This window comes from Curtanaerobium respiraculi (assembly GCF_024609215.1).
GTDB lineage: Bacteria > Actinomycetota > Coriobacteriia > Coriobacteriales > Eggerthellaceae > Curtanaerobium > Curtanaerobium respiraculi.
This window is the reverse complement of the sequence record NZ_JANIPD030000042.1, coordinates 57,672-105,738: the sequence shown is the minus strand read 5'-3', so window position 1 is coordinate 105,738 and position 48,067 is coordinate 57,672. Positions and strand designations below refer to the sequence as shown.

The 48,067-nt window shown below is 63.0% G+C and carries 42 protein-coding genes; 29 read left to right on the top strand and 13 right to left on the bottom strand.

The features are described from left to right. Nucleotides 1-710 precede the first annotated feature (710 nt). From NOV21_RS10335 to dtd, 3 genes are all read left to right on the top strand, one after another. Complete coding sequence (locus NOV21_RS10335) at nucleotides 711-2,042, top strand: ATP-binding protein (protein ID WP_283170973.1); 1,332 nt, start codon at nucleotides 711-713, stop codon at nucleotides 2,040-2,042. A 170-nt stretch (nucleotides 2,043-2,212) separates the two neighbouring features. Next, on the top strand, nucleotides 2,213-3,247 hold the full coding sequence (locus tag NOV21_RS10330) for a branched-chain amino acid aminotransferase (RefSeq protein WP_283170972.1): 1,035 nt from the start codon (nucleotides 2,213-2,215) through the stop codon (nucleotides 3,245-3,247). A 37-nt stretch (nucleotides 3,248-3,284) separates the two neighbouring features. Continuing rightward, the gene (gene dtd, locus NOV21_RS10325) at nucleotides 3,285-3,767 is read left to right on the top strand and encodes a D-aminoacyl-tRNA deacylase (RefSeq protein WP_283170971.1); all 483 of its coding nucleotides are present in this window, start codon (nucleotides 3,285-3,287) and stop codon (nucleotides 3,765-3,767) included. 298 nt (nucleotides 3,768-4,065) lie between these two features. On the opposite strand, the gene NOV21_RS10320 is transcribed toward dtd, so the two are convergent. Next, nucleotides 4,066-4,380, bottom strand: coding sequence for a hypothetical protein (locus NOV21_RS10320; protein ID WP_283170970.1), 315 nt, complete (start codon nucleotides 4,378-4,380; stop codon nucleotides 4,066-4,068). Between the two features lie 334 nt (nucleotides 4,381-4,714). Continuing rightward, the gene (locus tag NOV21_RS10315) at nucleotides 4,715-5,578 is read right to left on the bottom strand and encodes an NAD(P)/FAD-dependent oxidoreductase (RefSeq protein WP_283170969.1); all 864 of its coding nucleotides are present in this window, start codon (nucleotides 5,576-5,578) and stop codon (nucleotides 4,715-4,717) included. Nucleotides 5,579-5,709: 131 nt separating this feature from the next. On the opposite strand from NOV21_RS10315, the gene NOV21_RS10310 reads away from it, so the two are divergent. From NOV21_RS10310 to NOV21_RS10295, 4 genes are all read left to right on the top strand, one after another. After that, complete coding sequence (locus NOV21_RS10310; protein ID WP_283170968.1) at nucleotides 5,710-7,200, top strand: aminotransferase class I/II-fold pyridoxal phosphate-dependent enzyme; 1,491 nt, start codon at nucleotides 5,710-5,712, stop codon at nucleotides 7,198-7,200. Between the two features lie 206 nt (nucleotides 7,201-7,406). Next, the gene (locus NOV21_RS10305; RefSeq protein ID WP_283170967.1) at nucleotides 7,407-7,610 is read left to right on the top strand and encodes a hypothetical protein; all 204 of its coding nucleotides are present in this window, start codon (nucleotides 7,407-7,409) and stop codon (nucleotides 7,608-7,610) included. Between the two features lie 450 nt (nucleotides 7,611-8,060). After that, nucleotides 8,061-8,339 (top strand): type II toxin-antitoxin system RelB/DinJ family antitoxin, encoded by a 279-nt coding sequence (locus tag NOV21_RS10300; RefSeq protein ID WP_283170966.1) that lies wholly within the window; start codon nucleotides 8,061-8,063, stop codon nucleotides 8,337-8,339. Beyond that, entirely contained in the window at nucleotides 8,332-8,670 is a 339-nt protein-coding gene (locus tag NOV21_RS10295) for a type II toxin-antitoxin system PemK/MazF family toxin (protein WP_283170965.1), read from the top strand. Before NOV21_RS10300 ends, NOV21_RS10295 begins: the two co-directional genes overlap by 8 nt. A 321-nt stretch (nucleotides 8,671-8,991) precedes the next feature. On the opposite strand, the gene NOV21_RS10290 is transcribed toward NOV21_RS10295, so the two are convergent. Beyond that, nucleotides 8,992-9,549 carry a flavin reductase family protein gene (locus tag NOV21_RS10290; protein ID WP_283170964.1) on the bottom strand — a complete coding sequence of 186 codons (558 nt, stop codon included), beginning with the start codon at nucleotides 9,547-9,549 and terminating at the stop codon, nucleotides 8,992-8,994. 32 nt (nucleotides 9,550-9,581) lie between these two features. Beyond that, on the bottom strand, nucleotides 9,582-10,523 hold the full coding sequence (locus tag NOV21_RS10285; protein WP_283170963.1) for an aldo/keto reductase: 942 nt from the start codon (nucleotides 10,521-10,523) through the stop codon (nucleotides 9,582-9,584). 129 nt (nucleotides 10,524-10,652) lie between these two features. On the opposite strand from NOV21_RS10285, the gene NOV21_RS10280 reads away from it, so the two are divergent. From NOV21_RS10280 to NOV21_RS10265, 4 genes are all read left to right on the top strand, one after another. Continuing rightward, complete coding sequence (locus tag NOV21_RS10280) at nucleotides 10,653-11,093, top strand: MerR family transcriptional regulator (RefSeq protein ID WP_283170962.1); 441 nt, start codon at nucleotides 10,653-10,655, stop codon at nucleotides 11,091-11,093. A 455-nt stretch (nucleotides 11,094-11,548) separates the two neighbouring features. Then, nucleotides 11,549-12,076, top strand: a complete 528-nt coding sequence (locus tag NOV21_RS10275) for a type IV toxin-antitoxin system AbiEi family antitoxin domain-containing protein (protein WP_283170961.1) — start codon at nucleotides 11,549-11,551, stop codon at nucleotides 12,074-12,076. After that, complete coding sequence (locus tag NOV21_RS10270) at nucleotides 12,073-12,363, top strand: hypothetical protein (protein ID WP_283170960.1); 291 nt, start codon at nucleotides 12,073-12,075, stop codon at nucleotides 12,361-12,363. The genes NOV21_RS10275 and NOV21_RS10270 overlap by 4 nt, the downstream gene beginning before the upstream one ends. Before the next feature lie 17 nt (nucleotides 12,364-12,380). Next, a complete protein-coding gene (locus NOV21_RS10265; protein WP_283170959.1) occupies nucleotides 12,381-12,914 on the top strand; it encodes a nucleotidyl transferase AbiEii/AbiGii toxin family protein in 534 nt (177 codons plus the stop codon). A gap of 45 nt (nucleotides 12,915-12,959) precedes the next feature. On the opposite strand, the gene NOV21_RS10260 is transcribed toward NOV21_RS10265, so the two are convergent. Together NOV21_RS10260 and NOV21_RS10255 are read right to left on the bottom strand one after the other, a co-directional pair. Continuing rightward, nucleotides 12,960-13,358, bottom strand: a complete 399-nt coding sequence (locus NOV21_RS10260; protein ID WP_283170958.1) for a hypothetical protein — start codon at nucleotides 13,356-13,358, stop codon at nucleotides 12,960-12,962. A 47-nt stretch (nucleotides 13,359-13,405) separates the two neighbouring features. After that, nucleotides 13,406-14,566 (bottom strand): iron-containing alcohol dehydrogenase, encoded by a 1,161-nt coding sequence (locus NOV21_RS10255; RefSeq protein ID WP_283170957.1) that lies wholly within the window; start codon nucleotides 14,564-14,566, stop codon nucleotides 13,406-13,408. Nucleotides 14,567-14,685: 119 nt separating this feature from the next. Here NOV21_RS10255 and NOV21_RS10250 point away from each other — a divergent pair, with 119 nt between their 5' ends. Continuing rightward, the gene (locus NOV21_RS10250; protein WP_283170956.1) at nucleotides 14,686-15,651 is read left to right on the top strand and encodes a helix-turn-helix transcriptional regulator; all 966 of its coding nucleotides are present in this window, start codon (nucleotides 14,686-14,688) and stop codon (nucleotides 15,649-15,651) included. Between the two features lie 697 nt (nucleotides 15,652-16,348). Here NOV21_RS10250 and NOV21_RS10245 read toward each other — a convergent pair. From NOV21_RS10245 to NOV21_RS10235, 3 genes are read right to left on the bottom strand one after another with little or no spacing between them, the layout of a single operon-like run. Further along, the gene (locus NOV21_RS10245) at nucleotides 16,349-18,016 is read right to left on the bottom strand and encodes an acyl-CoA dehydratase activase (protein ID WP_283170955.1); all 1,668 of its coding nucleotides are present in this window, start codon (nucleotides 18,014-18,016) and stop codon (nucleotides 16,349-16,351) included. Beyond that, nucleotides 18,013-19,320, bottom strand: a complete 1,308-nt coding sequence (locus NOV21_RS10240; protein WP_283170954.1) for a 2-hydroxyacyl-CoA dehydratase subunit D — start codon at nucleotides 19,318-19,320, stop codon at nucleotides 18,013-18,015. The genes NOV21_RS10245 and NOV21_RS10240 overlap by 4 nt, the downstream gene beginning before the upstream one ends. Before the next feature lie 37 nt (nucleotides 19,321-19,357). Then, nucleotides 19,358-20,296: a zinc dependent phospholipase C family protein gene (locus NOV21_RS10235; protein ID WP_283170953.1), complete on the bottom strand. Its 939-nt coding sequence runs from the start codon at nucleotides 20,294-20,296 to the stop codon at nucleotides 19,358-19,360. Nucleotides 20,297-20,594: 298 nt separating this feature from the next. Here NOV21_RS10235 and NOV21_RS10230 point away from each other — a divergent pair, with 298 nt between their 5' ends. From NOV21_RS10230 to NOV21_RS10215, 4 genes are all read left to right on the top strand, one after another. Further along, nucleotides 20,595-21,479: a helix-turn-helix domain-containing protein gene (locus NOV21_RS10230; RefSeq protein WP_283170952.1), complete on the top strand. Its 885-nt coding sequence runs from the start codon at nucleotides 20,595-20,597 to the stop codon at nucleotides 21,477-21,479. 201 nt (nucleotides 21,480-21,680) lie between these two features. After that, nucleotides 21,681-22,523, top strand: coding sequence for an SDR family NAD(P)-dependent oxidoreductase (locus NOV21_RS10225; RefSeq protein ID WP_283170951.1), 843 nt, complete (start codon nucleotides 21,681-21,683; stop codon nucleotides 22,521-22,523). Between the two features lie 99 nt (nucleotides 22,524-22,622). Next, nucleotides 22,623-23,429, top strand: coding sequence for an electron transfer flavoprotein subunit beta/FixA family protein (locus tag NOV21_RS10220; RefSeq protein ID WP_283170950.1), 807 nt, complete (start codon nucleotides 22,623-22,625; stop codon nucleotides 23,427-23,429). Nucleotides 23,430-23,440: 11 nt separating this feature from the next. Continuing rightward, nucleotides 23,441-24,448, top strand: coding sequence for an electron transfer flavoprotein subunit alpha/FixB family protein (locus NOV21_RS10215; RefSeq protein ID WP_283170949.1), 1,008 nt, complete (start codon nucleotides 23,441-23,443; stop codon nucleotides 24,446-24,448). A gap of 122 nt (nucleotides 24,449-24,570) precedes the next feature. Here NOV21_RS10215 and NOV21_RS10210 read toward each other — a convergent pair whose 3' ends face one another. Then, a complete protein-coding gene (locus NOV21_RS10210) occupies nucleotides 24,571-25,263 on the bottom strand; it encodes an alpha/beta hydrolase (protein WP_283170948.1) in 693 nt (230 codons plus the stop codon). A gap of 398 nt (nucleotides 25,264-25,661) precedes the next feature. Between NOV21_RS10210 and NOV21_RS10205 the strand changes: the two genes are divergently transcribed. The 3 genes from NOV21_RS10205 (at nucleotide 25,662) to NOV21_RS10195 (ending at nucleotide 33,136) form a co-directional block, all read left to right on the top strand. Next, nucleotides 25,662-28,226, top strand: coding sequence for a 4-alpha-glucanotransferase (locus NOV21_RS10205; RefSeq protein WP_283170947.1), 2,565 nt, complete (start codon nucleotides 25,662-25,664; stop codon nucleotides 28,224-28,226). Between the two features lie 132 nt (nucleotides 28,227-28,358). Further along, nucleotides 28,359-30,395, top strand: a complete 2,037-nt coding sequence (locus NOV21_RS10200) for a DUF6541 family protein (protein ID WP_283170946.1) — start codon at nucleotides 28,359-28,361, stop codon at nucleotides 30,393-30,395. Next, nucleotides 30,392-33,136, top strand: coding sequence for a YfhO family protein (locus NOV21_RS10195; RefSeq protein ID WP_283170945.1), 2,745 nt, complete (start codon nucleotides 30,392-30,394; stop codon nucleotides 33,134-33,136). The genes NOV21_RS10200 and NOV21_RS10195 overlap by 4 nt, the downstream gene beginning before the upstream one ends. A gap of 62 nt (nucleotides 33,137-33,198) precedes the next feature. Here NOV21_RS10195 and glmM read toward each other — a convergent pair whose 3' ends face one another. Beyond that, nucleotides 33,199-34,572, bottom strand: coding sequence for a phosphoglucosamine mutase (gene glmM / locus NOV21_RS10190; protein WP_283170944.1), 1,374 nt, complete (start codon nucleotides 34,570-34,572; stop codon nucleotides 33,199-33,201). 298 nt (nucleotides 34,573-34,870) lie between these two features. Here glmM and NOV21_RS10185 point away from each other — a divergent pair, with 298 nt between their 5' ends. The 5 genes from NOV21_RS10185 (at nucleotide 34,871) to NOV21_RS10165 (ending at nucleotide 38,254) form a co-directional block, all read left to right on the top strand. Continuing rightward, entirely contained in the window at nucleotides 34,871-35,356 is a 486-nt protein-coding gene (locus tag NOV21_RS10185) for a type II toxin-antitoxin system RelB/DinJ family antitoxin (RefSeq protein ID WP_283170943.1), read from the top strand. Beyond that, entirely contained in the window at nucleotides 35,340-35,723 is a 384-nt protein-coding gene (locus NOV21_RS10180) for a HepT-like ribonuclease domain-containing protein (protein WP_283170942.1), read from the top strand. Before NOV21_RS10185 ends, NOV21_RS10180 begins: the two co-directional genes overlap by 17 nt. 200 nt (nucleotides 35,724-35,923) lie before the next feature. Beyond that, complete coding sequence (locus tag NOV21_RS10175; RefSeq protein ID WP_283170941.1) at nucleotides 35,924-36,841, top strand: choline kinase family protein; 918 nt, start codon at nucleotides 35,924-35,926, stop codon at nucleotides 36,839-36,841. A gap of 1 nt (nucleotide 36,842) precedes the next feature. Next, on the top strand, nucleotides 36,843-37,976 hold the full coding sequence (locus NOV21_RS10170; RefSeq protein WP_283170940.1) for a hypothetical protein: 1,134 nt from the start codon (nucleotides 36,843-36,845) through the stop codon (nucleotides 37,974-37,976). Beyond that, nucleotides 37,973-38,254 (top strand): hypothetical protein, encoded by a 282-nt coding sequence (locus tag NOV21_RS10165; RefSeq protein WP_283170939.1) that lies wholly within the window; start codon nucleotides 37,973-37,975, stop codon nucleotides 38,252-38,254. Before NOV21_RS10170 ends, NOV21_RS10165 begins: the two co-directional genes overlap by 4 nt. Before the next feature lie 22 nt (nucleotides 38,255-38,276). Here the strand turns inward: NOV21_RS10165 and NOV21_RS10160 are convergent, their stop codons facing one another. Then, a complete protein-coding gene (locus NOV21_RS10160; RefSeq protein ID WP_283170938.1) occupies nucleotides 38,277-38,939 on the bottom strand; it encodes an LbetaH domain-containing protein in 663 nt (220 codons plus the stop codon). A 223-nt stretch (nucleotides 38,940-39,162) separates the two neighbouring features. Between NOV21_RS10160 and NOV21_RS10155 the strand changes: the two genes are divergently transcribed. The 4 genes from NOV21_RS10155 (at nucleotide 39,163) to NOV21_RS10140 (ending at nucleotide 43,847) form a co-directional block, all read left to right on the top strand. Further along, nucleotides 39,163-40,239: a site-2 protease family protein gene (locus NOV21_RS10155; protein WP_283170937.1), complete on the top strand. Its 1,077-nt coding sequence runs from the start codon at nucleotides 39,163-39,165 to the stop codon at nucleotides 40,237-40,239. 88 nt (nucleotides 40,240-40,327) lie between these two features. After that, the gene (ispG, locus tag NOV21_RS10150; RefSeq protein ID WP_283170936.1) at nucleotides 40,328-41,401 is read left to right on the top strand and encodes a flavodoxin-dependent (E)-4-hydroxy-3-methylbut-2-enyl-diphosphate synthase; all 1,074 of its coding nucleotides are present in this window, start codon (nucleotides 40,328-40,330) and stop codon (nucleotides 41,399-41,401) included. A gap of 38 nt (nucleotides 41,402-41,439) precedes the next feature. After that, the gene (locus NOV21_RS10145) at nucleotides 41,440-43,203 is read left to right on the top strand and encodes a proline--tRNA ligase (protein ID WP_283170935.1); all 1,764 of its coding nucleotides are present in this window, start codon (nucleotides 41,440-41,442) and stop codon (nucleotides 43,201-43,203) included. A 344-nt stretch (nucleotides 43,204-43,547) separates the two neighbouring features. Continuing rightward, nucleotides 43,548-43,847 (top strand): CDP-alcohol phosphatidyltransferase, encoded by a 300-nt coding sequence (locus NOV21_RS10140; RefSeq protein ID WP_283170934.1) that lies wholly within the window; start codon nucleotides 43,548-43,550, stop codon nucleotides 43,845-43,847. 369 nt (nucleotides 43,848-44,216) lie between these two features. Here the strand turns inward: NOV21_RS10140 and NOV21_RS10135 are convergent, their stop codons facing one another. Continuing rightward, the gene (locus tag NOV21_RS10135; RefSeq protein ID WP_283170933.1) at nucleotides 44,217-44,714 is read right to left on the bottom strand and encodes a hypothetical protein; all 498 of its coding nucleotides are present in this window, start codon (nucleotides 44,712-44,714) and stop codon (nucleotides 44,217-44,219) included. Nucleotides 44,715-44,966: 252 nt separating this feature from the next. Here NOV21_RS10135 and NOV21_RS10130 point away from each other — a divergent pair, with 252 nt between their 5' ends. Then, on the top strand, nucleotides 44,967-47,876 hold the full coding sequence (locus NOV21_RS10130) for an insulinase family protein (RefSeq protein ID WP_283170932.1): 2,910 nt from the start codon (nucleotides 44,967-44,969) through the stop codon (nucleotides 47,874-47,876). Nucleotides 47,877-48,067 lie beyond the last annotated feature (191 nt).

Sequence of the window (48,067 nt, the reverse complement as noted above, 5' to 3'; positions counted from 1 at the left end):
CGGCCTTCGAGCCGCAGAAGAAGGAGGGGCCTGCGCAATGGGGCGACGGGCTGGTCTGGTCGGAGCTCCACCACTCGGCCAAGTGGCGCACCGATTGGGATTAGCCATCAACACGTTTTGGCCTATAACCCCATTATCGTTCGGTGATTTTCAGTGCCTCGAAGCGTTCTCGAGGCACTTTTCTATTCGCAATGCGTCCGCTTATTCAAAGTGATCCACAAGCCTGACGGACACATGTCTTATGCAATATTTACCACATGCTCACGGGAGGCTGGTCCGGCAGCAGCGAATGCCATGTCTGCAACGCGGGAGACTAGCTTCTCATCTGGTGCACGTTCGACAGCATCGTGCTCATGCAGCGCACGGGTTCCCATGACGACCTGTTCAGATAGCCCTCAGGCCTGTGCACAAAAACAGGACCAGGTGAGGTGATCGATGAGTTGTCCAGAATGCGGCGGAAATCTTAAATCAGAGACTGTTGGATCATCAATCATGATGACTTGCGAACAATGCGGCTGGAGCGTTACCGCATCGCACGTAGACCCCATCTACGAAGACGGGGCCGTCTATCAACTCGCATGTCCACAGGATGACCAAGATTGTACATATGAGCATGAAATGCACTTCCAAAAGTGTACATTTTGATTGTGAAACCCACTCCGAATCCGTACAATAGACTATACACAGTCTAGGGGAGAGGGGTGGGGCGAATGCCGGCATTGAAAAGGAAGGCCTACGATGCGCTTATGTTCTGGAAGGAGCACAAGACGAAGCAGGCGATGCTCGTCGACGGTGCCCGCCAGGTGGGCAAGACCTATATCGTCCGCCAGTTCGCGCGTGAGAACTACGAGCATCTCGCTGAGATCAATTTCATCGAGGACGGGACGGCGGCGCAGGCCATCTCCACCGCTCGCAACGCCCAGGAGCTCTTCGCGCGCATCACCGCGTTCGCGTCTGGTGAAATCGTGGCAGGGAAAACGCTCATCTTCCTCGACGAGGTACAGGAGTGCAAGGGGGTTCCCACTGCGATCAAGTTCCTCGTGGACGGTTTCCCGCAGTACGACTTCGTTTTGTCGGGGTCGCTGCTGGGTGTCGAGCTGAAGAATATCAAATCGGTGCCCGTCGGCTACCTCGACTCGATGACGATGTACCCGCTCGACCTTGAGGAGTACTGCTGTGCGAGGGGGCTTCCCGCGCAGGTACTCTCTGCCGCCAGCGCCTCGTTTGAGGGACGTGAGCCGGTGGACCCCTATCTCCATGAGAGGCTGATGGGGTTGTTTCACGAGTACCTCATAGTCGGCGGAATGCCTGCGGCTGTGGACGCGTTCGTGAGGGAGGACAGCCTGCCTGCTGTGCGTAGCATCCACAGGAATATCGTTGCGCGATACCGCGAGGACATAACGAAGTACGCAAGGCGCAGGACCCGGACCATCAGGCGCATCTACGATCTCGTACCCGCCGAGCTCGCTGCGCAGGATAAGCGCTTCATCCTCTCGGACATAAACGGGGATGCGCATATCGCCCGCTACGAAAACAGCTTCCTATGGCTCGCAGACGCGGGCGTTGCCCTACCCGTCTACAATGTGAGCGAGCCGCGCCCGCCCCTGCTCATCTCGCAGAGGTCGACGTATTTCAAGCTCTTCATGAACGATGTCGGGCTCCTGACCTATCGGTGTGGGATGGAGGCGACACGCGAGATGCTGGCGGGAAGGACGGACGTCGCTTACGGAGCCATATACGAGAATTATGTTGCCCAGGAGCTCGCTGCTCGGGGCATGCCTCTCTATTACTTCAAGTCGAAGGCGGCCGGGGAACTCGATTTCCTCGTCGAGAACTCACTCGAAAGAGTTCTGCCTATAGAGGTGAAGTCGGGCAAAACGTACAAGCGGCACCGCGCCTTGAAGAACGTATTGGAGATCGGGAACTACAGCATCGACGAGGCGCTGGTGCTCTGCGAGGAGAACATCGAGGTCGACGGTAAAATTGTCTACGCGCCGATGTACTGCACGATGTTCATGGATGGGAGAAAGAGGGAATGGTAAACGTCCGCCCACGAGGCGCGGCGCGGCGGCGTATCCGATGCGGCAACATGATTCATCGCGATGGTGAAAGGCGCGTGCATTGTGGCCGTACCGAGCATTTCATCCACTCCACCCGACTAAAGTTGTACAATCCTTTCCGATGCACGTGACGCGCTCGGAAGGAAGGCATCATGGAAAAGAAAGACCTGGATTGGGCAAACCTGAGCTTCAGCTACATGCCCACCGATTACAGCTACGTGTGCAATTGGAAAGACGGCGCATGGGAAGAGGGCGGCCTGACCGCCGATCACTCCGTCACCCTGAGCGAATGCGCGGGTATTCTGCACTATTGCCAAGAGTGCTTCGAAGGTCTGAAAGCCTACACTACCGAGGACGGGCGCATCACCTGCTTCCGCCCCGACCTGAATGCCGAGCGCATGTACAACACGGCTGAACGCCTGTGCATGCCGCCCTTCCCCAAGGAAAAATTCGTGGAGGCGGTCAAGCAGGTCGTGAAGGCGAACGAGGCGTGGGTGCCGCCGTTCGGCAGCGGGGCCACGCTCTACATCCGCCCCCTCATGTTCGCCACCGGCATCGTGATCGGCGTGAAGCCGGCTGACGAGTACCAGTTCCGCATCCTGGTCACGCCTGTGGGGCCGTACTACAAGGGTGGTGCCGTGCCCATCAGCATTTGCGTGAGCGAGTACGATCGCGCGGCACCGCGCGGCACCGGCAACATCAAGGCGGGGTTGAACTACGCCATGAGCCTGCAGGCCAACGTGGAGGCGCATAGGAACGGGTTTTCCGAGAACCTGTACCTGGATTCCCAGAGCCGCACCTACGTGGAGGAGGCGGGCGGCGCCAACATCATATTCGTGAACAGGGAGGGCACGCTGGTCGTTCCCCAGAGCCATACCGATTCGATTTTACCGTCCATCACGCGGCGCAGCCTGGTCGTGGTGGCGCGCGACATCCTGGGCATGAAGGTCGATGAGCGGCCGGTGAAGTTCAGCGAGGTCGAGAACGGCGACTTCGTGGAAGCGGGGCTTTGCGGCACCGCGGCCGTGATCAGCCCTGTCGGCAGGATCACGAAAGGCGACGAGGTCATCGAGATAAGCGGCATGGAGGCGGCCGGTCCCGTGATGACGAAGCTGCGCGAAACGCTCACCGGCATCCAAGCGGGCGAGATCGAGGGACCCGAAGGCTGGGTCGTGACGATCGACTAACGGTGAACGGCAGGCCTGTCTTTGGAATGAGCAGCCCATGCGCGCTTTGATTCAGCGGGTATCGCAAGCGGAAGTTGCGATCCAAGATGCTACGTCCGGCACATTCGACGGACTGATCGAGGGGGAGCCGAGGCGCAGCATAGGGCGCGGATTCGTGATCTTCCTCGGCGTTGGAAAGGGCGATGGCGAGGCGGAAGCGGACAGGCTGTGGCGCAAGATCTCGAAGATGCGCATATTCGCCGATGGGGAAGGGCGCACGAACCTTGCGTTGGGCGATGTCGCCGGCGAGGTGCTGATAGTCTCCCAATTCACCCTGTTCGCAAACTGCCGGAAGGGGAATCGCCCCAGCTTCGCGGACGCAGGCGACCCTGCCCATGCGGGAGATCTGTACCGTTATTTCTGCGCGGTCGCCCTGCGCGATATGGGTGCCGTCTCCGTCGGGGAATTCGGTGCCGACATGGCGGTGAGCCTGGTGAACGACGGGCCCTTCACCATCTGGCTCGATACGGACGAGTTGTGATCATCGGCGGGCAGCGTCGCCGTCGAGCGGATGCGCCCAAGGGGCGCGCTTCAGTTGGGATATGCTCCGCGGTCGTTCTGGCCCGACGCTCTGCCGATTGCCTTCGTCTGGATCTCGAACAACCAGGAAGGCGGGTTGAGATGCGTCCCGCAGAGGCTTTGGAACCCGCTCTTCGTGGTGTACAGCGGACAGAGCGGCTCTGCATGCAGGCTTGCATTTCTGCTGGTGAAAACACGTTTTCGAGGAACTATCATCGGAGTGCTCCCTTGTGCTTCTGCGCTCTTGCCGCTGGGGCGATCTAATCGATTTCCCGCCTTGCCGTCGTATCTAAACCGCTGAGGATCTTATCCGCTCGCAAGCCAAGGGGGGTCACCACGTATCCGCTGCGCGCGCGGTACTTCTGTATGCACCCCGACGCAACCAACGCCTGCATGAGGGGGTTCAATTTCCCCTTGCTCACGTGGAAGAGTTCAGCGAGTTCTTCCTGGCTCTCGCGGATTCGCCTCCCATCCAATGTGCGCTCCTGCAGCTGCACGAGCAGGTGCAGCAAGCGGTATGCGTCGGACGTGAACAGATCCACGAGATCCGTGCCTGGTGCGTTTGAGTAGTCCATTTCGAAATATTGTACTCAAACATAATAAAAAATAAAGAGTAAATATAACAAAATTTTAGACTATTTAATCCGATGCCCGCTGTCCGCCTTTAGGATTCATCACCATGGCTCTTCAGGATTCACATATGCGCGTATCTTGCAAAAAGCCGGCCTTCTGGCCGCGAGCGACGAGACCCTCCAGCGGCATGCCCCCTCGCCGCCTTGCGCCCGAAAGATATGCCCTCCCTGATTCGCCTGCGACACGGGGAAGGGGCGAGCAACGGGAAGCGGCTGACGATCGCGAGACCGCCGGCCGCTTCGAAACGCAGCGATATGAAACGTCGGGGGCGCGGGGCTATGCGCGCTTGCGGGCGTCGATCAATGTTGCGGCGGCAAGCGCGGCGACATTGCCTTCGCCGGCGGCCTTGATGTACTGGTATGGCGTTCCCGTGATATCGCCTGCGGCGTACAGCCCCTCGACGTTGGTCGCCATCGAGCGGTCGACCTTCACGTGGTTGCCATCCATCTCCAATCCGGGCACCAGCTGCCCCGGGGAGACGCTCTCCCGCAGGATGAAAACCCCGTCCACGGGATGGCTGCCGCCGTCCGTCTCCAGCGTGGCGACTTTCGTCTGGCCGGTGATCTCCAGCGGCCTCTCGCGATGAACCTCGATGGAGTCCCTCACATGCACATCGCCCTTATACAGGGGGAAGTAGAGCACCTTGTCGGCGAACTCGGAGAGGAAATCCGCTTCCGCTTCCTCATCGGGGCTCGTCGCGATGACCGCGGCGACCTTCCCGTGGTACAGCGCCGCATCGCAGGTTGCGCAGTAGCTCACGCCGCGCCCGAGGAATTCCTCTTCGCCCGGGTACGTCTTCGCGGGAGCCACGCCGGAGGCCAGGATGACGGTTTCGGCCTCGTAGAACCCCTTGCTCGTCTGCAGGCTGAAGAAACCTTCCTGCGGAAACACGAGTGTCACCTGCTCGTCGGAGATCTCGGCTCCCATGGAGAGCGCATGGTCGAGGAACGTCTTCTGCATGTCCCCACCGCTGATATGGGGAAGGCCCAGGTAGTTGCGGATGGAATGCGCCTTGCGCACCTTCTCGCTCGATTGCGCGCTGCCGAACAGGATGATGCTCTTGTTGCGCACCTTCGCAGTAATGGCGGCTTCCAGTCCCGCAGGACCTGTGCCGATGATCGCGATGTCGAAACGTTCCATAGGTCTCCTCCCCTGGTTTTTCGAGTAACGGGGAGAATAATAGCATGTATGGAAAGTTCAATTTGATCTTGCAATCGAACGGTGATAAGTTCAAAATACGCTTCTAAATTGAACTAGAGAAAGAAGCGCCTATGGTCCAGAGTTCATTTTCCGAACGGCTCAATCAGATCATGATCCAGCGGGGCTTCAAACAGGTCGATGTGCTGCGCCTCGCCGAAGAGCAGGGCGTGAAACTGGGGAAAAGCCAGCTCAGTCAATATGTGGGCGGAAAGACCCTACCGCGGCCCGCCATGATGGAATTCCTCGCCGAAGTGTTGGGCACCACCGCGGAATGGTTGCTGGGGGAAGCGAATGACACGCTTCTTCAATCTTCCAAGGTCGAACATGAACATTCGAAAGGCACCTCCATGCGCACATTCAAAAAATCCTCCAAGTTGGACAACGTTCTGTACGACGTGCGCGGTCCGGTCGTCGATGAGGCGAACCGCATGGAGGAGGCGGGCACCCATGTGCTGAAACTCAACATCGGCAATCCCGCGCCATTCGGCTTCCGCACACCCGACGAGGTGGTGCACGACATGGCGCGCCAGCTGACGGATTGCGAAGGATATTCGGACAGCAAAGGCCTGTTCTCCGCACGCAAGGCCATCATGCAGTACTCCCAGATAAAGCATCTTCCCAACGTGCACATGGGGGATATCTACACGGGCAACGGCGTCAGCGAGCTGATCAACCTGTGCATGTCGGCGCTGCTCGACAATGGCGACGAGATTCTGATCCCTTCGCCCGACTATCCGCTCTGGACGGCTTGCGCGACGCTGGCGGGCGGCAACGTCGTGCATTACCTGTGTGACGAGCAGGCGAATTGGTATCCGGATATGGATGATATTCGCAAAAAAGTGTCCAGCCGCACCAAGGCGATCGTCATCATCAACCCCAACAACCCCACCGGCGCCCTGTACCCGCGCGAAGTGTTGCAGGAAATCGTCGACATCGCGCGCGAGAATCAGCTCATCATATTCAGCGACGAGATCTACGACCGCCTGGTCATGGACGGGGAGGAGCATGTCAGCATCGCGAGTCTCGCGCCCGACCTGTTCTGCATCACGTTCAGCGGGCTTTCGAAATCCCATATGATCGCCGGGTTCCGCATCGGCTGGATGATACTCTCGGGGAACAAGCGGATCGCCCAGGATTACATCTTGGGCATCAACATGCTATCCAACATGCGCCTGTGCAGCAACGTGCCCGCGCAGTCCATCGTGCAGACGGCTCTTTGGGGGCATCAGAGCGTGAAGGACTACCTAGTGCCGGGCGGTCGAATCTACGAGCAGCGCGAATACGTGTACAACGCGCTCAAGGACATCCCGGGGGTCAGCGTGGTGAAACCCAAGGCCGCCTTCTACATGTTCCCGAAGCTGGACGCGAAGAAGTTCAACATCGTAAACGACGAGCAGTTCGCGCTCGACCTGCTGAAGGACAAGAAGCTGCTCATCGTGCAGGGTAGCGGCTTCAACTGGAAGAGCCCCGACCATTTCCGCGTGGTGTACCTGCCGCGCGTGGAGGTGCTGAAAAACGCCATGGGACGGCTGAGCGACTTCCTGAGCTACTATCGGCAGTAGTGCGCTTCCCGGAGGATGGGCGTTATGGATGCGTTCAATATATGACCATGAGTATTGCTTGCTATTCGCGCCATGGGGATACACCGGGCAAGGCTGTTGTTGTCAAGACCTGGGTGAAAGAAGCTGCAGCCAAGGGGAACGTGGAGTCCTCAGATTGGAATATGGTATGCGCACAGTACACTACGCACGTCTTCTAAAGCGTTGGCATGAACGAAGCTCTCTACCAGCAATGCGCTGATTGCCATAAAGATTCAGTTGATGATCGGAAAGCAGCGTTGCAGCAGGTCCAGAGCGAATATACCGCCAGGCTTGACGAGGCAACCGCAGCAGTGAACTCACTGAATGCCGACTCGATCGAGACAACAGAATCGTGCAGTGGCGATCGGGGTCGAACTCATCGTCTGCTGTGACATAAACCAAACCCGAACAAGAGCGCGAGTAGCGCACCGCATACAATGTCCCAGTAGACCAGTTGTGTGGGTTAGCCTGCGACGTTCCCCTTGGGCGTATCGAGCATCTTCTCGAGTTCCTTAATGGAGAAGGGGATTTGGTTGGCGGCGAGGTCGGGCATGCCGCCTTCCTCAACCTCTGCGGAATGCTGCTCGGCTTGCCGACCGTGTTGCGGCTGATTCCGAGCGTCCGCGCGATCTGGGAGCGGTTCGAGCCGGGCGCGCGGTCCATTTCTCTGATAGTCTGTTGCGTGCTGAGGCGCGAGAACGGGCGGGGCCGGAACCTCGCTCAACCCCACGACGCACCCCAAGAGCCAGTGGAGGACGAGCCGGGCAGATTAGCGTCCTGAAGAAATATTGTGTATTGGACCCGTTACGGGTACAATATGGGTACTGAAAGGGTGATGCCACATGGCGACAGCAGCAGTGCCGAGGCGTGCGGAGATCAAGACGAGGACGTCAGACGAGATCAAGTCCCAGGCGGCCGAGGTCTACGCCCGATGGGGCCTGAGCCTCAACGACGCGATAAACACGTTCCTCGTGAAGTCCATCGAGGTCGGCGGGCTGCCCTTCGACCTTCGCCCAGAGGCGCCGTCCTACGACGCCGTCGCTGCGCTCGCCTACAAGCCAGCGCTGAACGCCGAGGGCGTCGCCGTGCTCCCCGCGGAATGGGACGACGGCGATGAGTGACCGGGTGCCCCAGCCATGGGAGGTCTGGCATGCCCGCTTCGACTTCCCGGAAGGGCGCGGTTACAAGTTCCGTCCGGTCATCGTGCTCGCGGCGCGTGCCGACGGGTCGCTCGTCGCAATGGTGACGAGTTCATCCAACAAGCTCTCGCTCGCGCACGACTACCCCCTGCGCGAGTGGGGGGCAGCGGGTCTCGACAAGCCATCGATCGCGCGTTTCGACCGCATCGCCGAGATTCCTCCCGGCTACCTGGGAATGGCAGGACGAATCGGCAGACTCGCCGATTCCGACATCGCGGCCATAAAGGCAATTCTCGCGGAGATCACCCGCTGAACCGGCTTGCCGCGCCAACTGTTGGAACGGCATCTCGACAAGATTGTGGGCATTTCGCTGGTTTTGCGCTTACCGCGCCTTAGCGAGGCTTAACGCGTACGTTTAATTTGGGGCGCTCTGCTCCGAATCAAACGTGCAAAGGGGCAGAGAATGACTCGAACCTCGGCTGTCGCACACGCCTAACCTCGAAACGTTGTCGCTTGAAAGCCGACCTATCCGCGCGAGTCCGGTAGAGGGGAACGATTCGCGTGAAGCCCTCGCGCATCTCCGGCATCACCCAATAGCGCCCCGCAATAGGCGAAAGCCGTGTCGCGGGCTTGGCTACTCGCCGTCCTTCGCGAAGCTCAGGCAAGGGGCGAGAACGCCGCCAGATTTCTCATAATTGTAGTTGGGCATCTCGAAGAGGACCGGCTCGAACGAGTCGTAGTCCGGCTTGCCCTTGTCGTTGAGAATCGCCTCGTCGGCGTACGTGTTGGCGATGGCGCAGATGAAGTTGTCGAAGCCCTTTGTGCCGTAGACGTCCTCAACGCTGCACTCCATGACGAGCTTAGCGTCGTCGACGACGGGGGCTCCCGCATCGCCTGCGGTCCACGTGAAGAAGTCCGACTTGCTCTGCGTGTTGCCGCTCACCATGCCGCAAAGGTCGGCTTTAGCAACCCAGCCTTCGTCCACAACGTTGATGGATAGAGCCCCGTTCTCTTTGATGAAGGAGTTGATGTAGTGCGGTTGGGCGAGGCTCACCATCACGTGGTCGTGCCCCATGATCCCCATGTGGGCGACCAGCGTCCACGTGGGCTTGCCGCCCTCGGCGATGGTGCCGATCACGGCAACGGGACAGGGGTACAGGGCCAGCTTGCTTCCGATGTTCTTCTTGCTCATGAAGAGTTCCTTTCGAATCAGTGTCTTGCGGCTCAGTCCATCCTCTTTTCCCAGTAGCGAACAAGATTCAGATCCAAGCTGCCTGCTGTCTGCTCGATCTTCGCCATCTCGTCGGAGGAGAGCTCCACCGCCGCCGCCCTTGCGGCGTCCTCCACGTGCGACTTCTTGGTCACGCCCACAATGGGGACCGTCTCCTTGGCGATGGCCCATGCTACCGGGATCTGGGCCGCCGACACGCCGTGGGCCTGCGCCACCTCGGCGAGCACGGAGTTGAGCTTCCCGATCTCGCCGAGCACGGGATTGTACACCGCCGCACGGTCCGACCCTGCGGGCATGGGGTGCTCCGCGTCGTACTTCCCGGAGAGGGCCCCCTGCTCGAGCACCATGTAGGCCCAGAAGGCCACGCCGCTTTCCTTGCACCAATCCAGGATACCGCCGCTTTCGCTCGAGCGCTCGAGCAGGCTGAAGTGGTTCTGCACGGCGCCCAGCTTCAGCCCGTGCTGCTTCAGGATTTCGTCTGCCTGCTTGATCTCGGCCAGGCTATGGTTCGAGACGCCAATCACGGGCGGGTTGTCCATCCCTTCCAGGTACTCTGCGAGCTTCGTGGTCCAGCTGGGCGCACCAAAGGGGTTGTGGATCCAGTAAATGTCCATGCTCTCGACTCCCAGCAGGCCAAGCTGCATACCGTACATGTCCGCGACGGGGTTTGCTGCGGAGGCGTCCATGCACTGCGGGGTGAGTTTGTCCGAGACCAGGTAGCTCTCGCGCGGACGGGCGGCGAGCAGTTTGCCGAGCGCCTTTTCGGACGTTCCCATGCCGTAGGCGTAGGCCGTGTCCCACAGGTTCAGCCCGGCGTCCATGGCGGTGTCGAAGACGTCCCGGAGCGTTTCGTTGTCAAGTTTGGTGCCGAACGTGCCGTCGTCGCCCCACGCCCAGGCTCCGAGTGCGATCTTGGGAAGTTTGGTTTCCTTCATTTCTTATATTCCTTTTGCCGTATGTTTTTGCAGTTGCTTGATAACACTGAAAAAGATTCTTGACCTTAAACCATGGTTCAAGTCAATAATATTTCTCGAAAAAGTTTCCAAGCTTTCGAAAGGGCGGGAATGGAGAAGGTCTACACCATCGGCGAGGCGAGCGCAGAGCTGGGCATGCCCGCCAGCACGCTGCGCTACTATGGCAAGGGGGGGCTGTTCCCGGATGTGGCGCGCAGCCAGGGCAGCATGCGCGTCTACGCAGAAGACGATCTGGAATGGGCGCGTTTCATCGGGCGCCTGAAAGCATCGGGCATGCCGATCGCCGAAATCAAGGAATGTATCGACCTGCACCGAGAGGGCGATTCCACCACAGAGCGCCGCCGCGAGATCGTGAACGAGCGCCTGAAGGCGATCGACGAGCAGATCGACGATCTCAAGCTCGCGCGCGACTTCATCTACTACAAGTGTTGGTTCTACGACGTCGCCGCCGAGAGCGGCACCTGCGACACGCCCAAGAACATGCCGGTTGAGGAACTTCCGCCCAAGATTGCGCGCATCAATCGATACTAGGATGGGGATGGGGCGCGGCGCGCGGCGCGGTGTCGGCTATGAAATCGAGCAGGCCGCCGCTTGGAGGCTGGCCTACGTTGCCCATTCATCCTTTTCAAATCGTGCCGCAGCGATGCATTGAAACGCTATGCGTTGTAGTGCATCTCAAAATCTCATTCCCACTCAGTGACGCACCTTGTCCCTGAGGTTCTACCTGATTCCATATGGTGCCATCTGGTCCATATGGCACTGTCTCATCCGAATCAATCCCGAATCAGCCCTTGATTCAAAAGGGTGAGGAATGATTTTCAGATAGCGCCAAATCCCGCCAACCGTCGCCAGCTTTGGCGAGTCATTCCCCGTTTTCCCAGGAGGAGTGACTGCAGGTGGTTGTTTTTGACCCGATTTTCTCCGAATCAATCATTTAACATGTAAATTATATGCCAAAAGTATTATGAATACGCTATACTTTTGGCATGACAAAGATTGATGACATATACGATGCAACAGACGACTTCGGGCTCATCACGTCTGCGGAAGCTCGCGTGTTGGGGTGTTCCAACGCGGAACTCGTGCAGTACGCGAGGCGTGGCAGGCTCGAACGCGTGGGGTGGGGTGTCTATCGGATTCCCGTTTGGCCATATCAAGAAGCCTCCCCTTATGCGGCTGCGGTCAAAAGTGTAGGTCCTGATGCCTATCTGTACGGCGAGTCCGTGGTTGCCCTGCTCAAGCTGGCGCCTACTAATCCGGGAAGGATGTGGGTAGCGACGCCTCGCAGGGTGAGAAAAAACCTTGGAAAGGGTTTTCACGTAGTGAGTGCTACGGGGAGTGCGAAGAAGACGTTCTGCGAAGGCGTTCCCTGCCAGCGCGTCGCTGACGCGATTGTAGATTCCGCTGGGGCGATCGGACGCAAGCGTGCCGCGGAGGCCGCCGACGAGGCTCTTCGATTCGGGTACATTAACAGCGATGAGCGCGACGAGCTAAAGAAGAGGATTGAAGGATGACGAAGCGGCCTAACAGCATGCGCAACCTCGATGCCGCCATCCGCCGAGCGTGCGGTAACTCGCCTCGTAAATACCTGGAGGTACGCACGCTCATGGCGAACGCAATTGTGGCGTCGCTGCTGCCCGATGGGGTTGTAAAGGGCGGCAGTGCAATAAAGATGCGCCTAGGCGATGCGTCGACAAGGTTCACGACCGATTTGGACACGGCGACAGCCATGGAGGCAACCGAGTACGCGCGTAAATTGAACGGCTCGCTCGAGAAGGGCTGGGAAGGTTTTGGCCTATAACCCAAGGTTTTTACGGAATGGTGATCCCTCGCGAGCCCGCGCATCCCAAGGATGTTCCTGAGGAGTACGTGATGCAGCCGTTCGATGTGAAGCTCTCGTATCTAGGAAAACCATGGTGCACGGTTCCACTCGAGGTCGGCTTCAACGAAATCGGCGACGCGGATGAGGCGGACTGGATTGAGCCAGATGACGTGTCGGGCATTTTCGATTCTGTCGGACTTCCCGCGCCCGGTCCTGCTCCGCTCATGATGCCTGCATATCAGGTTGCCCAGAAACTGCATGCCGTCACAGGCGGCGATCGGCCACGCGACCTTGTTGACTTGCAGGTGATGATGGCGAACGGGGACATCGACCTGGTGTTCACTAGGAGCGTATGCGTGCGGCTCTTTGCGTACAGGAAGCGTCAAGAATGGCCGCCGAAGCTAGTGAAGCGCGAAGGATGGGATGAGGCGTATGCCATGGATTCCGAAGGGCTGAGCGTTCTCGCGTCCGCGGACGATGCGGTCGCATGGGCCAACGACCTCATCGCGAGAATCGACGCATCGAAATAGTAGTCCGAGCGCAGGGAATCCATTTCGCGGTCAGGGAGCACATGGTTATCCAAGCGGGGTTTCTCCTGAAATGCTCGAGGCCTTGCCCTCTATGGTCATCCCGTGCTCGACCTCGACGGGGGTGAGCTTGGTCAGAGCCACCTTGTCGCCGTCGCGCCCCGACTTGCTGCCCAGGACCTGCAGGTCGGGGCGGTATTCGGCGGGGAACAGGCTCACGGTGAACCAGTCGTTCTCCTCCATGAAGCCGTAGGTGTAGCGACTCGGGCTCACGTATGCGTCCAAGGTTGGCTCCCAGAACATGTCGCCCATCGACCCCCAGGCGATCGTCATGGTGTTGTAGTCGTCCTTGCCGCCGGCGGTGATGAGCGCCCAGTCGTTCACCAGGCGGGGCAGGGCGGACGCCTGCTCGGCCTCGATCTCGTGCTTGTCGGTGATTTCCCTCATGGTCAGAGTTCCTTTCTTCGTCGATGTTTTTGCCGCAAAACGACTTCTTAGCGGTAGGACCGCTGGTAGATTCCTAGCACGTCCTCGTCGGTCAGCTTGACGGGGTCGGCGTCGTTGTTGCCGCCCCAGACCTCGTGGTACTTCTGCACGGTGGTGGGCAGCTCGTCTTCCGCGATGCCGTAGTCGCTCATCTTCAGGTCGGCGCAGCGCACGTCCGTGATGAGCCTGTCGAGCGCGGCCACGAAGTCCGCGCCACCCGTCGCGCCCTCGACGCCCATGGCGCGCGCCATCTTGGCCATCTGCTCCTCGCATGCCTTTCGGTCGGCGAAGAACCTGAAGTACTCGTGGCTGATCATGATGAGCCCGGCGCCGTGGACGAGCCCGGGATGCGCGCTTCCGAGGGCATGCTCCATGGTGTGCTCGGAGGTGCAGAGCATGTAGTAGCCCGCCAGCGTGTTGGCGATCGCCATGTTGGCGCGCGCCTCCCCGTCGCTCCCGTCAGCGACGGCGCGCGGCAGGTACTTCGCGATGAGCTCGATGGCTTTGAGCGCGAACATCTCCCCCACCACGTGCTCGTTGACGTTGATGACGCTCTCGGCGGCGTGGAAGAAGGCATCCATGCCCTGCCAGGCGGTGAAGGTCGCGGGCACGCTCATCATGAGGTCGGGGTCGACGACCGAGATGGTCGGGAAGATCGTCGGGTAGCCCGTCTTCTCCTCGGTGGCGTCGTTGCTGATGACCGACCACATGTCCACCTCGCTGCCCGTGCCCGCGCTCGTCGTGACGGCGACCAGCGGCAGCGCCGGGTTCTCGGGCGCCTGCTTGCCGCCCGTGGCAGACGGGCTGTAGTCCCAGCAGGAGCCGTCGTTTGCCGCGACGATCGCTATGGCCTTGGCGGCGTCCATGACCGAGCCACCGCCGAGCGCGATAATGAAGTCACATCCGTTCTCCATGGCCATTTTGGCGGCGTCGTCCACGTTCGCGGCCTCGGGGTTGGGGCGCACGCGGTCGAACAGCAGGTGCTGCACGCCTGCAGCGTCCAGCTCCGCCACCAGGGCGTCGAGCTGGCCGTGGCGCTTCATCGACCCGCCCTCGCTGATGCAGACGAGCGCCTTCTTCCCGGGCAGGTCCTCCTCGTGCAGGGACTTCAGGGACCCCGACCCGAACAGGACGCGGGTGGGCATGTCGTACACGAACTTCTCTATCATGGCCGGTTCCTATCGATTTGCCTTTTGTCTACGGGTCCCATTCTCCCAGCGCGACGCAGCGCTTCCAACGCCCGGTGTAAAGTTATAATGCGTCGTAACTTAAGATTTTGGAGGTGGGTATGGCAAAGGATTACCGGGCTGCGGTTGACGAGGCGCTGCGGCAGCTAGCCGATCAGTTCGCGGACATCGATTGGACCTACCACGAGATCGAGGGTCGTCCCCAGGACCCAGGCACCGAGGAGACCTTCTACTGGCGCACCGGCGCCGACGAGAACGTGGCGGTGTGCGTCTTCCGGGGTCAGCACATCCACGAGCGCTTCCACCGGCAGAGCTACTTCTTCTACAACTACGCCTACGACGGCAACTACGACGCGCTCAGCCGGGACCGCTACAACCGCATCACCGTGCGCGAGGGCGAGCTCTACGCGAGCCAGTCCTTCGGCGGCTACGCCCTGCGCGGCAACCCGGAGCGCAAGGTAACCATCGTCGGCGTGCTCATACGCGCCGAGGTGTTCTACCGCGAGTTCCTGCCGCAGCTCTCGGTCGACGAGGAGCTGCTGCGCTTCTACCTGGAGCCCGCCCGCGACGCCTTCGCGGACAGCTTCCGGCACCTGCACCCCGCCGCGTCGAGCGGGTTTCGCGAGCTGATCGAGCTCATGGCCGTCGAGTACGCGCGGGCCGGTATAGGCAGTCAACAGGTTCTCAAGTCCATGGCGCTCACGCTGGCGCAGATGGCCGCTCGCCAGCTGCGCCAGGAGGCCCCGAAGAATTCCGCCCCGCAGAAACCCTCGGCGGCTATGGTCGGTTATATCCGCTCGCACCTTGGAAACGTTACGCTGAAAGGTCTGGCGTGCGAGTTCGGCTACCATCCAAACTACGTGTCGGCCCTGCTGAGCCGAGAGACGGGCGTGACGTTTCGTGAGCACGTGGCAGCGGCGCGCATGGATGGTGCGAGGCTGCTGCTCGAGCGCACCGACATGACGGTGGACGAGGTTGCGGGGACTGTCGGCTACGCCTCCACCAGCAACTTCCACAAGGCGTACCGCAAGGCGTTCGGAGTGACGCCGAGGGGCCGTCGAGGCTAGCGTCTCTCGATGAGGGCGGGCGAAACGACAGTTTCGATTCTTTTGTTATTGATGAATTTTCCGAGGCTATCGACAACCTGTAGAAATCAGCCGAGTTCTGCATCGAATGCAGTTATCCATGATGGGGCAACGGCATTATTGCCGTTTGAGGTATCAGACGGCATGTTTCATTTCTTGCAGGAGGCTCTCGTAGTGCTTATGTCTTTTATTGGTTAGCGCAACTATCGATTTGTTGATGTTCCTAAGGGAGTTGTCGTCTTGTCTGCGCAACGCCATAGCTTGAAAAGTAATAGACATTGTGTTTCGCGATTATGGATTTCCCGTTAACTTTGCGCTTAGCACGGCCTAGCGAGGTTTAACCCAGAACGCCGGCAGCGATGATCCCGCTGTCGGCGTATGCTTGCCTTTTGTGCGCACCCATTAGGATGGCTAGGGAAACACTGATTAATTCCGCCTTGGCCGGGGACGGCAGGCTGAGTGCCAGGGCGGCGAAAGGCGAGCGAGCGCACTGACGTGCGCGAACGAGGATCGAGCCGTTCCGGCGCCAGCATGTCGTTCCTGGGCTGGCGGAATATATCAGCGGTTCCCTAGGTTAGTTATGCCCTAAATCGGCTATTCCCACTCACTCGCGTGAAGGGGAGCTGCGAAAAAACAAGGCCGCAGCCTTGCGCCCCGCACGCCGCAGCCTGTCCGGGAGTTATCGTTCGAGCGCGAAGAGGGCTGCGCCGAGGGCGCCGCAGAGTTGCGCGCTTTCGCTTACGTGCACTTTGCAACCGAGCTTCCGCTCGATCGCGCGAACGACGCCCGCGTTCTGAGCCACGCCTCCCGTCATCATGTAGGATTCCCGTCCTCCCACGCGCCGGACGAGCGTGCCGATCTTGTTCGCGACGGAATTGTCGATGCCCCAGACGATGTCGGGGATGGCGCGGTTCTGGGCAACCAGGTTGACCACCTCGGATTCGGCGAAGACCGAGCACATGCTGGAGATGACGATGTCCTCCTTGTGGTCGACGCCCATGCGGCTCATCTCTTCGAGCGGCAGATCCAGGGCGCGCGCCATCATCTCCAGGAAGCGCCCCGTTCCCGCAGCGCATTTATCGTTCATCGCGAAGTCCTGGACGTTGCCCGCGTTGTCGATGCGGATGACTTTGCTGTCCTGGCCGCCGATGTCGATGATGGTGCGCACCGAGGGGTCGATCGAATGGGCTCCTTTGGCATGGCAGGTGATCTCCGTGACGGAATCATCCCCCTCGTCGATATAGGAGCGGCCATATCCGGTCGAAACGACGGAGCGGATCGCCGTGCGGGATATGCCCGCCTGCGCAAGCGCGTGCGAAAGGCATTCCTCGGCGCTCTTCTGCGCTCCGCCCCCGGTGGGGATGATAGCGGAAGCGACCACGGCGCCCATCTCGTCCAATATGACGACATCGGTGCTTGTCGACCCGCTGTCGATCCCGGCGACGTAGGTCGTTCCGCTCGAGCGCGCCTTCGGGGCTGAAGCGTCCTTTTTCGGGGCGATGGTTTCCGCGAACGCCTCGATGCGCGTGTGCAGCTGTTCGGAGCTTTGCAAGGTGAAATCAGACTCGATTCGAAGCAGGGGGAGGGATGAATGGCGTTTGAACTGGGCGTATTCAGGTCCGTAGAAGTCGCAGAACTTCATGCAATGGTAAATCACCGCCCGGAGCCGCGGATCTTCGAAGAGCGCCCGCCTGCCGGTCGTGTCATGCATGCGCATGCAGGGGATCTGCCCCAGAAGAGCCTGGGCGTACGCGGCGAAGAACGCGTCCTCGTCATCGGTTTCCAGCGCGGCGGAATCCATATGCGGCGAACGGTTGCCCGTGCAGGTGAGGTTGGTGACGGGCATGTCGAACGTGCGGCGGATGAACTGCTCGAGCTCGCGGCCGCAACGCACCCCCATGATGCCCACGTAGGGTTCCTCGATTGCATGGCGGGGCGCGAAGGCGGCCTGGCAGGCGGCAAGGTCGAAGGTCAGCCCGGTTGCCCGGGCGTAGGCGTCCTTGAGGTGCTTGAGCTCGTGGGCGAACGCCTCGATCTGGCAGGGGCTGCAGGTATGGGGGAGTTCCATGAGGTAGGTGAACGGCCTCTTCCCGCCTCCGGGACCCGTTACGGCATGCACGATGACGTCGTAGGCGCGCCGCATCGTGTCGCAGCAGTTCACCAGCAGCAGCGGCTCCGCCTCGCCTCGGAGCGAGGTTTGGATGAGGGTCTTGCCGAATCCGCAGAGGTTGGCATGGGCCATCGAATCCGACTCGTCGAGATCGTGCGCCATCCCATCGAGCACGGTGCAGGTCGTGCCGAATCCCGCGAACAGCTCGTTCGGCGTGTATTTGCAGACCGTTCTCACCGGGCGCTCCCCTCGTCCGCCGCGCCGGCGCGCTCTTCCCGCTTGGCGCCGAGGAGCTCGATGAAGGCGTCGAATCGCGTGCTGGTTTGGCCGTCGCTCCGGTTCGCGGGGTCGGCACCGTCGCCGTCCAGCACCAGGCAGGGCAGCCCCGCTTCCTCCAGATCCTGTTTGATAAGCTGCGACGCGCCCAGCGTCGCGCGGCATCCCCAATGGTTGAAGAGCACGGCGCCCTCCGCCTGCGTGCGCCGTGCCATGTCGAGCGCCCGCTCGGTGCGCGCGCTGGCGGGACCGTTGTAGCAGGAATACACGAGCCGCCGCGCCATCGCCTCGTAGGGCCTGTCCGGGTCGACGTCGATGAGCATCGGGTCGGCGGCGAGGTCGTTGGCGGTGATGAACACGTCGTCGTTGAAATTCAGCCGCTCGATCAAGGGCTCCTGCGAGAACGGCATGGTGTGCAGCCACAGCAGCCGCAAGCCATCGCTTGCGGGGGCGGATTCCATATCGTCCGCCAACATGCTGCAGAAGCGCTCGGTTTCGGGGGACCCCATGAGCACGTGGTTGGTGAGGATCGCGTACATCTCACTCGTCATGTCGGCCGGCAGGCGCCGTCCGGGCGAGGCGTCGAGGAACCGCCGGTAGCCTAGCGCACTGCGCCAGCCCCGGGCGACGGTTTCACGCAGGGCGGATTCGTCGATCGCCTGCCCGATGCAACCCTCCACGAACCGCACGAGATCCCGGATCTCCTGCGCGACGTAGCCGACGGCATCGTCGCTACGCTCGAAGGGGACGTCCAGGCAGAAGCCGGGGATGTCGAAATGGTCCTGCACGGAGGGGAAGGTGATCAGGTTCCCATCGCAGGCAAGCGATGTGTACACGCAGAACGCGGGCCGGGGGAGCAGGCCGCTCGCCGCCGCGCCGAGGAAGATGCGGTGGTACGAGCACATGGTGTCGGCGAACCCGGCTTGCGCGGCCGCCTCGAGGAAGGCGCTCTCAGCATCCGAGCCGCCGATGAAGCACGAGAGCTGCTCGACCGAATAGGGTAGGACGCCCGTCGTCTGAAGGGGCTCGTACGGCGTGAACAAGCTGATAGCGGCGGCTTTCTCGGGGTGCTTCAGAGCTCGGGTGATCTTGCCCATCGCCACGCGGGCGGCATATCGCCGCGCCGCCGGAAGCCGCTTATCGGCGTGAACGGTGAGATTCGCCAGCTGTGCGCGCCATCCGGCATAGAGGATACGCCGCGCGCGGAGCGGGTGGCTGCCCACTTGGGAGTCTATGATGTTGCCGAATGTCCGTATCACGTCCATGGCGGGAAGTATACTCCGGCGGGTTTCGGGGTTACCCCTAGTCCGCGATTCTCCCGCTGAAGTTGATGCCGCCGGTTAGCCCCAGCGCTGCCTCGACATCGAATCCCGGTTTATCCATCGCGCGAACGGCCTCTTCCGCCCGCCCGAGGGCGCGACGGTAGAGGTCCCAAAAGCTCGCATCGCTCTGCGCGCCGGTGAAGGGGTTGATCCACGGGACATGCTCCTCGTTGTCGAAATCGCTCCGCTCGTGCAGTATCGCGCGATGGGCCATGGCGTCGTAGCGGGAATAGCCGTGCGTGAGCCTTTGCTCCGCCCGTTTGACGAGCCTCCTTTTCGTCTCGCCCGGCGCGTAGAGGAATCGCTGCACGCGCCGGAACGCCCGCACGGCGTCCGCATAGGTTCCCCTCGGCATCGCATATCCGAAGGCGCGGCGCGCCAGCGTGCTGAACAGGGACGAGCAAGCATCGAGCAGGACGGCGTCGCCTCGGAGGATGCGCTCGTAGGGCTTGAACTCGCGCACCGTCACCCCCTTTTTGACGGAAAGCGCCATCTCGTCGAGATCGCTTTCCACCACACCGTGCACCATCGAGGCGTCTTGCCGCGAGAACCCCTGGACGCCCGCGTCGCAGAGCGCGTAGACGATCGCGTGCACCAAGGGATGCATCGTGCTGTCGAGCGCGTAATGGCACATGAATCCATGGGCCCACGCCCGGCCGACGGCGCGATCGGTCGGCGGAAGGGCGGCGACTGCGTGGGGAAGCGCCGCAAGGAGCGCGGCGGAGTTCTGCTGGTGCATCACGGTGCCCGCATGCGCCCATTGCCGGATGCGGAAATCGGCGACCGCGTAAAAAAGCGGATCGGGCCCCTGGTTGCCGAGGAGGAAGGCGAGGCGCTCGTCCTTTCCGGAACCGACGAGCTGGGGAGCGCGCTGGTGGAAATCGCGGCCGAAGAGATCGTGCGTGATGATGGCGGGCATGGACGCTCCTAACGTGTGCGTGCTTTGTGTGCATGGTACCGCAATCCGATGTTTCATTTGAGGAGTCTAGGGGTTTCCGGCGGGGAGGTTTCCCGCCGCCACGTAGAATCGAGCCAGCGAACGAGACCGTTCGCTCGATTGCCGGGGCGGACCTGAGCCTTTGGCTTTTATCCCCCCAGTGCCGGGCGCATGGATTCCCGGCTGCCGCAAGGTTGCGGCTTTTGAAATGCACCGCGGGAGCGGTGGAAACGATTGCGCGGGAGCGCGGGCGCGAGAGCGCGGGAAGAGAGAGACTGACATGTCCGAAGAAGAGATCATCAACGTGGAAGATGCCGCCGAGCAGGTTGAACAGGAAGAGGCAGGTTCCGGGGAACAGCCGGAGGCCGAGGGCGTCGAGACGGCGGACGCCGTCAACGAGGGGCCCTCTGAGGCGGTCGATCCGGCGGAGCGCGAGAAGGCGCTGCTCGATGCCGCATTCAAGACGGCCCGTTTGCTGAATCAGCGCGTCGCCGCGATGGACGAGGTACGTGAGAAGACCAAGGAGAAGAACGCCGAACTCGTGCGCGCCCTCAAGCTGCTCGAGTTGAAATCGCATATGGCGCAAGAGGAGATCGCCGAGCTGCTGGGCCTGCGCCTCCGCGTGCTCGATCGGGACATGGAGCTTCTCGAAGAAGCCGGCGCCGTCGTGCGCGAACTTCCCGAAGAGCCGGATATGCGCGTGGTGAAGATCTCCATCACCGATAGCGGGCGCGCCATCGCCGCAGCCGATTCCCCCTCCATCGTGAAGGGCGAGACGTTCATCCCCGGCCTCACCGACGAGGCGATTGAGAAGTTCCGGCGCATGCTGTCGCAGGTGAGCGCCGCCCTTGAGGCGACGGGTATCACCGATGAGCGCAAGGAGCGCCGCGGCGACGACCGCAGGGGCGGATATCGCGGGGGCGACCGCGGCGGGCGCGGCGGATTCGGCGGGAACCGCGGGAACGATCGCGGCGGCTACCGCGGAGGCGACCGCAACGATCGCGGAGGTTTCCGCGGGAACGACCGCGGCGGCTTCGGCGGGGGCCGCGGCGGCGATCGCGGCGGGTACCATGGCAACGACCGCGGCGGGCGCGGCGGCTTCAGCGGGAATCGCGGCGGATTCGGTGGGAACCGCGGCAACGATCGCGGCGGCTACCGCGACTAACCCGTTTCGCAAGGCTATTCCGACAAGGGCGGCTTCGTTTCGGCGAGGCCGCTTTTCCTATCGATAGACCACTTCGATGCCGATTACTCCCCACTCGCCGTCACTGGGGTTTTCCCTTCTTCGAAATTGTGCTGCGCTTGCCCACAGTAGGGGCCAGTCGTTCATCAAGAACGTTCTCCACCACCTTTAGGAGGTACCCTCATGGCAGAAGTCGAGTTCGAAAGCCCCGAAGAATTGGTTCACGACAACGCGAGCGGTCTGGGATTGGAGGCGGCGAAGGTCCTTGCCGGCAGCCCCGTTGCCACGCAATCCGCCCTTCTGGGGGACCTCACCGATAAAGTTGCCCTCATCACCGGCGGAGCGAGCGGTTTGGGCCTTGCGGCCGCCAAGCTCTTCATAGCGAACGGCGCCCAAGTTGTCATCGCGGACTACAGCCCCAAGGTGCTGGACGTCGCCAAGGAGATCGGCGCGACCGGCGTCCGTGCGAACGTTGCGAAGGAAGAGGATGTGCAGGCTGCGGTCAAGCTTGCTGTCGACACCTACGGCAAGCTGGATATCTGCGTCGCTTCCGCGGGCATCGGCGGGGACAACAATCCCGTTGCCACCGAGACGCTGGAGAATTGGAATAAAGTCAACGGCGTGGACTTCACCGGGGTGATGATCACCGACAAGTGGGCCATCAAGCAGATGCTCAAGCAGGGGACGGGCGGCGCCATCGTCAATCTCGCCAGCATGTTCGGCCTGGTCGCCGTACCCAACAATGTCGCCTATAGCGCCAGCAAGGGCGGCGTTGTCCAGATGACGCGCGCGGCGGGCACCATGTACGCTCCTGAGGGCATCCGCGTGAACGCCGTGTGCCCGGGTGTGATCAAGACGCCGCTCATCGACGAGGAGAACCGCAAGCTGTACAGCGAGCTCCATCCCATGAAGCGCCTCGGCGAGGCGGAAGAGGTCGCCAAGCTCATCAACTTCCTCGTTTCCGACGACGCCCAGTTCATCACCGGTGCTGCGATCGCCATCGATGGCGGTTACACCGCCGTGTAAACGGGTACATGCTCGGGCGGCATGCTTGCTGCCGCCCGACTTCGGGCGCGAGCGCATCGCACCTCACGATACATGCAAGGGAATCGAAAGCGAGGCACTATGAACATTCTCGTCTGCGTCAAACAAGTACCGGATACGACCGAGATCAAAATCGACCCGGTCAAGAACACGCTTATCCGCAAGGGCGTGCCCAGCATCGTGAACACCTTCGACAAGTACGCGCTCGAGGCAGCCGCGCGCATCAAGGATTCCCATCCCGAGGCCAAGATCTCCGTGCTGACCATGGGGCCGCCGCAGGCGACCGCCGCACTGCGCGAATGCATGGAGATCGCCGCGGACGATGCATATCTCGCGACCGATCGCGTGTTCGGCGGGTCGGACACGTTCGCCACGAGCTATATCCTCTCGGAGGTCGTGAAGAAGATCGAGGCCGATACCGGAGCGAAATTCGACATGATTTTCTGCGGCAAGCAGGCCATCGACGGCGACACCGCGCAGGTGGGGCCCGAAATGGCCGAGCATCTCGGTTGGCCCCAGGTCACATGCGGGCTCGCCTGCGAATTGGCGGGCGATACGCTGAAGGTGAGCAAGCAGCGCGAGGACGGCATCGCGGTGATCGGGGTGCAGCTCCCCTGCGTGGTCACGTTCTCGAAGCCGACGTTCGCGGTGCGCCCGCCCACGATCAGGCGCAAGCTCGCCGCGAAGCATGCCGAGATCCGGCAGGTGGTTGCCGATGACCTGGAGAGCCTCGACCGTGCCCATACCGGCCTGAAGGGCTCTCCCACCAAAGTGCGCAGGACCCGCACCGCCGAGGTCAAGACCAACGCGGAGATGATCGACGAAGGCTCTGCGCAGGCGAACGCCCAGAAACTGGCCGATATGCTGTCCGCCGCAGGGGCATTTTAGGAGGGACTCGCATGGAAACGAAAACCAAGGACCTGTGGGTGTTCATCGAAACGGATGAGGAAGGCGCTGCGAAGCCAGTCGGAATCGAGCTGCTGAATCCAGGTGGCGAGCTTGCGGCGAAGCAAGGCGGCAAACTTGTCGCGGTTATCATCGGGGACGGCGTGGAGTCCGCCATCGAGGCAGCGAATGCTCATGGCGCCGATGAGATCATCGTCGTGGAGGGACCGGAGTACCGTCAGTTCACCACCGATGCATACGATCAGGCGCTGTGCCACCTGATCACGAAATACGGCCCGACCACCGTCATGGTGGGCGCGACCGACACGGGGCGCGATTTCGCCCCCCGCGTGGCATGCCGCCTGCAGACCGGCCTCACCGCCGATTGCACCGAGCTGGGCATCGACGAGGAAACCGGCAACGTGGCGTGGACGCGCCCGACGTTCGGCGGCAACCTGCTGGCGACCATCCTGTGCCCCGACAGCCGCCCGCAAATGGGAACCGTGCGCCCGGGCGTGTTCAAGGCGACGGACCCTGTGGAGGGGAAGGCGACCGTCATCCGCGAGGAATTCCATGTGGATCCCGCCACGATCCGCACCCAGCTGATCGATTTCTTCCCCGAGGAGAATGCCGAGGGCAAGGACCTCGAGGGGGCGGAATTCATCGTGTCCGGCGGACGCGGCACGCACGGCGAGAAGGGGTTCGCGCTGCTGCGCGAGCTGGCCGACGTGCTGGATGCCAGCATGGGCGCCTCCCGCGCCGCCGTCGAAAGCGGTTGGGCCGTGCCGGCGCGGCAAGTCGGGCAGACCGGCAAGAGCGTAGGTCCGAAGGTCTACATCGCCGTGGGCATCTCGGGCGCCATCCAGCATATGGCCGGCATCAGCGGCTCCGACCGCATCATCGCCATCAACAGCGATCCCAACGCGCCCATCTTCAAGGCGTGCGATTACGGTATCGTCGGCGACATGTTCGAGGTCGTGCCCGCCCTCACCGCTGCGATCAAGGCGAAGAAGGAAGCGTGAGCGTGAGGGGTTCCCGTCCGCCCTGCGCGTGCTAACGGCGGGCGGGAACCCCTGCGCGAAGCGCATCCGTTTGCCTGCGAGCGTCGTTTGCGAGCGTCGGCAGCTCGCCGAGGCAATCGCCTTCACGCCGACATCGCGCGTAGGATCCAGCCGATGCCCTTCGCCATGCGCAAATCCATATCGTGGAAATGGTTGCCGGGGTTCAGCTCGAACACGGTGGGGATATGTCTGCTGCCGAATTCATCGCGCAACTGCTCCATGGCGCGCTGCGTGGTGCGCAGGACCGCGTTGCGCGACGCGGATTCCCTATCCCCCAAGGAGAGGTAGATGGCCAGCGGGTTCTTCGGAAAGGCGTGCGCGCGGCAAAAATCCAAGAAGCCGGGGAACCACACGCTGCCCGATACGCATACCGCACCGTCGAATACGTCGGTGAGATAGGACGCGTACAGCGCGAACAGGCCTGCCATCGAATAGCCGGCGATGATCTTTTCGGCAGGCTGACAGCCGAGCGCATCTTCGGCAAAGGGGGCAACCGCGTCCAGCATCCAACCCAGGTGCCGTTTCGCCTCACCGGTGAAGTGGTCCTCTTCGGAGACGACCGGATCCGCCGCCCAAGGAGAAAGGTCTTCGTCCCATCGCATTTGGGAGATGGTGACCAGATGGAACGGGCCGGATCCTTCGGCCGCGCAATGCGCGAGAACCCCCTCGCCGTTTTCCACGTAGTCGTTACTGAAAACGATGGGGGCGGGGGCGTGAGTGGATGGATAGACGGTGACGAGTTTCCCGTCGATGGTTTCCGCAATGGGCTCGAGCATGGGCGCTCCTTTCCTGTCCGGACATCATACCGTGAAATCGAGGCAGGGGTTTTCGACGGGTTTTTCGATGGCTGCGGACCCCGATGGTGATCGGATGGGGCTTGGCGATCGAATTTCCGACGGCGATGGATAGCGAAAGGGCTGTTGGTGGTCCGATGGTTCCGCGGGGCGGCGGACGCTGTTCCCCAAGCCGTCAGCCGAGGGAGTGCAGATGCGCGGAAGGGCGAACCGGGGCGGGGGATGGCCGCGACGGGATGGAACCCGGTCGATGGATGCGTTGCGGGTGCGCAAAAACGGTTCTCCCGCCGCGCGCGAAAGTGCCCTATCATAGGCACGCATTCGAGATTTTCCGGCATCGCGCGATCTATCCGCTGCTCCGCCGGGCGGAGGAGGCTTCCATGAGAGCGCTGCATAACACATCGGTCGAGGCGTTTCGCAATCCGTTCGGCGCGATATTCGCAGGTGAGTCGGTCGATCTTGCCGTTGACGTGTGGGACGAGCCCGCCGCCGTCGCATGGTTGCGGCTGTGGATAGAGGGAGAAGGCGAGCGCCTGGTTCCCATGGAGCGAACGGATGGCGGGGAGCATGGCGCGATCAGGTTCGCCGCGTCCGTGAAGCCGGATCGCGCCGGCGCCCTGTGGTACCGGTTCAACATCGCTGCAGCCGACGGGGCCGTGTGGCAGTACGGCGCGACGGGGGCCGGACCGGTGGGCGCGGGCGATTTCGCGATGGGGGAGCCGCCGTCGTTCTTGCTCCAGGTGCTCGAGGGCGAACGCCCCGATGCGGACGAGCCATCGGTTTCGGATGATATCGCGTACCGGTTCCCTGGGGGGAAGGACGGCCGTGAGGCAGCGCGTGCAGGGCTCGGCGGCCTCAAGCCGCTGGGCATCACGATGCCCGCTCCCCCCGAACCCGGGGATTCGGGCCTCGGTGCGGCGATGGGAGATGCCATCGTCGATTTCGCCACACGGAAGAAAAACGCCCGGCAGGTCGCGATCCAGCTTGAAATGCTGCGCGAGACCTGCGTGCCCGGCGGTATCTCCCGCGCGGAGGTCGCCCTGGGCGGCCCGGATCGCGACCGCCTGCTCACACGGCTGGGCGATGCGCCGGCGGCATCGGCCCTCTCCCCCTCCCAGCGGGCCGCCTTCTCGCTGAACCGCGGCCAGCACGACCTAGCGGTGAGCCGCCTGTGGATCGCGGCTCTTCTGCAGATGTCCCTGCCCGGCATCCCCTGCGTATACGGGGGCGATGAGCAGGGGAGGGAGGGGTTCGCCCGCACTCTCGAAGGCGTCGATGCGGATGCTCCTTCCACGGGGTGGGACGCCAACTGCTTCACCGTCTACCGCAACGCCATCGGCGTGCGCAAGTCGATGGACGCGCTCGCCCGGGGGAGCTTCGAGCCCATCGCGTTGAACGACGACGTGATGGCGGTGTGGCGGCGCACCGATCGGGCCGCCGTGTGCGTGATCGCGAACCAGAGCACGCAGGCCAAGCATACCGTGCGCGTTCCGATGGAAGCGGGATGCGTGGACGACGTGATCGGCGGCAAGCCGGTGCCGGTCCGCACCGTGCAAGGGCGCCCGCCCGAGGCGGAGGTGTTCCTGTGGCCGCTGGGCACCGCCGTGCTGTATTTCCACGACGAGCAGCGCCTGCAGAAGCCGCTCGAGCCCGGCACGGGGATAATCTGCCACATCACCTCGCTGCCCAACCTTGACGGCCCGGGAACGCTGGGGAAGCCGGCGAAGCGGTTCGTCGATTGGCTGGCCGGCTGCGGGTACTCCTACTGGCAGGTCCTTCCGATCAACCCCGCCGACGCGTTCGGCTCGCCCTATGCCGGTCCGTCTGCCTTCGCGGGGAACAAGGCGCTGTTGGAAGGCGGCGAGAAGGGCGCGGTCGACCGGATCGGGCGGCTCGCGTCCGATGGGGGCTACCGCGCCTTCGAGGAGGCGAACCGCGCATGGCTGCTTCCCTATGCGACGTTCTCGGCACTGAAGGCCGCGCACGGGGGCGCTCCCTGGTGGGAGTGGCCGGAGCGGTGCCGCTCATGGGACCCGAGGCTTGCGGAAGACCCTTCCCTCGCTTCCCGAATCGAGGTTGAATGCTGCCTGCAATACGAATTCCATCGCCAGTGGAACGATCTGCGCGCCTACGCGAACGACTGCGGAATCTCGATCATCGGCGATATGCCCATGTACGTTTCGGCGGATTCGGCCGACGTATGGGCCCATCGCGGCATGTTCGATGTCGATGAGGGCGGCACGCCGTCGGCCGTGGCGGGCTGCCCGCCCGACCCCCTTTCTGCAGACGGTCAGATATGGGGCAGTCCGACCTATCGCTGGAGCGAGATGCGCGCCACCGGATACGGATGGTGGATGGACCGGTTCGCCCGCGCGTTCGCGTGCTACGATTACGTGCGGCTCGATCATTTCCTGGGTTTTTCGTCGTTCTATTCGATTCCCCAAGGCAAGCGAGCCCTCGATGGCGCGTGGAACTTCGGCCCGGGGCTCGACCTGTTCCAGCACGCCTACGACGCGTTCGGGCCGCTTCCCTTGGTGGCGGAGGATCTGGGGATCATCACGCCGGCGGTTCGCGCCCTGCGCGCGCAGGCCGGATTCATGGGAATGGAGGTGATTCAGTTCGACGATGCCGACCCGCGGGGCGATTGGCGTCCGTTGCCGGACGCGATCGTCTATACGAGCACGCACGACACATCCACATTGGTCGGATGGATGCTCGGGCGATATTGCGGGGCCGGTGGGTGCGAGCCGGATGCGGAAGCGCTTGAGCGGGCTCGTGGGATAGCGCGCGAGCTCCGCCGGAAGATCGCCGCGTCGGGTGCGAAGGTCGCCATCATGCAGCTGCAGGATGCGCTCGGGCTGGACGACTCCGCGCGCATGAACGTGCCGGGGGTTGCGAGCGGCAACTGGGCGTGGCAAGCACCGGCCGATCTCCCCCTGCCATGATCGGCGGGGCACGCTTTCCCTACGCCATCCTGGTTTTTCCTCGATTGAGAACATGTCCCGGCCGTTTTTCCTTCGGCTTTCCGTACCATGTCAGGGTAACCTGATTCCAGGCGATGCGAAGGGGCTGCCTACATGATTCTCATAGTTGCGACGCTCGCCTGCCTGGCGGTGCTCTACGTGCCCGGCATCTTCGTGGCGCGTGCTGCGCGATTGGACGCGCTCGCCGCCGCGGCATCGGCTCCTCTCTTCGGCACCGGGGCGTTGGTCGTTCTGGGGGTCGCCTTCGATGCCGCGGGAGTGCGGGTGAGCGGCGCGATCCTCGCTGCGGCCTCGTTTGCCCTGTGCGCCGCGGCATGGCTCCTTGCGCGCGCGGCGTCTGCGCGGCGGGGCGGCGCGGAGCCGGCGGCCGTGCGGCATCCATCCGAGGATGCTCGGTACCTGCGGCGCACCGCCGCGCTGTACGTCGCCGTGGCGCTGCTTATCACGTCCATCGTGTTCGTGCATGGAATCCGCACGCCCGATGCGTTCAGCCGTTGCGACGACACCACGTTCCACCTGTCCGTTATCCGCAGCTTCGTGGAGACGGGGAGCTATTCGGTGCTCAACGTCAGCAGCTACCTGGCGCAGGGAGCGCCCGGCACGTTCTATCCCGCCGTATGGAATGTGGTGGCTGCCGTGGTCGCCTCGCTCTTCGGGGCGGACGCGGTCCTCGCCTCGAACGCCGCGATCGTTGCCTTCACCGCGTTCGTCGTGCCCCTCGGCGTATGCCTGCTGCTGCATGTGCTGTTCCGCGGCGATCGCGCGATCGTGCGCGCGGGGTCTTTCGTATCGGTGGCATTCTGCGCGTTCCCCTGGGGGTTCATCCTCTACGGCCAGCTGTTGCCGAACATGGTGTCGTTCGCCTTCCTCCCCATCGTCTTCGCCTTCGTGGTGTCCGCAGTCGATGCGCGCACGCTGCCAGAGCGGATCCGCGGGGCGGCGCTGGCCGCCGCAGGCCTTGCCGTGGTGGTGGCGAGCCAGCCGAACGGGGCGTTCACGCTGGGCATCTGGTCGGTCGCCTTCCTCGTCTCCCGCGCGTTCTACGCTCCCGGCGCCATGCGGCCCGTCGTGTCCGCGAAGCGGGTCGGGCTTGCCGTGGCAGTGGCGGCGGTTGCGATAGGAGTCTGGGTCGCCTCGTACTTCTCCCCCGTGTTCAGCGGGGTCATCGCAGTGAATTGGAGGGCGCTCGCCGCTCCCCCGAAGGCGGTTCCCGCCGCCCTGCTGTATATGTTCACGGGCCGTATGGGCATCCAGCCCATTCTGAGCCTCCTCGTCCTCGTCGGCGTCCTGCGCACGTTCAAGGATCGTCGATACCTCTGGCTCACCGTCGCATACGCCTTCTCGCTCGTGCTCGTCATCGTCGATATGTGCACGGAAGGGCTGCCGAAGCATTTTCTCACCGGTTTCTGGTATACCGACTACTTCCGCACCGGGGCCATGTGCGCCCTGTTCTCCATCCCCCTCGCGGCGATGGGCTGCGCATGGCTGATCGATAAGCTGTCCGCATGGGCGAAGGGCAGGAACCCCTCGCGATGGGATGCGCGGAGAAGCGCCGTCGTCGCCGCGGCGGTGGCCGTTCTCGTCGTCGGCGGGCAGTTCGTCCCGGCGCATTTCAAGGTTGGCGGGTCTGATGTCCGCTTCGGCCTGGTGAAGGCGCATCAGCAAATCGACTGGCGCTACAGATGGGATAGGCTTCTCACGCGCGAGGAGGATGAGTTCATCAAGCAGGTGATGAGCGAGATCCCGCGCGATTCCCTGGTGGTGAACGTGCCCAGCGACGGAAGCTGCTGGACCTACGGGGTCGAAGGCCTTCACACGTACTTCCACCGCACGTACAAAGACGGGGGAGTGGGCGGCGAGCAGCAGAGCGCGCTGCTGAGGACGAAGCTGTGCGATATCGCCACGTCGGAGGAGGTCCAGCAGGCGGTCCGCGATTGCGGCGCAACGTATGTGCTGATGCTCGACGACCTTTCGGGCGACCATCGCACCACCACGGGCCTGCGCTACAAGGAGAAGGACTGGGCGGGCATCGAGTCGATCACCCCCGATACGCCCGGTTTCACGCTGGTGAAGAGCGAGGACGACATGCGGTTGTACCGTATCGACCTGATGGAAGGCGGCGCGCGATGATAGTGGAAGCCGAAGCGGGGCGCAACGGCTCGGCCCGTGGGGGTGCGGCCGTCGCGCTCCGGATGAAGACCTCCCCCGTGCTGCGGTTCTTCCTCGCCTACACGGTGGCATGGCTGGTCGGCGCGGGTGCGATAGGGGCCGTCTACGGATGGAATGGCGCTTCGTTCCTGTTCCGGGACGACGGGCTGTTCCAGCATTTCACGGCGTTCAACTACGTGTGCGATTTCCTCGGCGGAATGCTTGCGGGTGAGGGCGCGCCCCTCTTCGATTTCACGATCGGCCAGGGCGCCGATACGCTCACCACGCTCGCCGGCTACGACTTCTGCGACCCGATATCGTGGGCGGCCGCCCTGCTCATCCCCTTGGACCGCATGGGCCGCTACCTCGTCATGGTCTTCGCGAAGTTCTACCTGATCGGTGCGAGTTTCGGGATCTACTGCTTCTGCACCGGGCGCCGCGACACCGCCGCCGTGTTTTGCGGCGCGATCGCCTACACGTTCTCCGGGGCGATGCTCTTCACGTTCATGCGGCACCCCAACTTCATCAGCTGGGCGTACTGCCTTCCCCTGATGCTCGCCGGCATCGAGCGGCATGCGCGCGACGGGAGGAAGCCGCTGCTCGTTGCGGCGGTCGCTCTGAACGCGGTGGCGAATTACTACACGCTCTACATGAACGTCGTCGTCTCCGTCGCGTACGTCATGGGGATGTGCATCGCGCGGTGGTGGCGCGAGCGCACGGGCTCCGTTGCGTTGAAGTGCCTCCGCCAGGCGCTGGGCATCGCCGGGTGGATGCTCTTCGGGCTGGCCCTTGCCGCGGTCGTGCTCGTGCCCGTGGCGTATGCGTTCACGCAAAGCGCCCGCGTCGGCGTCGCGACGGGTTACACGGCCTCGTGGTGGCATTATCCGGCGAATTTCTACGGGCGCCTCGCCACGCTGCTTTTCGCCGAGGGAGCCTCGACGGGATACTACACCCACATCGGGCTGAACGCGGTCGCCGCGGCGGCGCTTCCCTTCCTCTTCGTCCGCAAGGGAAGCGGATTCCTCAAGGCCTGCCTGGCAGTATCGTTTTTGGCCTTGTGCATCCCGCTCGCAGGTCGCATGATGAACGGCATGGGATACGCTTCGAACCGCTTCTCGTACGTGTTCGCCTTCTTCGTGAGCGTCGCCATCGTGCAGGCGCTTCCCCTGATGCGCCGAGGTTCACGGCGCGACTGGGCGATCGCCGGCGGGGCGGTGCTCGCGTACCTGTGCGCATGCGCGATAGCGTTGGGCATGAAATGGCAGATCGAGGTCGCCATCGCCGTTGCGGCCATCGCATGCGCGCTGGCGGTGCTCGTCGCCGCGCGATTCCGCGCCGATCGGGCGTTTCCCCGCATCGCCTGCGGCCTGGTGCTCGCGTGCGCATGCGTGCAGGCATGCGTGGCGTACGCACCGCAGGGCGGCGGTTACGTCGGGGACTATTTCGCCGCGAACGACATCGAGCCGTCGTTGCGGGACAGCCTTTCCGCGGTCGATGCCGAAAGCCTCGGCGCGGAGGGATTCTTCCGCACGGAACGGGGCGAGACCAACCGGAACGCGCCCCTGCTCGCCGGCGCGAACGGCACGCAGATCTGGTGGAGCGCGCTCTCGCGGGGCATGTCGGAATACTACACCGGCCTCGGCCTCGATTCCCTGAATCAGAACTGCGATTTCCGGGGGCTGGACAACAGGCCGGGGCTTTTGGCGATCGCCGATGTCCGCTATTACACGTGCAGGCCGGGCGATGCCGATGCGGCTCCTGCGGGGTTCTCTCGCGTCGAGGGGGTCGCCGGCCCGTACTCCGTGTTCGAATCGAATACGCCCGACGTGCTGGGCGTCGTCTACGAGGGCTGCATCGCGCGTTCGGAGTACGATTCGCTCGATGCGGTGCGGAAGGAGCAGGCGCTCCTGCAGAGCGCGGTCGCCGATGAGGCCCCCGGCGGAGTTCCCAGAGCGGATATCGCGACCAGGGGGGAGGTGCTTCCCTATACGGTAGCCGGAGCCTCGAAGGCGAAGCTGACGGATACATCCCTGAAGCTCGAGGGCAAGGACGGCCTCGTGGAGCTTTCGGTCGACGTCCCGCACGGCTGCGAGCTGTACCTGAGGATGCCGGGAATCGATTTCGCGCACGCGAAGAATCCGGCGAACGCGATCCTGGACGTGAAGCGCACCGCGGGGGATTTCAGCGTATCGAAGTGGGCGCAGCTCAGCAACGCGCGCAACAACTGGCCCGTATTCCGGGACGAGCTCGTGTACGATCTGGGAAGCGGCGCGCCAGGCGCGAACATCGTGTACCTGAGCGGCAGCAAGGGATACGAAGTCGGATTCGACCGGCTCGAGATCGTCGCGGTCCCCACGGACTTCCTCCAGGGCCTGATCGGCGACCGCGCGTCGGGCGCGATGCGGGACGTCCGTGTCGGCGCGGATATCGTGCAGGGGACCGTCTCGACGCAATCCGGCGGCGTGCTGCAGCTATCCATCCCCTACAGCGTCGGCTGGCAGGCGTACGTCGATGGCGACCCGGCCGAAACCTTCGCTTCGGGGGTCATGTACACGGGCATCGCCGTCAGCCCCGGGGAGCATGCGGTCGAGCTGCGCTATCGCACACCCTACCTGCGCGAGGGGGTTCTGATATCGCTTGCCGCACTTGCCGCTGCCACGATCCTCGCGTTTCGAAAGCCGATCGCATCGCGGGTGCGCCGCGCGCTTCGAACGGAACCCTGAGAAGTCGGATGCCGCGTCAATTCCCGCGCGCAGTTCGACGCCGCACGCGGGTTGGCGTGAACCTAGCCGGCGATATGCCCGCTCGCCTCCATGGCGGCGATGATGTCGTCCACGTGCTTCTCGCACACGGCGGCATCGGGGGCCTCCGCCATCACGCGGACGACGGGCTCGGTGCCACTGGGACGCACGAGGACGCGCCCGGTATCCCCCAGCGCCTCCCCCGCGGCGGCGACCGCGGCGGCGACCGCGGGGTCGTCCATCGCGCCTTCCTTGCTATCCACGTGCACGTTCTTCAGCACCTGCGGGTACATCCGGCACGGTGCGGCGAGTTCGCTCAGGGGCTCGCCGGTCTCCAGCATCACCTGCATCACCATCAGGGCGGTGAGGATGCCGTCGCCGGTTCGCGCGTAATCGCCGAAGATGATGTGGCCGCTTTGCTCGCCGCCCAGCACATGGCCGTTGGCGCGCATGTTCTCCCACACGTACTTGTCGCCGACCTTCGTCTTCTCGTAGCCGATTCCCGCGGCATCCAGCGCCTTGTACAGCCCGAAATTGCTCATGATGGTGGTCACCACGGTGTTGTTCGCCAGCTGTCCCTTGCCCTTCAGCCACACGCCGGCGACGTACATGATCTGATCGCCGTTCACCACGTTGCCGTTCTCGTCCACGGCAAGGCAGCGGTCGGCGTCGCCGTCGAAGGCGAATCCCACGTCGAGCCCGTTGTTGCGCACGTATTCCTGCAGGCTCTCGATATGGGTGCTGCCGCAGTCGACGTTGATGTTCAGCCCGTTGGGAGCGTAATGGATGGCGTGCGCTTCCGCTCCCAGCGCCTCGAACACGTGCTTCGCCAGCATATAGCTGCCGCCGTTGGCGCAGTCGAGTGCGATGCGCCGATCGAAGGAGCGGACGGCGGGGCATTGGATCAAATAGCCCGCGTAGCGTTCGCGGCAGGCGCTGTAGTCCCTCGTCACGCCGATGGCGTCGCCCGTGGCGTAGGGCACCGAATCGGGGGCACCATCGATGAATTCCTCGATGCGGGCGATCGTCCCCTCGTCGAGCTTCTCGCCCGTGGCGCTGAGCACCTTGATCCCATTGTCGTAATATGGGTTGTGGCTCGCGCTGATCATCACCCCGAAGCAGAAGTCCTCGGTACGGGTGATGTACGCCACGCTGGGCGTGGTGGTCACGTACATCATGTACGCATCCACCCCGCTTGCCGCGATGCCGGCCGCAAGCGCGCTCTCCAGCATGTACCCGCTGCGGCGCGTGTCCTTTCCGATGATGATCCGCGGGCGGCCGAGGGCCCGCTGCTGCTTCTCGTTCTCGTCCTGCAGGGCGAGCCAGCCCAGGATGCGGCCGATCTTGTACGCGTGGTCGGCGGTGAGGATCTTGCCCGCCTCGCCGCGGAAGCCGTCGGTGCCGAAATACTTGCCCATGAGTTCGCCTTTCTTCGCGTGCGTTGTCGCGCCGGCGCGCAGCACGCGGCACGAATCCGCCAAGGCGCAAGGCGATGGCGGTTGCTTGCCAGATTGTAGTGGGGAATAGCCCCGATGCGGATGGCCCGAGGCGGTTTCCACGCGCGAAACAGACTTGAACTCGATTTTCGCTGCGATACCGCAGGTTATCGGGGACTGGCGGCGTGGGGAGCCGATCCGGGAAAGCCATCGAGTTTGCTATTTGCATCAGTATGGGTATATGATATTGTCATACAATGAATATACAAGAGGTGATAGTATGAGTACGATAGTCCAAGCCCGAGTTGAAGACGAGCTCAAGAAGGAGGCTGTCCAGGTGTTTGAAAACCTGGGTCTCGATCTGTCGACGGCGATAAGGATGTTCCTGAAGAAGGCGGTGGCAACGCGGAGCATACCGTTCGAGGTTTCTGAGGCGCGTAACGTCGCTCCGGCGTGCTCGACCAAGGCCGCCGCAGCTGTTGCGATCGCGGATGCATCCTCGGCGTTCCCCGCTATCGAGCGCGCCTGGCTGTTCGGCTCGTTTGCGACCGGTAGCCAAAATGCACAGAGCGATATCGACGTGCGGCTCGATTTGGATAGGGAATCCGGTTCCTTCACGCTGAACGATGTTGCTAACTTCGCCAAGCGTGTGGAGAGGCTAACGGGCAGGGAGGTCGATGTCGTGACCTCGCGCGTTATCGGGAACAAGAATCTTGCCGCTGCAATAGAGAAGGAAGGGGTGCTCGTCTATGAGCGCGAAGCGTAGCGAGCTGTCTCGGATCCAGGAAATCTATGATGTTGTCTGCCAAACGCTTCACCAGGTGGACGAGTTGGGTTGGAGCGCTGAAAAGTTCGTATCCCCAAAGGATGCGGAAGAAGACCTTGTCAGCGAGGGTCTGATGAACCGGGTTTTCCGCGTTGCGGAAGAGTCCGGGCATATCGGTGAGGCGACCGCAGGGATGTACGGCTTCGAGGCTCATGCTGCCCGCGGTGTTCGCAATCGCCTCGCCCATGCATACGGCGATGTGGACCGCGAAATCGTTTGGAATGTCATAGATAGCGACTTTCCGAAGCTCAAAGAGGCATGCGAGCAGTATGCTGCCGACAACGGTCTTGACCTGGTAGAACAATAGCTCTATGTGAGTCGGGCGTGCAGCCTGCATAGGGGCATCAAATGAGAGCCGCACAGCTCTTGATGACGTCCAAACGCCGCATCGAAGAGGGGCAATCTGTCCGAAATCGTAGAAATCCTAAATAGTGCGACGATAAAGTGTTCAAATATCCTATAATCCGTTCAATATCTGAACACTTACACGTCAGCGGGAGGGTTGCGATGGAGGCTATCGGAAGCATCGACCGCGATGCCATCGATAACATATGCGGGGTGCTTGGCTGCGATCGTGCGGGCATGGGCGATTTCGTCCCCATCAAGGAAGGCATCACCAACACCTCGTTCCGGTTCACGGTGCGCTCTCCCGATGGGATCGCCCGCTATATCTACCGCATGCCGGGCGTGGGCACGGAGCAGACCATCGATAGGAAGAGCGAGCTCGCGGGACTCGAGCTCGCTCGCGAGCTGGGGCTCGACGACACCTTCGTGCATGAGGACCCCTCGCGGGGATGGAAGATCTCGCGGTTCATCCCCGATGCGCGCGATTTGGATGCGGGCGATCCGGCCCAGCTCGAGCAGGCGATGCGCCTGTGCCGGAAGCTGCATTCCTGTCAGGCGACGCTGCCGCGAAACTTCGATTATTTCGAAGAGGGCTTGAAATACGAATCGATCCTGCTGGGGAGCAGCCCGGGGCCCATCCCCGGCTACGAGGAGCTGAAGCTGAAGGTTACGCTGGTGAAGCAGCACGTCCAAGCCGATGGATGGCCGTCATGCGTCTCACACAACGACTTCTTCAGCCGCAATTTCCTGGTGACGGATGACGGCCGCATGCGCTTGATCGACTGGGAATACGCGGGCATGTCGGATATCGCGAGCGATATCGGGACGTTCGCGGTGGAGGACCAGCTGAGCGACGAGACGGTTGACGCCGTTATCGGATTCTACCTGGGGCGTCCGGCGACGCATGCCGAAAAACGCCATTTTTGGGCGTATATCGTTCTGGCGGGATGGTGCTGGTACGTCTGGGCGCTGGAGCGCGAGTCGCATGGGGAGAGCACGGGCGATTGGCTGGGGATCTACCTCCGCTACGCCGTCGGCAACGTGGACCGCGTGTTGGCCTGGTATGGGGAGGATGCGTAAGATGCGATCTACGATGGAGGGCGCGACGCGCTCGCTCGATACGGCGGATATGCTGAAGGCGAGATCCCGCTCGTCATTCTTCCGCAAGGGGGTGACCCTCGCCGTCCTTTCGGGCATCATGTACGGCCTGTACACGGGGTTCATCACCCTGGCGGAGGGGCAGGGCATCTGGGGCGCTTGGTTCGGCGGCCAAGCCGCGCTCTCCGCGTTCGCCGTCACATTCATCCTCGCGTCGCTGGCGTCGGGCATCAACGATCTGCTCAGCGGCGTTTGGTCGTTGATATTCGCAGCCGTTCACGGCGAGTTGGGCGATTTCGCCCGTACCTGCGCCAGCAAGCCCGGTCGCGTGATGATGCTGTGCGCGATCGTAGGCGGCCCGGGCGGTGCCACGCTGTACGTGGTGGCGCTCAACATGGCCACGGCGGCGGGCGCGCCCGGCATCATCGTTCCGGTCGCGGCGTTGAATGTGGCAGTGGGCGCCGTGCTCAGCCGTTTCTTCTTCAAGCAGGAATTGAACGCGCGCATGGTGGCGGGCATCGCCATCTGCCTCGCCTGCTGCGGCGTGATCGGGGGCACCAGCTTCGGAAACGTGGGGACGCAGGCGCTCGTCGCATGCCTGTTCGCCTTCGGGGCGGCCATCTGCTGGGGGTTCGAGGGGTGCGTGGCCGGATACGGCACCGCCCTGATCGACTTCAACGTGGGAATCACCATCCGGCAGATCACATCGGGGCTGGTGACGCTGCTGGTTTTGGTGCCGGTACTGTGCTGCGTCGACGGCGGCGGCATGGGCTTGTACGGCCAGCTGCTCGAAGGCGCCCTCTCCGATCCGTCAACCGCGCTGCTCCTGGTGTCGGGCTTCTTCGCGATGTACGCGTATTCCCTCTGGTACAAGGGCAACTCCATGTGCGGCACCGCGCTCGGCATGGCATGCAACGGCATGTACTCGTTTTGGGGGCCGCTGTTCATATGGGTGATAAACGGGGCGCTGAACCTGGGCGGCGCGGCCGAGGCCTATCCTCCGCTCATGCCGGTGCAGTGGATCGCCGCGGCGGTGATGGCATTCGGCATCTTCGTGATCGCGACCGACCCGTTCGCGTTCCTCGCCAGAAAGAGGGAAGGGGAGGTCCGCCGATGAAGGGCACGCTTCCGCTGACGTACGCCGTCTTCCGATACTGCGACCGGGATGGGGAGGTGTGCACATCCGACGTGATGCGCGACCTGAGGGAAACGTATGCGTCCCATCGGCAGTTCGCCGCGCAGAAGATCGAGGAGATCCTGATGACAGGCGTTGCGAACGGCATCCTCGACGAGACGCGCTACGAGCTCGATGAGGATGAAAGCTTGCGCACGTACTATCGGGCAACCGATGCGGGCAGGAGCCTGATCCGAAAGTACATCGGCCCGCGCGCGTGATGTCTTGGCCCGTGCCGATCCGCTATCGGATGGGCACGATGTTGCCGGAATCCTTGAAGATGTGCTTCTCGGGCACAAACCCGCGCACGCGCGAGAGGGGGTATACGCGGCTGCCCGCTCCGACGACGGTGCCGGGGTTCATCACGGTGTTGCAGCCGACTTCCACCCAATCCCCCAGCATCGCGCCGAATTTGCGCAATCCGGTTTCGATGCGCTCGTCGCCGTTCTTCACGACGATATCGCTCCGGTCGCTCTTCAGGTTGCTGGTGATGGCGCCCGCGCCCATGTGCGCGCGGTAGCCCAGTATGCTGTCGCCCACATAGTTGTAATGGGGCACCTCGGCGTTGTCGAAGATGATGACGTTCTTCAGCTCGCTCGAGTTGCCCGCGACGGCGCCCTTGCCCAGGATGGCGGGGCCGCGCAGGAAAGCGCAGTGGCGGACCTGGGCCTCATGGTCGATGATGATGGCGTCGCCTATATGCGCGCTTTCGAACACGGTGGCGTCCCTGGCGATCCACACGCCCTCTTTCACGTGCTCGTATTCGCTGGAGGGGAGCGTCGCCCCCAGCCGCAGGACGAAATCCTTGATTCCCGCGAGCGCTTCCCAAGGGTATTCGAATCCCTGCAGGTAGTCGGCTGCGATGGTGTGGGACAGATCGTACAGATCTGCGATCTTCGCCTTCATGGATGCGCTCCCTCCGCTTGCGGCTGCTCTCTGTCCGGCATTGTACGCGCGCGATCCGCAGATGGCGCGCGCGGTGCCAGATTTCACGTGGCGGACAAAACAACCGGGTGCAGGTGCACGGCAAGGTAACGTCTTCCTGAAGAGCGCATGGAAGCCCTCCGCGCTCCGAATGCCGACGGCTATACTCATTTGCGGATGACGGTACCGAACAGGAAAGGACCGCATGGACGTCGTTCTCATGATCCTCTATTCCATCATCGTGCTGGGCGTGCTGGTGGTGATACACGAAGGCGGGCATTTCCTCGCAGCGCGCGCGTTCCACGTGCGCGTGACGGAATTCATGGTGGGCCTGCCCGGCCCGAGCGTGGGGGTATGGCGCAAGGGGACCCGGTTCGGGCTGACCGCCGTGCCGCTGGGAGGCTACGCGCGCGTGTGCGGCATGGAGTCGGGCGAGGAGAGCCCTCATTTGGCTCAGGTCGTCGATATGGTGTTCCGCCGCGGCGAGCTGAACATGGAGGATGTGGAATCCGAGCTCGGCCTTTCGGAGGACGATGCCTACCATGCATTGGACGAGTTGGCGGAATGGGGAACCATCCGCGGGCCGATGCGCTCGGACAAATACAACACCTACCGCACCCCGAGCAGCCAGCAGGCGGGCATCGAGGGCGATTATGCCGAAGGGCAGCCGCGCCCTGTTCCGGGCGGCGATGCGAAGGCGTTCATCGACGAGGAGCGCGCACACCAGTACCGCAGCCTCCCGTTTCGCAAGCGCATCGCGATATTGCTCGCCGGGCCGATGGTCAACCTGCTCTTCGCCCTGGTGGTCTTCGTGATCGTGTACTCGGTCATCGGCATCGATTACGTCAACCAGGCCGGCGAGGCTGTCCATATCCATGTCGATCCGCTGCGCAGCATCGTCGCGGGGATGAGCTACATCGGCACGGTGACGATGGCCGTGCTGCAACTGTTCAATCCCGCCACCGCCGCCCAGACCGTGTCCAACAGCGCCAGCGTCGTCGGCGTGGCAGTGCTCAGCAAGACCGCCGCCGACCAGGGCTTGATCTCGTTCTGCATGTTCACCGCCATGATCAGCGTTTCGCTGGGCATCATGAACATGCTTCCCATCCCGCCCTTGGACGGCGGCAAGTTCGTGGTGGAGGTCTACCAGCGCATCCGGCGGAGATGGGTGTCCCAGCGCGCGGTCAATGCGCTCTCGATGGCGGGCATGGCGGCGTTCACGCTGCTCTTCGTGGTGATGCTGAACCAAGACATCCAGCGTTTCATATTCGGGAACTGGTAGTAGGCCCGCGCCACGCGGACGTGCCGCGCACCGCGTCCTCCCACGTGAGATAATGGGTGCCGGTTTTTCAATCGATGTTAGGGGAAGCATGGCAAAGCCGTTTGAGCTCACACGACGCGTGATGGTGGGGAACGTGCCCATCGGCGGGGGCGCCCCATGCGCGGTGCAGTCGATGTTGTGCGCGCCTGCGACCGACGTGCAGGCGAACCTCGACCAAATCGATCGGCTGGCGGAGGCCGGCTGCGAAATCGTCCGCATGGCGATTCCGCGGCACGAATGCCTCGACGCGTTCGAGGCGGTCTGCAAGCAATCCCCCCTGCCCATCGTCGCCGATATCCACTTCGATGCCCGGATCGCCATCGAGGCGGCAAGGCGGGGGGCGGCGAAGTTGCGCATCAACCCGGGGAATATCGGCGGGCTCGCGAAGGCCGACGCGGTGATCGACGCGGCGGGGGAGGCGGGCATCCCCATCCGCATCGGCGTCAACGGCGGTTCGCTCGATGATGGGCTGGCCGCCCGGCAGGATCTCACGCTTCCCGAGAAGCTCGTGGAAAGCGCTGCGGGTTATGCGGAGTATTTCGAGGGGCGGGGGTTCACCGACCTCGTGATCTCCACCAAGGCGAGCGACGTTCCCACCACTGTCGCCGCCTACCGCCTGATGGCGCAGCGGCTCCCCCGGATTCCGCTGCATATCGGGGTCACCGAGGCGGGAACCCTGTTCCAGGGGCTGGTGAAGAGCGCGAGCGGCCTGGGCATCCTGTTGGAGGAGGGGATCGGCGACACCATGCGCATCAGCCTCACCGACGACCCGGTGCGGGAGGTGCATGCGTGCTGGGCGCTGCTGTCCGCGCTCGGGCTGCGCCGCCGCAGCCCGGAGCTGGTCAGCTGCCCCACGTGCGGGCGTTGCCAGGTGGACCTGATCGGCCTGGCCAAAGAGGTGGACGGGCGGCTGCGCAACGTCGCCAACCCGCTCAAGGTGGCCGTGATGGGATGCGTGGTGAACGGGCCGGGCGAAGCGGCGGATGCCGATATAGGCGTCGCGTGCGGCGCGGGCCAGGGCATCCTGTTCCGTGCGGGGGAGACGCTGCGCAAGGTTCCCGAAAACCAGATCGTTGATGCCCTGATGGAGGAAATCGACAAGATTCCCCCGGCGAACCTATAATATCCACCTGCCTATACCGTGAAGAGAAGGATTCATCCATGACCCAGATCACCCGCATGAGCGTGCTGTACGCACCCACGCTGAAAGAAGTTCCCGCCGATGCCGCCATCGCCAGCCATCAGCTGCTGCTGCGCGCGGGCTTCATGCGCAAAACGGCGACCGGCCTGTATACCTTCCTTCCGCTGGGCTGGCGCGTGATCAGGAAGATCGAGCGCATCGTGCGGCAGGAGATGGACGCCATCGGCGGTCAGGAGATCATGATGCCGATACTGCAGCCCGCCGAGATCTGGCACGAGAGCGGCCGCTGGGGCGATTACGGCCCCGAGCTCATGCGGATGAGCGATCGCCACGAGGTGGGGCTGTGCTTGGGGCCGACGCACGAGGAGCTGGTCACGGCGCTAGTGCGCAACGAGCTGAAGAGCTATAGGCAGCTGCCCACCACGGTGTACCAGATCCAGAGCAAGTTCCGCGATGAGATCCGGTCGCGCTTCGGGCTGATGCGCAGCCGCGAGTTCATCATGAAGGACGCGTACAGCTTCAACGAGGACGAGGAGTCGTTGCACGAATCGTATGCTGCGATGAGCAAGGCGTACGGGCGCATCTGCGACCGCCTGGGCCTGGATTGGCGCACCGTGGAGGCGGATAGCGGCCAGATCGGGGGAAGCGTCACGTGCGAATACCATGCACTCGCCGAGGCGGGCGAGGCCGAGCTCGTGAGCTGCACCTGCGGATTCGCTTCCAACACCGAGGTCGCGGAGTGCATTTCCCATCCGACGGCGCAGGGGGAGACGCAGCTGCGCCGGATCGAAACGCCCGGCGTGGGGACCATCGCCGCTTTGGCGGAGTTCCTGGGCATCCCTGAAAGCGCGACGGTCAAGGCCCTGGTGGGCAAAGACGCGGATGGCGCGCCGGTGGCGGTCTTCGTTCCCGGCGACCACGAGTTGAACGAGATCAAGATCGAGCGTGCGATTCCGGGCTTCAGCTTCATGGACGATGCCGAGATGGAGGATGCAGGCTTACCCAAGGGGAGCATCGGCCCGGTCGGCTTGCCCGAGGGCGTGCGCGTGCTCGCCGACCGGAGCCTGAAGGGCGTCGAAGGCTGGGCCGTGGGCGCCAACGAGCACGGCTTCCATTACGTGGGGGCGATTCTCGATCGCGATTTCCATGTGGATGAATGGGGCGACCTATGCACCGCCAAAGCGGGCGACACCTGCCCGAAATGCGGAGGAACGCTGGAGATGAACCGCGGCATCGAAGTCGGCCAGGTGTTCGAGCTTGGGGACAAATACAGTCGCGCGATGAATGCGACGTACCTGGACGAGAACGGCAAGGAGCAGTTCTTCCAAATGGGTTGCTATGGCGTGGGGATCAGCCGCTGCATGGCGGCCATCGTAGAGCAGTACAACGACGAGTACGGCATCAAGTGGCCCGCATCGGTCGCGCCTGCGCATATCTGCGTGCTGCCGTTGGTGGTGGGTGACGAGGCAGTGGAGCCTGCGGCTGAGAGGATCGCCGCCGAATTGGCCGATCTGGGGCTCGAGGTGGTCATCGATGACCGCAAGGAACGCCCAGGCGTCAAGTTCGCCGAAGCCGACTTGATGGGATGGCCCGTGCAGGTGATCATCGGCAAGCGCAGCGTGGCGAACGGCGAGCTCGAGTTGAAGAATCGCCAGACCGGCGAGAAAAGCACGCTTCCTGTGGCGGAGTTCCGCGAACTGATGAGCATCGCCCACCGTGAAAAGCGCCATATCGAGGCGTTCTTGAGGAGCATCGCCGATATCCCCGCGCGCCATGCCAGATAGCGGGGCGGTCGCGCCCCCGAGCTGCTTGCACCCGCGGGCGCGAGCAGCTGGGCGTACGCGATCCGGTTCGGCGCGGATGCCGCTTCCTCCGCGCCCCATGGAGCTGGCTGACCGGGCCCGTGGACCGCAATATGATCCGCGTGCCGTTCGAGCCACGCGCGCGCGGCATCCTGCGCATCGCGCGTCCATGTTGCACCGCCCGAACGCCGTGCGGGCCGCCGGGCCGATGGGGAAGTCGTTGGTCGGCAGGTGCCCAAAATCGCCCCTGAGGGACTGCGGGTTACTGGTATGATGTAGCCGATGGGCGTATCGGGCGCCACGGTTTCGCAGTGAAAGGATTGAAGATGGGCAAGCGTTCGGAAGAGGCACTCGAAATCAACTACGAAGATCTCGCCATGTACCTGCGCGTGAATCATTCCGTGTACATGCGGGTCGGCGATGATCTGTACTACCTAACCGATGCGAACTCCCACGATTGGCGCGCGCAATGCACCGCGCAGCTGAACGAAAAGGGCCATTACACGGACTGCTCCGATCTGGTTCCCACGGTCGGTGAATTCCTGGCGATCCCGTTCGTGGACGGGAAGACGATCGAGGACGTGTTCGCCGACGCGACGTTCTATGCGAGTTACAAGCCCGAGTAGCGGCAGGCAGCATGCACGCGAAACGCATCTGTCCAGGGGCGCCCACGGGCGCCCCTTTTTGCGTGCGTCCCCGATGGCCATGGTTGCCTGCATTCGGATTGGAGGCTGGCTCCTTCGGTCCGGCTCTTTTGCAGGGCGCATGATGACATATAGATGGGGGAGCTGGAAATAGGATTGCCGTGCTGATCGTGAAGGGCTGACGGGGCGATCCTTGCCCTCTTCCGCTTCCTGGCAGAAGAGGTGCACCGGGACATGCGGGAACCGTGCTTTTGAGGGTGCTGCGCCAGAAAAGGATCCCCGGAAAAGCCAAAGGGCGAAGTCTTCTAAAAACTTCCCGCATTAGGATGGTCGAAGGCGAAAACGTCTGTTTTAAAACGTGCGGAAAGCTTTTTCAGCGGGCGTCTCGCCGGCGGGTCCCGATCCCTTCTTCGCGCCGGTTTTCTTCGGTGCCGCCGTGCGCGTGCGCTTCGGTTTGGCGGGTTCTTCCGGCTTCACGCTCTCGGCGAACTCGTCCCATACCGCCTTCTTGGTCTTTTTGATCGCCTTCAGCTCCTCCGCCCACCGCTTGTTGTTCTCCGCCGTGGAAAGCGTTGCCTTGAACGCGTGCGTGAAGATGGTCTTCTCCGGCTTGCGCAGCCCGGGAATCACCACCAGGAGCGGTACCAGGGGGAATCCCTTCCGGTCGCAATAGGCGCATAGTATGCCGAGGTCGTTCGCGTTGGAGCGCACCCAACCGCTATCGCCGAGCGCCTGCGCCAGCTGGCCCTCCTCGATCAGCAGGTCTTCCATCGGTCCATGGACGCGCTCGCGCGCCCAATCCACCAGCACGCCCGCGATTGCCTTCTGCCTGTCGGTCAGCGTCTCCATGGGGGCCCTTTCTTCACATCGTGTAAACGTATCCCCTCATGATACCGCTTATCGCTATAATCGCGAACGATAAGAAAAATGCGGTATTGACCAGTTGCTTTCCGGCCCCGCGGCGTTCGGGGCCCTCGCGTTCCGGGGCGCGCACCAGGCGGGGCCGGAAAGCTGCGCAGCCATCGCGGCGTGATGCTCGTCGGGGGGTTGCACGCACCCCGGTGCTGCGGGGCGTAACGGATCCGGTACGAAAGGCTGACTATGTTCGATGTTGGAGAAACGTTGCACGGTTTCACGGTGGAATCGCGTGAGGAGCTAGCGGAAATCGACGGCGAGGCAATCGTCATGCGCCATGCGAAAAGCGGCGCGCGCCTGCTGTATCTGCACAACCAAGACGAGAACAAGGCTTTCAGCATCGCGTTCAACACACCGCCCGCCGATGATACGGGCGTGTTCCACATCCTGGAGCATTCGGTGCTATGCGGATCTGAGAGATTTCCCGTGAAAGAGCCGTTCGTGAACTTGCTGAAAACCAGCATGCAGACGTTTTTGAACGCGCTCACGTATCCGGATAAGACCATGTACCCGGTTGCCAGCACCAACGAGCAGGATTTGATGAACCTGGTCGATGTGTACCTCGATGCGGTCCTGCATCCGATGATCCGCCACGAGCGCGAGATCTTCGAGCAGGAGGGGTGGCACTACGAATTCGCCGGGGGCGGCGATGGCTCCGATGAGGCGCATCTGATCTATAACGGCGTGGTGTTCAACGAGATGAAGGGCGCGCTGAGCGACCCCGAGGGCGCGCTGTACCGCGCGGCGAACCATGCGTTGTTCCCCGATTCGTGCTACGCTTTCGAAAGCGGAGGCGATCCGCGCAAGATCCCCACGCTCACATACGAGGGCCTCCTTGACGCGCACGCGCGTCACTACCGCCTGGACAACAGCTACATCGTTCTGTACGGCGATTTGGACGCAAACCGCATGCTCGAGTTCCTGGATGCGAAGTACCTCGGGGTCGCGCAGAGCCCCGCGCCGGGGGAGGCGAACCCGATGGGATCGTTCGATCCTGTCGTGGTGGACCATCATGTGGTGAAGATGGCCACATCGCCCGAAAACGCCACTGTGGGCGTCGGATATGTGATCGGCGATTCCCGTGATTTCGAGCGGGTGCTGGCGTGCGACGTGCTTTCCGATGCCTTGATGGGAGGGAACGAAAGCCCGATCAAGCGCGCCATCCTCGATGCCGACCTAGGCGGCGATTGCACAGCGTATCTGATGGATGCGCAGGAGCGGCCGGCGGTTCTGTTCGTGCTGCGGCACGCCAAACCCGGAGTTGCGGGGGAATTCCAGCGCATCATCGAGGAGCAGGCGGCGAAGTTGGCGCACGGGGGGATCCCGCGCGACGTGCTGGAGGCGAGCCTGTCGCAGATGGCGTTCTCACTGCGCGAGCGCGACCGCGGGATCGCCGACGGCGTGGCGCTTGCGATGAACGCGCTTTCCGGATGGCTGTACGACGGCGCGGGCGCGACGACCTACCTGCATTACGAGGAGCCGCTGGCGCGTATGCGCGCGGGGCTGGACGGACGTTACTTCGAGGATGTCCTGGAGAGCCTGGTGTGCCAAAGCGACCATAAGGCGCTCATCGACATCGTGCCGTCGGACGAGGATGCAGACGCGGAGGCCGATGAGCTCGCCGCGACGGAGGCTTCCCTCGACGATGCCGACAAGGCTGCCATTCGCGCAGACGTCGCCGCCCTGCGCGCGCGGCAGGAGGCCGACGATGCGCCGGAGGACGTGGCGAAGCTTCCCCAACTGCGTATCGCCGACATCGGTCCGGCGAAGCCCGATCCCGCGTACGAGCTGCGCAAGGGCGGCGCATTGCCGTGCCTGGCCCATATCATGCCCACGCGCAACGTCGATTACTTCTACGGATATTTCAATCTGAACGGCTTAAGCTGGGAAGACATCCCCTACGTGCAGGTGCTGTGCCTGCTGCTGGGCTCGCTGGGCACGTCTGACCGCACCGCCGCGGAGGTGGACACGTGGTCGCGCAGCCATCTGGGCAGCCTGAAGTTCTTCATCGACACGCATGCGAGTTGGCAGGATGCCGACGATGTGAGAGCGGTGCTGACGGTGAGCGCGAGCGCGCTTTCCGAGGAGGTGGGCAGCCTCGCCTCGATCCCGCGCGAGATCTGGGAGACGACGCGCTTTGACGACGTGGACCGCATTCGCGACATACTGGTCCAGCGTCGCGTGATGATGGAGCAGGCGTTCACGACCAGCGGGCATACCTGCGCCGCATCGCGCGCGGCGTCGTACGTGTACCCCATCGCCGTGCTGCAGGAGCAGATCTCGGGCGTCGAATTCTATCGATTCCTCTGCGATTTGATAGCGCGGTTCGACGAGCGCTCCGCGGACGTTGTCGCGCGGCTGAACGCGGTACGCGATGCGGTCTTCACGCGCGAGGGGTTCCTGGGGAGCTTCACGGGGAGCGAGGACGATTACGCCGCCTTCTGGCGGGCGGCCGGCGACCTCGGGCTTTCCGCCGGGGCGCCCTTAGGGCAAGATGCGCTGCGAATCCCGGTGCCGCGGATGAAGCGCGAGGCGTTCGTCATCCCCTCCGACGTCGCGTATGTGGCGCGTGGATTCGATGCGCGCGGGTTCGGCGCCTACCACGGTGTATGGGAGGTCGCCTCGAACGCGCTTTCGCTTGACTATTTGTGGAATGAGGTACGCGTGAAAGGCGGCGCCTACGGGTGCGGGTTCCGTCGCGCACCCATGGGGTACGCGCGCTTCTATAGCTTCCGCGACCCCCGCATCGACGAGACCCTTGCGCGCTATGCCGCCGCGGGGGAGTGGCTCGCAGGATTCGAGCCTTCGACGGACGAGATGGAGGGCTACATCGTGAGCACGGTTGCATCGCACGATGCCCCGGCGAAGCCGCGTGCTATCGCCCGCCGCCAAGATGCCGGGTATTTCAGCGGACAGCCGGCTGATTTCCGCGAGCGCGTCCGCAGCCAGATGCTCGCCGCAACGCCCGAGGCGCTGCGCTCGCTCGCTCCTGCCCTTACCGCCGTGGGAGCGTCGCCTGCGGTGTGCGTGTTCGGAAGCGCTGCGCTTATCGATGCCGCTGCGGAGGATTTGGAGCGAATCGATCTTCTGGGATAGCTTTTCCGCAAGCGCGTCGGATGCCGACCGCCCATCATGCGTACGGATGGAAACCGGAGCCGGAACGCTGGCAGCAAGGGCTGCGGCAGCCATTCTCTATGTACGCGGGCGGAGAAACTCCTCCTCGAATTTGGATAAGCGCCAGCCGAGGCTGCGCTCGCCGCCTGCGCGACGCCTTGAACCATTGCGGG

What these genes read in the sequence shown, in the direction of transcription:
- NOV21_RS10335 (WP_283170973.1), top strand. Translation starts at nt 711, where the DNA reads ATGCCGGCATTGAAAAGGAAGGCCTACGATGCGCTTATGTTCTGGAAG.
- NOV21_RS10330 (WP_283170972.1), top strand. Translation starts at nt 2,213, where the DNA reads ATGGAAAAGAAAGACCTGGATTGGGCAAACCTGAGCTTCAGCTACATG.
- dtd (WP_283170971.1), top strand. Translation starts at nt 3,285, where the DNA reads ATGCGCGCTTTGATTCAGCGGGTATCGCAAGCGGAAGTTGCGATCCAA.
- NOV21_RS10320 (WP_283170970.1), bottom strand. Translation starts at nt 4,380, where the DNA reads ATGGACTACTCAAACGCACCAGGCACGGATCTCGTGGATCTGTTCACG.
- NOV21_RS10315 (WP_283170969.1), bottom strand. Translation starts at nt 5,578, where the DNA reads ATGGAACGTTTCGACATCGCGATCATCGGCACAGGTCCTGCGGGACTG.
- NOV21_RS10310 (WP_283170968.1), top strand. Translation starts at nt 5,710, where the DNA reads ATGGTCCAGAGTTCATTTTCCGAACGGCTCAATCAGATCATGATCCAG.
- NOV21_RS10305 (WP_283170967.1), top strand. Translation starts at nt 7,407, where the DNA reads ATGAACGAAGCTCTCTACCAGCAATGCGCTGATTGCCATAAAGATTCA.
- NOV21_RS10300 (WP_283170966.1), top strand. Translation starts at nt 8,061, where the DNA reads ATGGCGACAGCAGCAGTGCCGAGGCGTGCGGAGATCAAGACGAGGACG.
- NOV21_RS10295 (WP_283170965.1), top strand. Translation starts at nt 8,332, where the DNA reads ATGAGTGACCGGGTGCCCCAGCCATGGGAGGTCTGGCATGCCCGCTTC.
- NOV21_RS10290 (WP_283170964.1), bottom strand. Translation starts at nt 9,549, where the DNA reads ATGAGCAAGAAGAACATCGGAAGCAAGCTGGCCCTGTACCCCTGTCCC.
- NOV21_RS10285 (WP_283170963.1), bottom strand. Translation starts at nt 10,523, where the DNA reads ATGAAGGAAACCAAACTTCCCAAGATCGCACTCGGAGCCTGGGCGTGG.
- NOV21_RS10280 (WP_283170962.1), top strand. Translation starts at nt 10,653, where the DNA reads ATGGAGAAGGTCTACACCATCGGCGAGGCGAGCGCAGAGCTGGGCATG.
- NOV21_RS10275 (WP_283170961.1), top strand. Translation starts at nt 11,549, where the DNA reads ATGACAAAGATTGATGACATATACGATGCAACAGACGACTTCGGGCTC.
- NOV21_RS10270 (WP_283170960.1), top strand. Translation starts at nt 12,073, where the DNA reads ATGACGAAGCGGCCTAACAGCATGCGCAACCTCGATGCCGCCATCCGC.
- NOV21_RS10265 (WP_283170959.1), top strand. Translation starts at nt 12,381, where the DNA reads ATGGTGATCCCTCGCGAGCCCGCGCATCCCAAGGATGTTCCTGAGGAG.
- NOV21_RS10260 (WP_283170958.1), bottom strand. Translation starts at nt 13,358, where the DNA reads ATGAGGGAAATCACCGACAAGCACGAGATCGAGGCCGAGCAGGCGTCC.
- NOV21_RS10255 (WP_283170957.1), bottom strand. Translation starts at nt 14,566, where the DNA reads ATGATAGAGAAGTTCGTGTACGACATGCCCACCCGCGTCCTGTTCGGG.
- NOV21_RS10250 (WP_283170956.1), top strand. Translation starts at nt 14,686, where the DNA reads ATGGCAAAGGATTACCGGGCTGCGGTTGACGAGGCGCTGCGGCAGCTA.
- NOV21_RS10240 (WP_283170954.1), bottom strand. Translation starts at nt 19,320, where the DNA reads ATGGACGTGATACGGACATTCGGCAACATCATAGACTCCCAAGTGGGC.
- NOV21_RS10235 (WP_283170953.1), bottom strand. Translation starts at nt 20,296, where the DNA reads ATGCCCGCCATCATCACGCACGATCTCTTCGGCCGCGATTTCCACCAG.
- NOV21_RS10230 (WP_283170952.1), top strand. Translation starts at nt 20,595, where the DNA reads ATGTCCGAAGAAGAGATCATCAACGTGGAAGATGCCGCCGAGCAGGTT.
- NOV21_RS10225 (WP_283170951.1), top strand. Translation starts at nt 21,681, where the DNA reads ATGGCAGAAGTCGAGTTCGAAAGCCCCGAAGAATTGGTTCACGACAAC.
- NOV21_RS10220 (WP_283170950.1), top strand. Translation starts at nt 22,623, where the DNA reads ATGAACATTCTCGTCTGCGTCAAACAAGTACCGGATACGACCGAGATC.
- NOV21_RS10215 (WP_283170949.1), top strand. Translation starts at nt 23,441, where the DNA reads ATGGAAACGAAAACCAAGGACCTGTGGGTGTTCATCGAAACGGATGAG.
- NOV21_RS10210 (WP_283170948.1), bottom strand. Translation starts at nt 25,263, where the DNA reads ATGCTCGAGCCCATTGCGGAAACCATCGACGGGAAACTCGTCACCGTC.
- NOV21_RS10205 (WP_283170947.1), top strand. Translation starts at nt 25,662, where the DNA reads ATGAGAGCGCTGCATAACACATCGGTCGAGGCGTTTCGCAATCCGTTC.
- NOV21_RS10200 (WP_283170946.1), top strand. Translation starts at nt 28,359, where the DNA reads ATGATTCTCATAGTTGCGACGCTCGCCTGCCTGGCGGTGCTCTACGTG.
- NOV21_RS10195 (WP_283170945.1), top strand. Translation starts at nt 30,392, where the DNA reads ATGATAGTGGAAGCCGAAGCGGGGCGCAACGGCTCGGCCCGTGGGGGT.
- glmM (WP_283170944.1), bottom strand. Translation starts at nt 34,572, where the DNA reads ATGGGCAAGTATTTCGGCACCGACGGCTTCCGCGGCGAGGCGGGCAAG.
- NOV21_RS10185 (WP_283170943.1), top strand. Translation starts at nt 34,871, where the DNA reads ATGAGTACGATAGTCCAAGCCCGAGTTGAAGACGAGCTCAAGAAGGAG.
- NOV21_RS10180 (WP_283170942.1), top strand. Translation starts at nt 35,340, where the DNA reads ATGAGCGCGAAGCGTAGCGAGCTGTCTCGGATCCAGGAAATCTATGAT.
- NOV21_RS10175 (WP_283170941.1), top strand. Translation starts at nt 35,924, where the DNA reads ATGGAGGCTATCGGAAGCATCGACCGCGATGCCATCGATAACATATGC.
- NOV21_RS10170 (WP_283170940.1), top strand. Translation starts at nt 36,843, where the DNA reads ATGCGATCTACGATGGAGGGCGCGACGCGCTCGCTCGATACGGCGGAT.
- NOV21_RS10165 (WP_283170939.1), top strand. Translation starts at nt 37,973, where the DNA reads ATGAAGGGCACGCTTCCGCTGACGTACGCCGTCTTCCGATACTGCGAC.
- NOV21_RS10160 (WP_283170938.1), bottom strand. Translation starts at nt 38,939, where the DNA reads ATGAAGGCGAAGATCGCAGATCTGTACGATCTGTCCCACACCATCGCA.
- NOV21_RS10155 (WP_283170937.1), top strand. Translation starts at nt 39,163, where the DNA reads ATGGACGTCGTTCTCATGATCCTCTATTCCATCATCGTGCTGGGCGTG.
- ispG (WP_283170936.1), top strand. Translation starts at nt 40,328, where the DNA reads ATGGCAAAGCCGTTTGAGCTCACACGACGCGTGATGGTGGGGAACGTG.
- NOV21_RS10145 (WP_283170935.1), top strand. Translation starts at nt 41,440, where the DNA reads ATGACCCAGATCACCCGCATGAGCGTGCTGTACGCACCCACGCTGAAA.
- NOV21_RS10140 (WP_283170934.1), top strand. Translation starts at nt 43,548, where the DNA reads ATGGGCAAGCGTTCGGAAGAGGCACTCGAAATCAACTACGAAGATCTC.
- NOV21_RS10135 (WP_283170933.1), bottom strand. Translation starts at nt 44,714, where the DNA reads ATGGAGACGCTGACCGACAGGCAGAAGGCAATCGCGGGCGTGCTGGTG.
- NOV21_RS10130 (WP_283170932.1), top strand. Translation starts at nt 44,967, where the DNA reads ATGTTCGATGTTGGAGAAACGTTGCACGGTTTCACGGTGGAATCGCGT.